Annotated in this window: 53 protein-coding genes and 1 pseudogene (2 of these 54 only partly in view); 17 read left to right on the forward strand and 37 right to left on the reverse strand. The window is 72.4% G+C overall.

Features of this window, described 5'->3' with window-relative positions; genetic code table 11:
• The 11 genes from IO39_RS25910 to IO39_RS25960 form a co-directional block, all read right to left on the reverse strand.
• On the reverse strand, positions 1 to 320 hold the 5' end (the start) of the coding sequence (locus tag IO39_RS25910; protein ID WP_043628106.1) for an acetylxylan esterase. The gene continues 643 nt to the left of window position 1, outside the view; 320 of the gene's 963 nt are visible here — the first part of the coding sequence; the start codon lies at positions 318 to 320; its stop codon lies off the left edge, out of view.
• 203 nt (positions 321 to 523) lie between these two features.
• A complete protein-coding gene (locus tag IO39_RS25915) occupies positions 524 to 2,332 on the reverse strand; it encodes a DEAD/DEAH box helicase (RefSeq protein ID WP_157548898.1) in 1,809 nt (602 codons plus the stop codon).
• 316 nt (positions 2,333 to 2,648) lie between these two features.
• Positions 2,649 to 3,008, reverse strand: a complete 360-nt coding sequence (locus tag IO39_RS25920) for a metal-sulfur cluster assembly factor (protein WP_043628108.1) — start codon at positions 3,006 to 3,008, stop codon at positions 2,649 to 2,651.
• Positions 3,005 to 3,442, reverse strand: a complete 438-nt coding sequence (sufU, locus tag IO39_RS25925) for a Fe-S cluster assembly sulfur transfer protein SufU (protein WP_043628109.1) — start codon at positions 3,440 to 3,442, stop codon at positions 3,005 to 3,007. Before sufU ends, IO39_RS25920 begins: the two co-directional genes overlap by 4 nt.
• A 2-nt stretch (positions 3,443 to 3,444) precedes the next feature.
• A complete protein-coding gene (locus IO39_RS25930) occupies positions 3,445 to 4,701 on the reverse strand; it encodes a cysteine desulfurase (RefSeq protein ID WP_052423374.1) in 1,257 nt (418 codons plus the stop codon).
• Positions 4,698 to 5,444 carry a Fe-S cluster assembly ATPase SufC gene (sufC, locus tag IO39_RS25935; RefSeq protein WP_043628113.1) on the reverse strand — a complete coding sequence of 249 codons (747 nt, stop codon included), beginning with the start codon at positions 5,442 to 5,444 and terminating at the stop codon, positions 4,698 to 4,700. The genes IO39_RS25930 and sufC overlap by 4 nt, the downstream gene beginning before the upstream one ends.
• A 5-nt stretch (positions 5,445 to 5,449) precedes the next feature.
• Positions 5,450 to 5,776: a non-heme iron oxygenase ferredoxin subunit gene (locus IO39_RS25940; protein WP_043628115.1), complete on the reverse strand. Its 327-nt coding sequence runs from the start codon at positions 5,774 to 5,776 to the stop codon at positions 5,450 to 5,452.
• A complete protein-coding gene (gene sufD, locus IO39_RS25945) occupies positions 5,773 to 6,894 on the reverse strand; it encodes a Fe-S cluster assembly protein SufD (RefSeq protein WP_043628117.1) in 1,122 nt (373 codons plus the stop codon). Before sufD ends, IO39_RS25940 begins: the two co-directional genes overlap by 4 nt.
• Complete coding sequence (gene sufB, locus IO39_RS25950) at positions 6,894 to 8,378, reverse strand: Fe-S cluster assembly protein SufB (RefSeq protein ID WP_439331484.1); 1,485 nt, start codon at positions 8,376 to 8,378, stop codon at positions 6,894 to 6,896. Before sufB ends, sufD begins: the two co-directional genes overlap by 1 nt.
• Positions 8,303 to 9,001, reverse strand: coding sequence for a helix-turn-helix transcriptional regulator (locus IO39_RS25955; RefSeq protein WP_043628121.1), 699 nt, complete (start codon positions 8,999 to 9,001; stop codon positions 8,303 to 8,305). The genes sufB and IO39_RS25955 overlap by 76 nt, the downstream gene beginning before the upstream one ends.
• A 96-nt stretch (positions 9,002 to 9,097) precedes the next feature.
• On the reverse strand, positions 9,098 to 10,336 hold the full coding sequence (locus IO39_RS25960) for a multidrug effflux MFS transporter (protein WP_043628123.1): 1,239 nt from the start codon (positions 10,334 to 10,336) through the stop codon (positions 9,098 to 9,100).
• A 198-nt stretch (positions 10,337 to 10,534) separates the two neighbouring features.
• On the opposite strand from IO39_RS25960, the gene IO39_RS25965 reads away from it, so the two are divergent.
• Positions 10,535 to 11,443: an ABC transporter ATP-binding protein gene (locus IO39_RS25965; RefSeq protein WP_043628364.1), complete on the forward strand. Its 909-nt coding sequence runs from the start codon at positions 10,535 to 10,537 to the stop codon at positions 11,441 to 11,443.
• Positions 11,444 to 11,519: 76 nt separating this feature from the next.
• The gene (locus tag IO39_RS25970) at positions 11,520 to 12,287 is read left to right on the forward strand and encodes an ABC transporter permease (protein ID WP_043628124.1); all 768 of its coding nucleotides are present in this window, start codon (positions 11,520 to 11,522) and stop codon (positions 12,285 to 12,287) included.
• A gap of 152 nt (positions 12,288 to 12,439) precedes the next feature.
• On the opposite strand, the gene IO39_RS25975 is transcribed toward IO39_RS25970, so the two are convergent.
• Positions 12,440 to 13,642: an MFS transporter gene (locus IO39_RS25975; protein ID WP_084773499.1), complete on the reverse strand. Its 1,203-nt coding sequence runs from the start codon at positions 13,640 to 13,642 to the stop codon at positions 12,440 to 12,442.
• 117 nt (positions 13,643 to 13,759) lie between these two features.
• Here IO39_RS25975 and IO39_RS25980 point away from each other — a divergent pair, with 117 nt between their 5' ends.
• On the forward strand, positions 13,760 to 14,677 hold the full coding sequence (locus IO39_RS25980; protein ID WP_043628129.1) for an EamA family transporter: 918 nt from the start codon (positions 13,760 to 13,762) through the stop codon (positions 14,675 to 14,677).
• 368 nt (positions 14,678 to 15,045) lie between these two features.
• On the opposite strand, the gene IO39_RS25985 is transcribed toward IO39_RS25980, so the two are convergent.
• From IO39_RS25985 to IO39_RS26020, 8 genes are all read right to left on the reverse strand, one after another.
• Entirely contained in the window at positions 15,046 to 15,714 is a 669-nt protein-coding gene (locus IO39_RS25985; protein ID WP_043628131.1) for a GntR family transcriptional regulator, read from the reverse strand.
• A 14-nt stretch (positions 15,715 to 15,728) separates the two neighbouring features.
• Positions 15,729 to 16,796: an ornithine cyclodeaminase family protein gene (locus IO39_RS25990; protein ID WP_043628133.1), complete on the reverse strand. Its 1,068-nt coding sequence runs from the start codon at positions 16,794 to 16,796 to the stop codon at positions 15,729 to 15,731.
• A complete protein-coding gene (locus IO39_RS25995) occupies positions 16,793 to 17,761 on the reverse strand; it encodes a proline racemase family protein (protein ID WP_157548900.1) in 969 nt (322 codons plus the stop codon). Before IO39_RS25995 ends, IO39_RS25990 begins: the two co-directional genes overlap by 4 nt.
• A 14-nt stretch (positions 17,762 to 17,775) precedes the next feature.
• A complete protein-coding gene (locus IO39_RS26000; RefSeq protein ID WP_043628139.1) occupies positions 17,776 to 18,777 on the reverse strand; it encodes a proline racemase family protein in 1,002 nt (333 codons plus the stop codon).
• A gap of 61 nt (positions 18,778 to 18,838) precedes the next feature.
• Entirely contained in the window at positions 18,839 to 19,732 is an 894-nt protein-coding gene (locus IO39_RS26005; protein ID WP_211267164.1) for a dihydrodipicolinate synthase family protein, read from the reverse strand.
• Between the two features lie 23 nt (positions 19,733 to 19,755).
• Positions 19,756 to 21,198, reverse strand: a complete 1,443-nt coding sequence (locus IO39_RS26010) for an FAD/NAD(P)-dependent oxidoreductase (RefSeq protein WP_043628143.1) — start codon at positions 21,196 to 21,198, stop codon at positions 19,756 to 19,758.
• Positions 21,195 to 21,437: a (2Fe-2S)-binding protein gene (locus IO39_RS26015; RefSeq protein ID WP_043628145.1), complete on the reverse strand. Its 243-nt coding sequence runs from the start codon at positions 21,435 to 21,437 to the stop codon at positions 21,195 to 21,197. Before IO39_RS26015 ends, IO39_RS26010 begins: the two co-directional genes overlap by 4 nt.
• A complete protein-coding gene (locus IO39_RS26020) occupies positions 21,434 to 22,576 on the reverse strand; it encodes an NAD(P)/FAD-dependent oxidoreductase (protein ID WP_043628147.1) in 1,143 nt (380 codons plus the stop codon). The genes IO39_RS26015 and IO39_RS26020 overlap by 4 nt, the downstream gene beginning before the upstream one ends.
• Before the next feature lie 97 nt (positions 22,577 to 22,673).
• Between IO39_RS26020 and IO39_RS26025 the strand changes: the two genes are divergently transcribed.
• The gene (locus IO39_RS26025) at positions 22,674 to 23,660 is read left to right on the forward strand and encodes a COX15/CtaA family protein (protein ID WP_043628149.1); all 987 of its coding nucleotides are present in this window, start codon (positions 22,674 to 22,676) and stop codon (positions 23,658 to 23,660) included.
• Positions 23,661 to 23,734: 74 nt separating this feature from the next.
• Positions 23,735 to 24,502 carry a SanA/YdcF family protein gene (locus IO39_RS26030; RefSeq protein WP_084773501.1) on the forward strand — a complete coding sequence of 256 codons (768 nt, stop codon included), beginning with the start codon at positions 23,735 to 23,737 and terminating at the stop codon, positions 24,500 to 24,502.
• Here IO39_RS26030 and IO39_RS26035 read toward each other — a convergent pair.
• Positions 24,478 to 25,668 (reverse strand): PrsW family intramembrane metalloprotease, encoded by a 1,191-nt coding sequence (locus tag IO39_RS26035; protein WP_043628151.1) that lies wholly within the window; start codon positions 25,666 to 25,668, stop codon positions 24,478 to 24,480. The genes IO39_RS26030 and IO39_RS26035 overlap by 25 nt on opposite strands.
• A 277-nt stretch (positions 25,669 to 25,945) precedes the next feature.
• Entirely contained in the window at positions 25,946 to 26,890 is a 945-nt protein-coding gene (locus tag IO39_RS26040; protein ID WP_043628152.1) for a heme o synthase, read from the reverse strand.
• A 316-nt stretch (positions 26,891 to 27,206) separates the two neighbouring features.
• Here IO39_RS26040 and tkt point away from each other — a divergent pair, with 316 nt between their 5' ends.
• The 6 genes from tkt to pgl all read left to right on the forward strand — a co-directional run bounded on the left by tkt (position 27,207) and on the right by pgl (position 35,415).
• Complete coding sequence (gene tkt, locus IO39_RS26045) at positions 27,207 to 29,300, forward strand: transketolase (RefSeq protein WP_281200134.1); 2,094 nt, start codon at positions 27,207 to 27,209, stop codon at positions 29,298 to 29,300.
• Between the two features lie 7 nt (positions 29,301 to 29,307).
• Complete coding sequence (tal, locus tag IO39_RS26050) at positions 29,308 to 30,399, forward strand: transaldolase (RefSeq protein WP_043628156.1); 1,092 nt, start codon at positions 29,308 to 29,310, stop codon at positions 30,397 to 30,399.
• Positions 30,399 to 32,024 carry a glucose-6-phosphate isomerase gene (locus tag IO39_RS26055; protein WP_052423375.1) on the forward strand — a complete coding sequence of 542 codons (1,626 nt, stop codon included), beginning with the start codon at positions 30,399 to 30,401 and terminating at the stop codon, positions 32,022 to 32,024. The genes tal and IO39_RS26055 overlap by 1 nt, the downstream gene beginning before the upstream one ends.
• Before the next feature lie 73 nt (positions 32,025 to 32,097).
• Positions 32,098 to 33,627, forward strand: coding sequence for a glucose-6-phosphate dehydrogenase (gene zwf / locus IO39_RS26060; RefSeq protein ID WP_043628370.1), 1,530 nt, complete (start codon positions 32,098 to 32,100; stop codon positions 33,625 to 33,627).
• A 76-nt stretch (positions 33,628 to 33,703) separates the two neighbouring features.
• Entirely contained in the window at positions 33,704 to 34,618 is a 915-nt protein-coding gene (gene opcA / locus IO39_RS26065) for a glucose-6-phosphate dehydrogenase assembly protein OpcA (protein ID WP_043628158.1), read from the forward strand.
• 23 nt (positions 34,619 to 34,641) lie between these two features.
• Entirely contained in the window at positions 34,642 to 35,415 is a 774-nt protein-coding gene (gene pgl, locus IO39_RS26070) for a 6-phosphogluconolactonase (RefSeq protein WP_043628160.1), read from the forward strand.
• Between the two features lie 128 nt (positions 35,416 to 35,543).
• On the opposite strand, the gene add is transcribed toward pgl, so the two are convergent.
• Positions 35,544 to 36,566 (reverse strand): adenosine deaminase, encoded by a 1,023-nt coding sequence (gene add, locus IO39_RS26075; protein WP_157548902.1) that lies wholly within the window; start codon positions 36,564 to 36,566, stop codon positions 35,544 to 35,546.
• A gap of 99 nt (positions 36,567 to 36,665) precedes the next feature.
• Between add and IO39_RS56865 the strand changes: the two genes are divergently transcribed.
• On the forward strand, positions 36,666 to 37,427 hold the full coding sequence (locus IO39_RS56865) for a class I SAM-dependent methyltransferase (RefSeq protein ID WP_052423376.1): 762 nt from the start codon (positions 36,666 to 36,668) through the stop codon (positions 37,425 to 37,427).
• A gap of 26 nt (positions 37,428 to 37,453) precedes the next feature.
• On the opposite strand, the gene IO39_RS26085 is transcribed toward IO39_RS56865, so the two are convergent.
• Positions 37,454 to 38,032, reverse strand: a complete 579-nt coding sequence (locus IO39_RS26085) for a hypothetical protein (RefSeq protein ID WP_043628162.1) — start codon at positions 38,030 to 38,032, stop codon at positions 37,454 to 37,456.
• Positions 38,033 to 38,034: 2 nt separating this feature from the next.
• Between IO39_RS26085 and IO39_RS26090 the strand changes: the two genes are divergently transcribed.
• Positions 38,035 to 38,253 carry a hypothetical protein gene (locus IO39_RS26090; RefSeq protein WP_043628164.1) on the forward strand — a complete coding sequence of 73 codons (219 nt, stop codon included), beginning with the start codon at positions 38,035 to 38,037 and terminating at the stop codon, positions 38,251 to 38,253.
• Between the two features lie 381 nt (positions 38,254 to 38,634).
• On the opposite strand, the gene IO39_RS26100 is transcribed toward IO39_RS26090, so the two are convergent.
• Entirely contained in the window at positions 38,635 to 39,408 is a 774-nt protein-coding gene (locus tag IO39_RS26100) for a hypothetical protein (RefSeq protein ID WP_052423377.1), read from the reverse strand.
• 88 nt (positions 39,409 to 39,496) lie between these two features.
• Between IO39_RS26100 and IO39_RS26105 the strand changes: the two are divergent.
• A pseudogene (locus IO39_RS26105) lies at positions 39,497 to 39,970 on the forward strand (Clp protease N-terminal domain-containing protein); the annotation flags it as partial.
• Positions 39,971 to 40,242: 272 nt separating this feature from the next.
• Here IO39_RS26105 and IO39_RS26110 read toward each other — a convergent pair.
• Positions 40,243 to 41,280 carry a GNAT family N-acetyltransferase gene (locus tag IO39_RS26110; protein WP_043628172.1) on the reverse strand — a complete coding sequence of 346 codons (1,038 nt, stop codon included), beginning with the start codon at positions 41,278 to 41,280 and terminating at the stop codon, positions 40,243 to 40,245.
• A 108-nt stretch (positions 41,281 to 41,388) separates the two neighbouring features.
• Here IO39_RS26110 and IO39_RS26115 point away from each other — a divergent pair, with 108 nt between their 5' ends.
• Both IO39_RS26115 and IO39_RS26120 read left to right on the forward strand, forming a co-directional pair.
• Positions 41,389 to 42,765, forward strand: coding sequence for an NAD(P)/FAD-dependent oxidoreductase (locus IO39_RS26115; protein WP_043628174.1), 1,377 nt, complete (start codon positions 41,389 to 41,391; stop codon positions 42,763 to 42,765).
• Positions 42,766 to 42,852: 87 nt separating this feature from the next.
• Positions 42,853 to 44,454 carry an amidohydrolase gene (locus IO39_RS26120; protein WP_043628176.1) on the forward strand — a complete coding sequence of 534 codons (1,602 nt, stop codon included), beginning with the start codon at positions 42,853 to 42,855 and terminating at the stop codon, positions 44,452 to 44,454.
• A 141-nt stretch (positions 44,455 to 44,595) separates the two neighbouring features.
• Here IO39_RS26120 and IO39_RS26125 read toward each other — a convergent pair whose 3' ends face one another.
• The 5 genes from IO39_RS26125 to gap form a co-directional block, all read right to left on the reverse strand.
• Positions 44,596 to 44,940, reverse strand: a complete 345-nt coding sequence (locus tag IO39_RS26125; RefSeq protein ID WP_080037068.1) for an RNA polymerase-binding protein RbpA — start codon at positions 44,938 to 44,940, stop codon at positions 44,596 to 44,598.
• Positions 44,941 to 45,013: 73 nt separating this feature from the next.
• Complete coding sequence (gene secG, locus IO39_RS26130) at positions 45,014 to 45,244, reverse strand: preprotein translocase subunit SecG (protein ID WP_043628180.1); 231 nt, start codon at positions 45,242 to 45,244, stop codon at positions 45,014 to 45,016.
• A gap of 99 nt (positions 45,245 to 45,343) precedes the next feature.
• The gene (gene tpiA / locus IO39_RS26135) at positions 45,344 to 46,126 is read right to left on the reverse strand and encodes a triose-phosphate isomerase (protein ID WP_043628183.1); all 783 of its coding nucleotides are present in this window, start codon (positions 46,124 to 46,126) and stop codon (positions 45,344 to 45,346) included.
• The gene (locus tag IO39_RS26140) at positions 46,127 to 47,314 is read right to left on the reverse strand and encodes a phosphoglycerate kinase (protein WP_281200135.1); all 1,188 of its coding nucleotides are present in this window, start codon (positions 47,312 to 47,314) and stop codon (positions 46,127 to 46,129) included.
• Between the two features lie 73 nt (positions 47,315 to 47,387).
• A complete protein-coding gene (gene gap, locus IO39_RS26145; protein WP_043628187.1) occupies positions 47,388 to 48,392 on the reverse strand; it encodes a type I glyceraldehyde-3-phosphate dehydrogenase in 1,005 nt (334 codons plus the stop codon).
• 182 nt (positions 48,393 to 48,574) lie between these two features.
• Between gap and IO39_RS26150 the strand changes: the two genes are divergently transcribed.
• Positions 48,575 to 49,216 (forward strand): hypothetical protein, encoded by a 642-nt coding sequence (locus IO39_RS26150; protein WP_043628188.1) that lies wholly within the window; start codon positions 48,575 to 48,577, stop codon positions 49,214 to 49,216.
• A gap of 519 nt (positions 49,217 to 49,735) precedes the next feature.
• Here the strand turns inward: IO39_RS26150 and whiA are convergent.
• The 6 genes from whiA to IO39_RS26180 all read right to left on the reverse strand — a co-directional run.
• On the reverse strand, positions 49,736 to 50,716 hold the full coding sequence (gene whiA / locus IO39_RS26155; protein WP_043628190.1) for a DNA-binding protein WhiA: 981 nt from the start codon (positions 50,714 to 50,716) through the stop codon (positions 49,736 to 49,738).
• Positions 50,717 to 50,787: 71 nt separating this feature from the next.
• Positions 50,788 to 51,651, reverse strand: coding sequence for a gluconeogenesis factor YvcK family protein (locus IO39_RS26160; protein ID WP_245642246.1), 864 nt, complete (start codon positions 51,649 to 51,651; stop codon positions 50,788 to 50,790).
• 344 nt (positions 51,652 to 51,995) lie between these two features.
• The gene (gene rapZ, locus IO39_RS26165; RefSeq protein WP_043628192.1) at positions 51,996 to 52,862 is read right to left on the reverse strand and encodes an RNase adapter RapZ; all 867 of its coding nucleotides are present in this window, start codon (positions 52,860 to 52,862) and stop codon (positions 51,996 to 51,998) included.
• A gap of 70 nt (positions 52,863 to 52,932) precedes the next feature.
• Complete coding sequence (gene uvrC / locus IO39_RS26170; RefSeq protein WP_052423379.1) at positions 52,933 to 54,849, reverse strand: excinuclease ABC subunit UvrC; 1,917 nt, start codon at positions 54,847 to 54,849, stop codon at positions 52,933 to 52,935.
• Positions 54,850 to 54,954: 105 nt separating this feature from the next.
• Entirely contained in the window at positions 54,955 to 55,440 is a 486-nt protein-coding gene (locus IO39_RS26175; RefSeq protein ID WP_043628197.1) for a Rieske (2Fe-2S) protein, read from the reverse strand.
• Positions 55,441 to 55,509: 69 nt separating this feature from the next.
• Positions 55,510 to 55,891: the 3' portion of a Rieske (2Fe-2S) protein gene (locus IO39_RS26180; RefSeq protein WP_043628200.1), read on the reverse strand. The gene runs 80 nt beyond the window's last position; only the last 382 of its 462 coding nucleotides appear in the window; its start codon lies off the right edge, out of view; it ends in the stop codon at positions 55,510 to 55,512.

A 55,891-nucleotide genomic window follows, 5' to 3' on the forward strand; every position in this document is an offset into this window, starting at 1 on the left:
AAGCCGGGCCAGGTCAGCCAGTCGACGGGCAGGCCGCGCCCGCCGCCGTACCCCTGGTACTCGACCACGCACGGCACCGGCCCCGAGACGTGCCGGGGCAGCAGCAGCCAGCCCTTGATCGGATGCCCGCCGAAGCCGGCGAAGGTGACGTCGAACACGTCGGCCACGGTCAGGTCGCCCGGCACGGGGGTGAAGCGGGCGGCCAGGTCGTGGGCGCGGGCCTCGGCGAGCGTGCGCTCCCAGAACGCGTCGAACCCGGCCGGTTCGGCGCGCTCGGGCAGGTACTCGCGCAGTTGCGGAAGGGGCAGGTCGACGAACACGCGGCGCTCCTCAGGCCGGGGGGACACATCTGGTGGATGTTCCCACACCCCGCAGAACCCGTCACCGACCGTCTCACCCACCGCGACCGGCCGGAGCCGGTGGAAACGACGCTGCCCGCCGCACCTTGCGGCGCGGCGGGCAGCTCAGGGTCGATCAGCGGGCCGCGCGGCCGGTCGCCGGACCGGCCGTGGCCCTTCGCGGGTCAGCGCTCGAAGCGGCGGCCCGAGTTGCGGCGGAAACCGCCGTTGCCGCGCTCCTCGGTGCGCCCGCCGCCCCCGCCGGAGCGGTAGCCGTCACGCGGCGCGCGCTCGTCGGTGCGGAAGGTGCCGCGGTCGCGGTCGGCCGAGAACGGCCGGCCACGGTCGGAGGCGTAGCGCGGGGCCCGGTCGTCGGGGCGGAACCCGGCGCCGCGCTGGCCGCGGTCGTCCTGGCGCAGCGGGCGGTCGTCGGCGCGGTAGCCGCCCCGGCCCCGGTTGTCCCGCCGGCGGTCGTCGCTGAACGTGCGCGGCTCCTGCGTGCGGCCGAACGGCCGCTCGCCCTCGCCGTGCCGGCGCGGACGGCGGTCCTCGGCCGCCCCGGCGGCGAACGGCCGGTCACCGTCCTCGTGACGGCGCGGACGGCGCTCGTCGCCCGAGCCGAACGAGCGCTCGCCGTCCTCGTGGCGGCGCGGACGGCGGTCACCGTCGAAGTCGCGGCGGCCACGGCGGCCACGGCGCTCGGAGACGCCGCCCTCGCGGCGCGGGCGCAGCGGCTTGCGGACGTCGGGCTCCCACACGGGGATGGCCTCGCCGCTGGGCACGCGGGCGCCGGTCACCTCGGCCACCCGGGGGTGGCCGGGAGTGGCCTTCAGCCGGTACGGATGGATGCCGGCGCGGCGGGTGAGGGCGTCGGTCGAGCGGCGCTCGTTGGGCAGCACCAGCGTGACGACCGTGCCCTTCTCCCCCGCGCGGGCCGTGCGGCCGCCGCGGTGCAGGTAGCTCTTGTGGTCCTGGGGCGGGTCCACGTGCAGCACCAGGCTGATGTTGTCGACGTGGATGCCGCGCGCCGCGACGTCGGTGCAGACCAGCACGTTGATGGAGCCCTCACGGAACTCCGACAGGATGCGGGTGCGCTGGTTCTGGCGCTTGCCGCCGTGCAGGCCACCCGACTTGACGCCGACCCGGGCCAGCTGCTTGCACAGCCGGTCCACGCCGTGCTGGGTGCGGACGAAGATGATCGTACGGCCCTCGCGGTTGGCGATCTCGGCGATGACGTCGAACTTGTCGTCGCGCGTGACCTGCATCACGTGGTGCTCCATGGTGTCGACCGGCGAGGTCGCCGGGGCCACGGAGTGCGTGATCGGGTTCTTGAGGAAGCGCTGCACCAGCTTGTCGACGTCGCCGTCGAGCGTGGCGGAGAACAGCAGCCGCTGCCCGTCGGAGGGGGTCTGCGCGAGCAGGTCGGTGACGACCGGGAAGAAGCCGAGGTCGCACATGTGGTCGGCCTCGTCGAGCACGCTGACCTCGATGTCGCCGAGCGAGCACTCGCCCTGCCTGATCAGGTCGCCGAGGCGGCCCGGGGTGGCGATGACGACGTCGACGCCGCGGCGCAGCGCCTCGATCTGCTTGCCCATGGACATGCCGCCGACGATGACCTTCATGCGCAGGCCCAGGCCGCGCCCGAGGGGCTCGAGGGCGTCGTGCACCTGGAGCGCGAGCTCACGGGTGGGCACCAGGATCATCGCGCGGGGGCGTCCCGGCGCGGGCCGCACACCGGCGATGCGCGCCATGGTGGGCAGGCCGAAGGCCAGGGTCTTGCCGGAGCCGGTCTGGCCGCGGCCGAGGACGTCGTTGCCCGCGAGCACGTCGGGGATCGTCGCGCTCTGGATGGGGAACGGGCTGTCGAAGCCCAGCTTGGCCAGCCCGTTGACGAGCGGCTTGGGCAGGCCCAGCAGCTCGAACTCGGACGGGCCCTGCTCAGCGGGGGTCTCGGCAGAGATGTCGCCGAGCGTGGGCATGACAGCGTCAAGCATGGTCACGAAAGTCGTGCCTTTCCGTCGAAGTGGCGCGTCACTTCTGCGAAAGGACGAGCCGGGATGTACGGCGCCATGCCGTACGAGGTTCATAGGGCACCCGCCGTCATGGGGGCGGGGTGAAGAAGAGGGGGGACACACCGGGTGCACCGGCCGCAGGCGATGCGAGACGCGCGATGAGACGTCGGGTGTACCTCTTTACCAACGCCGGGGATGGTATCGGATATTCCCCGGCCCAGGATCCGGACTTTCCGGAATCCACGATCGGCACACTGAAACGGCTGACGCTTTACGCCAGCCGTAACAGCAGCAAAGATCAGACGTTGAAGCCTAGCATACGAAGCTGCTCGCGGCCCTCGTCGGTGATCTTGTCAGGGCCCCACGGCGGCAGCCAGACCCAGTTGATCTTCACGTCGGAGACCATGCCGTCGAGCGCCGAGTGCGCCTGGTCCTCGATGACGTCGGTCAGCGGGCAGGCCGCGCTGGTCAGCGTCATGTCGATGGTGGCCACGGGCCGGCCGCCGTCGGACGGGTCGAGGTTGAGCCCGTAGACCAGGCCCAGGTCCACGACGTTGATGCCGAGCTCGGGGTCGACGACGTCCTTGAGCGCCTCCATGACCTCCTCGACGGTCGTGTCACCGTCGAATCCGGTCGGGGTCTCCGTCGGCTTGCTCATTGGGCACTCCTCACCACAGCGTCCTTGTAGGCCATCCACGAGAGCAACGCGCACTTGACGCGCGCGGGGAACTTGGCCACGCCCGCGAACGCCACCGCGTCGCCGAGGACCTCCTCGTCGGCCTCGACCTGTCCCCTGCCCTGCATCAGCCGGGTGAACTCGTCGACCACCGAGAGCGTCTCCTCGACCGTCGAGCCGGTGGCCAGCTCGTGCAGCACGGAGGCGGCGGCCTGGCTGATCGAGCAGCCCTGGCCCTCGTAGGAGACGTCCAGGATCTTGCCGGCGTCGCCCACCTTGACCCTGAGCGTGATCTCGTCGCCGCACGTCGGGTTCACGTGGTGAACCTCGGCGTCGTACGGCTCGCGCAGCCCCCGCCCCTGCGGGTGCTTGTAGTGTTCCAGGATCAGCTCCTGGTACATCGACTCGCCGATCATGGCTATGCGAACACCTTCTGAACGTGATGCAGGCCGCGCACCAGGGCATCGATCTCGCCCGTGGTGGTGTACAGGTAGAACGACGCCCGCGTGGTCGCGGGTATTCCGAACCGCAGGTGCAGCGGTCGCGCGCAGTGGTGCCCGACGCGCACGGCGACCCCGAACCGGTCGTCGAGGATCTGCCCGACGTCGTGCGGGTGGATGCCCTCCAGCGTGAACGACACCGTGCCCCCGCGCTGCTCCAGCGTCTCGGGCCCGATGACGCGCAGCCCGGGCACCTCGCGCAGCGCCTCCAGCGCGTAGGCCGTCAGCGTGCGCTCGTGCGCCTCGATGGCGTCGAGGCCGATCTCGGCGAGGTAGTCGACCGCCGCGCCGAGCCCGATGGCCTCGACGATCGGCGGCGTGCCCGCCTCGAACTTGTGCGGGATCGGCGCGTAGGTCGAGCGGTCCATCCAGACCGCCTCGATCATCTCGCCGCCGCCCAGGAACGGGGGCATGGCCTCCAGCAGCCCGGCCCGCCCCCACAGCACGCCGATGCCCGAGGGGCCGACCATCTTGTGGCCGGTGAAGGCCACGAAGTCGGCGCCCAGCGCGCTCACGTCGACCGGGTGGTGCGGCACGGACTGGGAGGCGTCGAGCGCGATCAGCGCGCCGACCTCGTGCGCCCGCGCGGCCACCGCGGCCACCGGGTTGACGGTGCCCAGGACGTTGGACTGGTGGGCGATCGAGACGATCTTCGTCCGCTCGCTGATCACGTCCGGGTCGTAGTCGAGCCGGCCCTCGTCGGTGACGCCGAACCACTTCAGCGTCGCCCCGGTGCGCTGCGCGAGCAGCTGCCACGGCACGATGTTGGAGTGGTGCTCCATCTCGGAGATGACGATCTCGTCACCGGGGCCGATCGTGAAGCGCGGGTCGGTGTTGGCCGGGTTGCCGAAGGAGTAGGCCAGCAGGTTGAGCGCCTCGGAGGCGTTCTTGGTGAAGATCACCTCGTCGCGCGACGGCGCCCCGATGAAGCCCGCGACCTTGTCGCGGGCGCCTTCGAAGGCGTCGGTCGACTCCGCGCCGAGCACGTGCATGGCGCGCCCGACGTTGCTGTAGTGCAGGGCCAGGTGCTCGCGCATGGTCTCGATGACCTGGTTGGGCTTCTGTGAGGAGTTGCCCGAGTCGAGATAGACGAGCGGTCGCCCGTCGGGCAGCTCGCGGGAGAAGACCGGGAAGTCCTTCCTGATCTTCTCCACATCGAAGCTGTTCGAAGTCATGCAGATGCCTTCGTGTACTGCTCGTAGCCCTCGGCCTCGAGCTTCTCGGCCAGTTCGGGCCCGCCCTGCTCGACGATCCGGCCGGCCGCGAACACGTGCACGAAGTCCGGCTTCACGTAGCGCAGGATGCGGGTGTAGTGGGTGATCAGCAGCACGCCGGTCTCGCCGGAGGCGCGGAAGCGGTTGATGCCCTCCGACACCACGCGCAGGGCGTCGACGTCGAGGCCGGAGTCGGTCTCGTCGAGCACCGCGATCTTCGGCTTGAGCAGCTCCATCTGGAGGATCTCGTGGCGCTTCTTCTCGCCGCCGGAGAAACCCTCGTTCAGGTTGCGCTGGGCGAAGGCGGGGTCGATGGACAGCGCGTCCATGCCGCCCTTGAGGTCCTTGGCGAACTCGCGCAGCTTGGGCGCCTCGCCGCGGACCGCGGTGACGGCCGAGCGCAGGAAGTTGGAGACCGAGACGCCGGGGACCTCGACCGGGTACTGCATCGCCAGGAACAGGCCGGCGCGGGCCCGCTCGTCGACGGACAGCTCCAGCAGGTCCACACCGTCGAGCAGCACCTGGCCGCCGGTGATCGTGTATTTGGGGTGGCCGGCGATCGCGTAGGCGAGCGTCGACTTGCCCGAGCCGTTCGGGCCCATGATGGCGTGGGTCTGCCCGGCCTTCACGGTCAGGTTGACGCCGCGCAGGATTTCCTTGTCCTCGACGGCGACCTGGAGGTCACGGATCTCAAGGGTGGACATGTTGCTCAGGACTCCTTCGAGAGCGAGACGAGGACGTCATCGCCGTCGATCTTGACTGTGTAGACGTTCACGGGTTGGGTCGCGGGCGGTCCGGTGGGCTTGCCGCTGCGGATGTCGAAACACGAGCCGTGCAGCCAGCACTCCAGGGTGCCGTCGTAGACCTCTCCCTCACTGAGCTTGACCTCGGCGTGGGAGCAGACGTCGTGCAGGGCGAAGACGTCTTCGCCCTTGCGGACCAGCGCCACCGGCGTCTCGTCCGGCCCGACCTCGATGCCGATGACACCCCCGTCGGGGATGTCCTCGACCTTGCACACCTTCTCGAACGCACTCATCGTGCGAGCTCCGCCTCTACGGCGCTCATGATCCGCTCGCGGATCTCCTCGATCTGGATCTTCTCGATGAGCTGGCCGAGGAAGCCGCGCACGACCAGGCGGCGGGCCTCGTCGTAGGGGATGCCGCGGGCCTGGAGGTAGAAGATGTGCTCGTCGTCGAGGCGGCCGGAGGCGGAGGCGTGCCCCGCTCCCGCGACCTCGCCGGTGAGGATCTCCAGGTTGGGCACCGAGTCGGCGCGGGCGCCGTCGGTGAGGATGAGGTTGCGGTTGAGCTCGTAGGTGTCGGTGCCCTCGGCCTCGACCCTGATGATCACGTCGCCGATCCAGACGGCGTGCGCGTCCTCGCCCTGGAGGGCGCCGCGGTAGTCGACGTTGCTCTTGCAGTTGGGCTGCGAGTGGTCGACCAGCAGGCGGTGCTCCAGGTGCTGCCCGGCGTCCACGAAGTAGACGCCCGACATGTCGGCGTCGCCGCCCGGCGCGGTGTAGGCGACGCTGGGCGACAGGCGTACGAGGTCGCCGCCGAGCGTCACCACGAAGCTGCGGAACGTCGCGTCCTTGGCGAGCTGCGCGTGGTGGTGGGAGACGTGGACCGCGTCGTCCGCCCAGTCCTGCACGCTGACGACCTTGAGGTTGGCGCCCTCGCCGACGACGAATTCGATGTTGTCGGCGTAGACGGCGCTGCCCTTGTGGTCGAGCACGAGCACGGCCTCGGCCAGCGGCTCCACCTTGACCACGATGTGGCCGTAGGAGGCGCCGTCGCCCGAGCCGGTCAGCGTCAGCACGGTGGGCTTGGACGTGACGGCCTCGCGCGGCACCGTGATGACGGTGGCCTTCTCGAAGGTGTTCCACGCCTGGGCGCTCACCCGGTCGGTCGGCACGAACGACTTGCCCACCCGGGCGTCGTCGCGGCCGACCGTCTCGACGGTGACCTCCGGGGCGGCGTCCACGTCCACGCGGACGTGGCCGACCGCCTCGGCCTTGCCGTTGTGCAGGCCCTTCAGCCGCGACAGCGGCGTGAAGCGCCACGCCTCCTCGCGCCCGGTCGGGACCTCGAAGTCGGCCAGGTCGAAGGACGACTTCTCGTGCAGGGTCGACAGGGGCTTCTCGTTCAGGCCCATCAGCCGACGGCTCCTTCCATCTGCAACTCGATCAGCCGGTTGAGCTCGAGCGCGTATTCCATGGGCAGCTCACGCGCGATCGGCTCCACGAAGCCGCGCACGATCATCGCCATCGCCTCGTCCTCGTCCAGCCCACGGCTCATCAGGTAGAAGAGCTGGTCCTCGCTGACCTTGGAGACCGTGGCCTCGTGGCCCATCGAGACGTCGTCCTCGCGGACGTCGACGTAGGGGTAGGTGTCGGAGCGGCTGATCTGGTCGACCAGCAGGGCGTCGCACTTGACGGTGCTGGCGCTGCCGTGGGCGCCCTCCTCGATCTGCACCAGACCGCGGTAGGAGGTGCGGCCGCCGCCGCGCGCCACCGACTTGGAGATGACGCTGGAGCTGGTGTTGGGCGCCAGGTGCACCATCTTGGAGCCGGCGTCCTGGTGCTGGCCCTCGCCGGCGAACGCGACGCTCAGCGTCTCGCCCTTGGCGTGCTCGCCCATCAGGTAGACGGCCGGGTATTTCATCGTGACCTTGGAGCCGATGTTGCCGTCGATCCACTCCATGGTCGCGCCCTCGTAGGCGACGGCGCGCTTGGTGACCAGGTTGTAGACGTTGTTCGACCAGTTCTGGATGGTCGTGTAACGGCAGCGGGCGTTCTTCTTCACGATGATCTCGACGACCGCGCTGTGCAGCGAGTCGGAGGAGTAGATCGGCGCGGTGCAGCCCTCGACGTAGTGGACGTAGCTGTTCTCGTCCACGATGATCAGGGTCCGCTCGAACTGGCCCATGTTCTCGGTGTTGATCCGGAAGTAGGCCTGCAGCGGGATCTCGACCTCGACGTTCGGCGGCACGTAGATGAACGAGCCACCGGACCACACGGCGGTGTTGAGCGCGGCGAACTTGTTGTCGCCCACCGGGATCACCGAGCCGAAGTACTCCTTGAAGAGCTCCTCGTGCTCGCGCAGGCCCGTGTCGGTGTCGACGAAGATGACACCCTTCTCCTCGAGGTCCTCACGGATCTTGTGATAGACGACCTCGGATTCGTACTGGGCCGCGACGCCGGCGATGAGGCGCTGCTTCTCCGCCTCGGGGATGCCGAGCTTGTCGTAGGTGTTCTTGATGTCCTCGGGCAGCTCGTCCCAGGAAGCGGCCTGCTTCTCGGTCGAGCGCACGAAGTACTTGATGTTGTCGAAGTCGATGCCGGTGAGGTCGGAGCCCCACGTCGGCAGCGGCTTCCTGTCAAACAGGCGGAGGCCCTTCAGGCGAAGGTCGAGCATCCACTCCGGCTCGCTCTTGAGCGCGGAGATGTTGCGGACGACCTCCTCGGACAGGCCTCGCTTGGCCGCCGCACCCGCGGCATCCGGGTCGGCCCAGCCGAACTTGTAATTCCCGAGGCCTTCCAGCTCCGGGCGGTCGGTGACAGTCACCTTCCGGTCTCCTTGCTCTTGTCTCTGTGTGCGGGATCGGCCAGCGACTGCGGCGTCACGTGCGTCGTGCACACGCCGTCGCCGTGCGCGATCGTGGCCAGGCGCTGCACCGGCGTGCCGAGCAGCTGCGCGAACGCCTCCGTCTCGGCCTCACACAGCTGCGGGAACTCCGCCGCCGCGTGGGCCACCGGGCAGTGATGCTGGCAGAGCTGGTCGCCGCCCGACTTGGCCTTGGTGGCCGAGGCGGCATACCCCTCTGCCGACAGCGCCTGCGCCAGCACCTGCACGCGCTGGTCCGCGGGCACCGTCGCCATGACCGGCCCCAGCCGCGCCAGCAGGCTCGACACCTGCTCGCGGGCGAAGTCGGACACGGCCTCTTGCCCCATGCGCTCGGCCAGGTAGCGCAGCGCGCTGCCGGCCAGATCGTCATAGGCGTGCTCGAAAGCACTGCGCCCCGCGTCGGTGATCGCGAACAGCTTGGCCGGCCGCCCGCGCCCGCGCTGTCCGCGCGGGCGGACCGTGCGAGGCTCGATCATCCCGTCGGCCAGCAGCGCGTCGAGATGACGCCGGACGGCGGCGGGCGTGAGCCCGAGCCGCTCCCCGAGAGCCGCGGCCGTGACGGGACCATGCTCCAGAATCAGCCTGGCGACGCGGGCACGGGTGCCGCGCTCACCACCTGGCTCCATCAAGGGCATGTTTTTCACAACATCAGTGTGCCGTAATTCCTTCCCGGTTCACAAACGGATCTGAGCAGGGCCGGGAATGGAATTTGTCACGCAGGGTAGCCTTACCTAACCTCGGCCCCTGCCCAGGACCGTGAACGTCAGGGCGGAGCAGAGGAAGAGCCCGAGCATGACACAGGCCATGGGCACCGCGGTCCCGGTTCCGGCAAGTCCGACCAGCGGGGCCGCGGCGGCGCCGAGCGCGAACTGCAGCACGCCCGTCAGCGCCGAGGCGCTCCCGGCGACCTGCGCGGGCTGGGAGCCCAGCGCCAGCGCGCCGGTGCCGGGCAGCACCAGGCCCTGGCCCAGCATGATGACGACCAGCCCGGCCACGATGCCCCACAGGCCCATCCCGGTCAGCGCGGCGGCCATGAGCAGGGCCGCGCCGGCCATGCCGATGACGAGCCCGATGCGCACGAGCAGGACCGGCCGCACGCGTCCCGACAGCCGGCCGCCGATCTGGGCGGTGACGGTCAGGGCGAGGGCGTTGACGCCGAAGATGAGGGAGTACTGCTGGGGCGAGGCGCCGTACACCTCCTGGAGCACGAACGGCGAGCCCGAGATGTAGCCGAACATGGCCGCGAACGCCAGCCCGCCGGTCAGGGCGAAGCCCATGAACGAGCGGTCGCGCAGGAGCTGCCAGAACGTGCGCGCGGTGTGCTTGAGCCCGCCGCTCTCGCGCTTGTCGGCCGGCAGCGTCTCGCGCACGCCCGGCAGCACGGCCAGCAGCAGCACGAACCCCGCGACGCTGAGCGCCACGAAGACGCCCCGCCAGGACGTGAACGCCAGCAGCTGCGCCCCCGCGATCGGGGCCAGGATCGGCGCCAGGCCGCTGACCAGCATCAGCGTGGCGAAGATGCGGGCGATGGCGGCGCCGTCGTACAGGTCGCGCACGACGGCCCGCACGATGACCAGCGCCGCGCCGCCCAGCACGCCCTGCAGCAGGCGGAAGGCGATGAGCATCGGCACCGAGGGCGCGAACGCGCACAGCAGCGAGGCGAGCATGAACCCGGCCACGCCGACGATGAGCGGCATCCGCCTGCCCCGCACGTCGCTGAGCGGCCCGGCGATGATCTGGCCGACCGACACGCCGATGAGACAGGCCGTCAGGGTGAGCTGGACCTGCGCCTCGCCGCTGAGCATCTCGGCGGTGATGGCGGGCAGGGCGGGGAGGTACATGTCGATGGACAGCGGCCCGATCGCCGAGAGGGCGCCGAGGATGAGCAGCAGCAGCCCCCGGCTCCTCTGGCTCGGCTGGACGGCGTGCGATCGGACGGCGGCGGACGTGGCGGCTTCTGCCACGGACATGCGTTGACCCCTCTCCCTCGTCGGCGGCGGCCCACGAGGGCCGAGGAATCAAACCCGGTTCCGGTCCTCCTAATTCCCGGTTATCAGATATTTCGCAACCTTTCGTGAAACATCCTGGCGAGCCCGCGGACCGGCCCGGACGCGGACACGGTTCACCCGCGGCCCGGACCCCCTGCCGGAGTCCCTAAACTCGTGGCCATGGATTCCCCAGCCGTCGAGATCGTCGACCTGGTCAAACGCTACGGCGGCACCACCGCCGTCGACGGCCTCTCCTTCCGCGCCGGGCGCGGCGCCGTCACCGCGGTCCTCGGTCCCAACGGCGCGGGCAAGACCTCCACGGTGGAGATCTGCGAGGGGTTCCGCAAGGCCGACGGCGGCACCGTCAAGGTCCTGGGCCTGGCGCCCGCGCGGCCCGAGCTGCGCGCGCGGGTCGGCGTCATGCTCCAGGCGGGCGGCGTGCCGCCGGCGATGCGCTGCGCCGAGTGGCTGCGCCTGGTCTCGCGCTTCTACGCCCGCCCCCTCGACGCGGGCGCGCTGCTGGAGCGGCTGGGGCTGACCGGCCACGCGCGCACCCCCTACCGGCGGCTGTCGGGCGGGCAGCAGCAGCGGCTGTCGCTGGCGGCGGCCGTCATCGGCCGGCCCGAGCTGGTCTTCCTCGACGAGCCGACGGCCGGCCTCGACCCGCAGGCCCGGCACGCCTGCTGGGACCTGGTGGGCGAGCTGCGCGCGGCGGGCGTGTCGGTGGTGCTGACCACGCACCACATGGACGAGGCCGAGCGGCTGGCCGACCACGTCGTCATCATCGACAGGGGGCGGGTGGTGTCGGAGGGCAGCCCGGCCTCGCTGACCGGGGCCGAGCGGCAGCTCCGCTTCCGGGCGCGGCCGGGGCTGGCGCTGGAGGAGCTGCTCAACGCGCTGCCGGTGGGCAGCGCGGCCAAGGAGTCGCCGGCCGGCCACTACATCATCGAGGGCCAGGTGGGGCCCGAGCTGCTGGCCACGGTGACGGCCTGGTGCGCGGCCGAGGGCGTCACGGCCGACGACCTGCGCATCGAGCGCCGCACCCTCGAAGACGTCTTCCTCGAACTGACCGGCAGGGAGCTGCGATGAGCGTCCCTGCGCCGCCTCGAACCGACCGGCGGAAGGTCGCGACGACCGCGCCGGGCCCGACCTTCCTGGAGCCGCGATGACCGCGCTCGATCTCACCCCGGCTCCCGGCGCGGCGCCGTTCCCGCGGATGGTGCTGGCGCAGGCGGGCGCGGAGATCCGCGCGATGCTGCGCAACGGCGAGCAGCTCCTGCTGACCCTGATCATCCCGGTGCTGCTGCTGACCGGTTTCTCGCTCGCGCCGCTGATCGACGTCGGCGCCGGGCCGCGGGTCGACTTCCTGACGCCCGGCGTGCTGGCGCTGGCGGTGATGTCCACCGCCTTCACCGGGCAGGCCATCGCGACCGGCTTCGAGCGCCGGTACGGCGTGCTGAAGCGGCTGGGCGCGACCCCGCTGACCAGAGGCGGCCTCATGATGGCCAAGACGGCGGCGGTCGTGGGCGTGGAGGTCATCCAGGCCGCGGTCATCGTGGCCGTCGGGCTGGCGCTGGGCTGGCGGCCGCAGGGGTCGTTCCTGAGCGCGGCGGTGCTGATCGTGCTGGGCACCGCGGCCTTCAGCGGGCTGGGGCTGCTCATGGCGGGCACGTTGCGCGCCGAGGCCACGCTGGCCGGCGCCAACCTGGTCTACCTGGTGCTGCTGGGGGCGGGCGGGGTGGTGTTCCCGCTGACGAAGTTCCCGGAGAGCGTGCGTCCCGTGCTGGAGGCGCTGCCCATCTCGGCGCTGACCGGCGGGCTGCGCGCGGTGCTCGCCGAGGGCGCGGCGCTGCCCCTGGTCCCGGTGGCCGTGCTGGCCGCCTGGGCGGTGCTGTCGCTGGCGCTGGTCTCGCGCACGTTCCGCTGGGAGTGAGCGCCGCTCCCCGTCATGAGCGAGCGCCGCTCCCCGTCATGAGCGAGCGCCACTCCCGGTCATGAGCGAGCGCCGCTCCCCGTCGTGAGTGAGCGCCACGCCCGCCCCGCGCCGTCGGGCCGGTCCCTGACGACCGGATCCGTCCTGTCCGATCATTCAGGCCGGGGCGCGGGACGGGCGGGGCGGAGGGCGCCGTAGCGGCGCCGGGTGATCGCCGCCACCGCCGTCAGCGGGATCGCGGCCGCCGCCGCCAGGCCGAACAGCAGGCCGTAGCGGCCCTGCTCGGCCAGGAGCCCGGCGGCCCACGAGGCGGCGGCGCTGCCCACGAACAGGGCGCAGGCGAAGAAGGCGATCGTGGTCCCCCTGGCCTCGGGCACGACCGAGGTGGCCCAGGTCTGCAGCGAGGAGTGCAGGAACGACCACCCGCCGCCCAGCAGCAGCGCGGTGATGGCCACGGTGGGCACGCTGACGTGCACGGTGACGACGGCGAACCCGGCGCAGAGCTGCGCGCCGCCCACGACCATCAGCACGGGCGCGGGCCAGCGGCCGGACAGCAGCTTGACGAGCCGGGAGAAGGCCCACAGGCCCAGCCCGTACGCGGTGATGGCCAGCCCCGCCACGGCCGCGGCCAGCCCGGCGTGCTGCAGCGCGGTGGCCAGGAACGGCATGGTGCCGAGCATGATCGCCCCTTCGGTGAACGCCAGCCCGAACACCAGCAGCGCCCACCGGTGCCCGAGCACCGCGCCCAGGTGGCCCAGCAGGCCGCCGCCGGTCCCCTCCTCGCGGGCCGGCTCGGGCAGCGCGCGCAGCGACAGCGCGCAGGCCAGGGCGCAGGCGGCGGGCACGGTGAAGGCCACCCGCCAGTCCACCAGGCCCGCGACCACCCCGCCCAGGCCCGTGGCCAGGGCCGTGCCGAGCGCGGCGGCGGCCATGAGGTCGGTCAGCGCGCGCTGGCGTACGGAGGAGTGCACGGTGTCGCCCACGTACGTCAGGCCCGTCGGGATCACCGCGCCGAAGCAGGCGCCCGTCACCACCCTGGCCAGCACGAGCGCCGCGAGCACGGGCATCAGCGCCGACGCCGCGCCCGCCAGCGCCGCCCCGGAAAGCGCCCAGCGCATCACCCGCACCCGCCCGAACCGGTCGGACAGCAGGCCCCACAGCGGCTGTGTCAGCCCGTACGCCAGGTAGTAGCCGCTGGCGACCGCCACGGAGGCCGACAGCGGCACGCCCAGGTCCTCGGCGATGAGCACGAGCATCGGGCTCACCGCGAAGCGGTCGAAGCTGCTGACGAACGAGGACACCGACAGGGCGAGCGGCGGGCGGGTGAGGCTCACGGGCGGCGCGGGGGCGTTCATCGTTCCATGATTCATTTATCCCGGCAAAAGGGCCAGTTGGCAGCGATACCACCCTGAGGGGTGCAAATCACGCCGCCCCAGTAGGCTGCAACGGTTCTTTCGCCTGTAAGGAGCTCCGTGACCGACTTCGCCCTCGACGACCCCCTCGACCGCGGACCCGGCCTGCCCCGGCCCGGACGGCTGCTGCGCACCGCCGCCGACTCGATCCCGCCCACCGGGCTCGTGCTGCTGGCCATCTTCTCGGCCCAGCTCGGCGCCGGCTTCGCCAAGGAGCTGTTCGCCACGCTGCCGCCGAGCGCGGTGGTGTTCCTGCGCATCGCGGCCGGGGCGCTCATCCTGGGGACGCTGGCCCGTCCCCGGCTGAAGGGGCTGTCCTGGCGCGACTGGGCGGTGGGGGCCGGGTTCGGGCTGACGCTGGCCGTGATGAACCTGTCGTTCTACGAGGCCCTGGCGCGGCTGCCGATGGGGATCGCGGTGGCGATCGAGTTCCTCGGGCCGCTGGGCGTGGCGGTGGCGGCCTCGCGGCGGCGCATCGACCTGCTGTGGGTCGGGCTGGCCGGGGCCGGCGTGGTGCTGCTGGCGCCGTGGGGCGACTCGGCGTCGGTGAGCTGGGCCGGCATCGGGTTCGCGACGGTGGCGGGGGCCTGCTGGGCCGGGTACATCCTGCTGTCGGCGGCGGCCGGGAAGCGGTTCCCCGGCACGACCGGGCTGTCGTTCGCGATGCTCGTCTCGGCCGTGGTGATCGCCCCGGTGGGGGTCACGAGCGGCGGCGCGGAGCTGCTGCAGCCGGAGGTGCTGCTGATCGGGCTGGGCGTGGGGCTGCTGTCGTCGGTGATCCCGTACTCGCTGGAGCTGCAGGCGCTGCGGCGCATGCCCAAGCACGTCTTCGGCATCCTGATGAGCCTGGAGCCGGCGGCGGCGGCGCTGATCGGGGTGCTGGTGCTGAGCGAGTTCCTGCACGTGCAGCAGTGGGCGGCGATCATCTGCATCGTGGCCGCCAGCCTGGGCTCGACCCGCGCGGGCCAGAAGGAGTGACCCGGGGAAAGGCCCGCCGTGGCCCCCGGCGGAGGCCGGGCCGGCGGGCTCCGGGGAGGGCCGCCGCGCGCCCGTGGGATGGGGTCTCGGGCGCGCGGCGGGCGGGCTCGGCTCGGTGGGCGGGATGTGCCGAGCCCGGGAGGGTCAGCGGAGTGCGGGTGTCCGCGTGACCATGGCGGTGCCGGATTGTGCGGCCCGTCAAGGGCCGGATGTGAGGGCGCGCGGCGCCTCGATCGAGGCTTCTCCGCGTCGGCCCGCATCGAGATTACCGCCATCGGAGAGTGCCCGATCCCCGAATGTCGGAACTTGCCGCTCAGTGCGCGGTTCAGTGCACGGTTCAGCGTGCCGTTCAGTGGGCGGTCTCGGGGTCAGTGCTCGGCCCAGATGCCGCGCACGTGGCCGATGTGCTCGCCCATGAGGTGCCCGACGGCCTTGCTGTCGCCGCTCTTGAGCGCGTCGAGCAGCGCCAGGTGCTCCCTGGCCGAGTCGCCCAGCGTGCCGCGCTCGGACAGCTGCGACAGGCCGTAGAGCCTGGCCCTGTTGCGCAGGTCGCGCACCACCGAGACCAGGTGGGCGTTGCCGCACAGGGACAGCAGCTCGACGTGGAAGCGCAGGTCGGCGTCCACGTACGCGAGCAGGTCGCCCCGCTCGCCGGCCACCACGATCTCCTCGGCGACGGGCCGCAGCCGCTCGAACTCCTCGGCCCGCGAGCTGTCGGCCAGCCGGGCCACCGTGGGCACCTCGATGAGCTGGCGGATCTCGGTCAGCTCGTCGAGGTCGCGGTCGGACAGCTCGGTGACCCGGAAGCCCTTGTTGCGCACCGCCTCGACCAGGCCCTCCTTGGCCAGGTCGAGCATGGCCTCGCGCACGGGCGTGGCCGAGACGCCGAACTGGGCGGCCAGCACGGGCGCGGAGTAGACCACCCCCGGGCGCATCTCCCCGGTGATCAGCGCGGCGCGCAACGCGTGCGCGACCTGCTCGCGCAGGCTCTGGCGCTCTCCCACCATCGGCAGGTCGAGCCGGTCCTCGGCAGCCATCGGCCCATCCCTTTCTATGTCCAAGCCTCGTAAGCTGCAGCCGCGACCACGAGGTCCTCCCAAGCCATGCCCGTGCTCTTGAACACGCGCGGACCCGGACCCGTGACCACCCTTCCGGCGATCAGGTCGGCGAGGTTTCCGGCGAGATGACGGGAGGTGATCGTACCCCGGCGGATGGGGACGATGAGGTCTCCCGCCTCCTCCAGGGCGGCCGCCCTGGCCTCGACGACCACGGTGGCACGCGCGACGAGGTCTGCGTCGAGCTCGCGGGCGCCGGGCTCGTGCGAGCCGACCGCGACGACGGTGGCGCCGTCGCGGGCGAGCTTACCGGGGAAGAGGGGACTCCTGGCCGTCGTGCAGCAGGCCACGAGGTCGGCCGCGCCGACCGCCGCACTCACCTCAACACTCACCTCAGCGCCCACCTCAGCGCGCACCTCGGCGCTCACCTCAGCGTCCGCCTCCGCGCTCAACTCCGCGCTCAACTCCGCGCCCGAAGAGACGGCGCCCGAAGAGACAGCATCGGGAGAAGCGGCGGGCGCGGTCAGGGCGGTGGCGGTCAGGCCGAGGGCGCGGCAGCGGGCCGCCAGGGCCCCGGCGCGGTGCGGGTCTCGTCCGACCACGGTGACCTCCTCGACCGGCCGCACCTCCCGCAGCGCCAGCACGTGCCCCCACGCCTGCGGCCCGCTCCCGAACACCACCAGCCGCCGCGCCCCCGGCTCGGCCAGGTGCCGGACGGCCAGGGCGGAGACGGCGGGCGTGCGCAGCGAGGTGAGCGCCATCCCGTCCATGGCCGCCAGCGGGGCCAGGGTGTCGCCGTCGAACAGCAGGTACGTCCCCTGGATCCGGGGCAGCCCGCGCGCCGGGTTGCCGGGCGCGACGCCGACCGCCTTGACGCCGGTGTACCGGCGGGTGGCCGCGGGCATGAGCAGGAGCTGCCCGGCCGGCACGTCCACGATCGGCCGCCGCGGCGTGACCTCCGGGTCGAGCCCGTCCCGCAGCGCCTCCTCCAGGACCGTCACCGCGCGCCCCATGGGGACCAGCCGCTCCAGCGTGGCGGCGTCCAGGTACGGCAGCCCGCTCATCGCAGCGTGAACCCGGCCGGGAACGGGTCGGCGGGGTCGAGCTCGAAGACGTGCCTGCCGGTCCGATAGGCCATGCCGTCCACCTCCACGATCACTCCCCCGGCCGTCCGCTCCGCCACGCGGGCCGTGAACAGCCCGCCCACGACGCTCTCGTGGCGCAGCTCGCCGCCCTTGCCCTCGTCGTCCAGCAGCGCCATCCTGGCCGCGGTGCCGGAGCCGCACGGCGAACGGTCCACCTCGCCGTCGGCGAACACGGTGACGTTGCGCTGCCGCCTGGCCCCGTCGGCGGCGGGCGGCAGCTCGTCGTGGAAGATCACCCCGTAGACGCCGGACAGCCGATCGTCGGAGGGGTGCCGGGTGGCGGGGTGGCCGGCCAGGGCGGCCTTGACGCGGCGGCTGTGGCCGATCAGGGCGTTCAGGTGGCGGGGCTCGACCGACAGCCCGAGCGCCGCGGCCGGCAGGGAGGCGTAGATGGCGCCGCCGTAGGCCAGGTCCACGCGCACGTCGCCGGCGCGGACGTCGCGGGCGATGACGTAGGAGGGCACGTTGACGAAGGTGACGCCCTCGATCCGGCCCGCCGAGCTGCGCACGCGGGCCGTGACGCGCCCCGAGGGCACGTCGATCACCACGTCCGTCACCCCGTCGGCGACGGCCTCGACGAGCCCTTCGCGCACCGCGTGGACGCCCAGCGCGATCGTGCCGTGCCCGCAGGCGGTGGAGAAGCCGTCCTTGTGCCAGAACAGCGCGCCGAAGCGGGCTCCGGGGTCGTTCGGGGGCACGAGGAAGCAGCCGTACATGTCGGCGTGGCCGCGCGGCTCGTTGCACAGCAGCCGGCGCACGCCGTCGTGGCCGGCCATGGCGGCGGCGCGGCGGGAGAGCACGTCGGCGCCGGGGATCTCGGGCACCCCGCCGGTGACGATCCGGAACGGCTCCCCCGCCGTGTGGTAGTCGACTGTCGAGATCATCGCCGTGGAGGTCATCACAGCTCGAATCCGGCGGGGAACGGGTCGCGCGGGTCGAGGAAGTACTGGGCGGTGCCGGTGATCCAGGCCCGGCCGGTGATGGACGGCAGCACGGCCGGCCGCCCGCCCACCGTCGTCTCCTCCAGCAGCCGCCCGACGAAGTGGGTGCCGATGAACGACTCGTTGACGAAGTCCCTGCCCAGCGGCAGCTCGCCGCGGGCGTGGAGCTGGGCCATGCGGGCGCTGGTGCCGGTGCCGCAGGGCGAGCGGTCGAACCAGCCCGGGTGGATGGCCATGGCGTGGCGGGAGTGGTGGGCGTCGGAGCCGGGGGCGGCGAAGTAGACGTGGTGGCAGCCGCGGATGCGGTCGTCCTCGCGGTGCACGGGCTCGTCGGCGGCGTTGATGGCCTCCATGGTGGCCAGGCCGGCCGCGATGATCTCGTTCTTGGCCCTGCGGTCGAACGGCAGGCCGTAGCGGGCGAGGTCGACGACGGCGTAGAAGTTGCCGCCGTACGCCAGGTCGTACGGGATCTCCCCGAACCCCGGCACGGTCACCTTGGCGTCGAGCCGGTCGCAGTAGGAGGGCACGTTGCGCAGCGTCACGGACATGGCCATGCCGTCCTCCACGGCCACGTCCACCTCGACGAGCCCGGCCGGCACCTCCAGGCGCACGGTCGTGACCGGCTCGGTCACCTCCACCATGCCGGTCTCGACCAGCACGGTCGCCACGCCGATGGTGCCGTGCCCGCACATCGGCAGCAGCCCGGACACCTCGATGAACAGCACGCCGTAGTCGGCGTCGGGCCGGGTGGGCGGCTGCAGGATGGCGCCGCTCATGGCCGAGTGGCCGCGCGGCTCGGTCATGAGCAGCGTGCGGATGTGGTCGAGGTGGTCGCGGAAGTAGACGCGCCGCTCGGCCATGCTCGCGCCGGGGATCACGCCGATGCCGCCGGTGATCACGCGGGTGGGCATGCCCTCGGTGTGGGAGTCGACGGCGTGGAAGACGCGCTTGGTCCTCATCGCGGCCCTCCCTCCGGTGCCGTCCGCGGTCCTCCTGCCGGTGCCCTGCCGGTCGCCGTGCTCATCGCAGCCCCTCTGCCAGTGCCTTCTCGGTCGCCGCCCGAACGATAGCGGCCTGCTCCTCCGTCAGCGGCTGCCTGGGCTGCCTGCACGGGCCGCCGTGTCGTCCGGCCACGTCCATGGAGAGCTTGATGGCCTGCACGAACTCGGTCTTGGAGTCCCAGCGCAGCAGCGCGTGCAGGGTGCGGTAGAGCGGCAGCGCGGTCTCCATGTCCCCGGCGACGGCGGCGCGGTAGAGGGTCGCGGTGGCGGCGGGCAGCGCGTTGGGGTAGCCGGCGATCCAGCCCACCGCGCCCGCCACGGCCAGCTCCAGCAGCACGTCGTCGGAGCCGATCAGCAGGTCGAGCCCGGGGGCCAGCTCGGCCAGCTCGTACGCGCGCCGCACGTCCCCCGTGAACTCCTTGACCGCCACGATCAGCCCCTCCTCGTGCAGCCTGGCCAGCAGCGCGGGGGTGAGGTCCACCTTGGTGTCGAAGGGGTTGTTGTAGGCCACGATCGGCACCCCGGCCTTGGCGACCTCGCGGTAGTGGGCCAGGACGGCCCGCTCGTCGGCCCGGTAGGCGTTGGGCGGCAGCAGCAGGACGGAGCCGCAGCCCGCCTCGCCCGCCTGCTCCGCCCAGCGGCGCGACTCGTCGGCGCCGTACGCGCCCGCCCCGGCCATGACGTTCGCGCCGCCGACGGCCGCGACGGCGGTCTCGATCACCCGGGCCCGCTCCTGCGGGGTGAGCGTCTGGTACTCGCCCAGCGAGCCGTTCGGCACGACGCCGTCACAGCCGTTCTCGACCAGCCAGCGGCAGTGCGCGGCGTAGCCGTCGTAGTCGACCGACAGGTCCTCGCGCAGGGGCAGCGCGGTGGCCACCATGATCCCGTGCCAGGGCTTGCTGCGGTGTTCCATGTGGGGGTCCTCCATCGGGGGGGTCAGTGAGCGGGGTCGTCGCCGGGGTCTTGCGGGGTCGCCGGGGTCTGCGGATGGGTCAGTGAGGCGAGCGCGCCGAGCGTGACGGGCTGCGCGACGGGACGGCGGGGCTCCTGGGGCGGCTCGCCGGCCAGGCAGGACACGGCGTAGCCGCAGATGCGGCCCTGGCACCAGCCCATGCCGGGGCGGGCCAGGAGCTTGACGGCGCGCGCGTCGGTGGCGCCCATGGCCTGCGCCTCGCGTACGCGGGCCAGCGGCACCTCCTCGCACCGGCACACGAGCGTGTCGTCGCGCAGCCACCCCTGCCAGCCGGGCTTGACCGGATAGGCGCGCTGCAGGGCCGCGCCGAACGCCCGCCACCGCTCCCGCCGCCGCGCGAACACCGGCGGGGGGTCGGCGGGGTGGCCGGTGTGGTGGTCGGCGCGTTGGTCGGCGCGGTGGTCGGCGCGGTGGTCGGCGGCGATGGCGCGGCCGGCGATGCGGCCCTCCAGCTCGGCCAGCCGCCAGCCGCCCACGCCCGCGGGCTCTCCGGCCGCCCACACCCCGGGCACGCTGGTGCGCTGGGCGGCGTCCACGTCGATCACGGGGCTGCCGTCCACGTCCGCGCGGGTGCGGCAGCCGAGCTGCGTGCCGAGCTCGATCTGCGGCACGAACCCGTAGCCGACGGCCACGGTGTCGCACGCGACGACGCGGCTGGACAGAACGTTCCAGTCGCGGTCGAGGCGGGCCAGCGTGACGGCCTCCACCTCGCGCTCGCCGTGCGCGGCGATCACGGCCCGCCGGGTCAGGTACGGCACCCGGTGCCGCGCCAGGGTGGCCGTGTACCCGGCCGCCTCGCCGGCCTTGCCCAGGGCCAGCAGCGGATGCCGGGCCAGGCCGAGCCCGCCGTTGGCCTCGTACACGCCGAGCACGCGCGCCCCCGCCGCGGCCAGGCCGGCGGCGGCGGGCAGCAGGAAGGGGCCGGTGCCGGAGACCACGACGCGCCGGCCCGCCAGGACGCCGCCGCCCTTGAGCAGCGCCTGCGCGCCGCCGGCGGTCAGCACGCCGGGCAGGTCCCAGCCGGGGAAGGGCAGCGGCCGGTCGTGCGCCCCGGTCGCGATCAGCAGCCGCCGCGCCCGCAGCTCCACCGCCCGCTCGCCGGCCGGCCGGCGGGTCAGGCAGTGCACGGTCAGGCCGCCGTCCGGCTCGCGGGAGACGTTCCACACCTGGTGCCCGAGCAGCACGTCGGCGCGCGCGGCGAGCGCCCGCCCCTGCCGCAGGAACCGGGCCAGGCCCGGCGCGGGCTTCGGCTCGGCGGCGTGGCGGAAGTACTGGCCGCCGAGGCGCGTGCCGGTGTCCACGAGCGCCACCCGCAGCCCGGCCAGCGCCGCCGTGAGCGCGCCCGCGACTCCGGCGGGCCCGCCGCCGACCACCACGAGGTCGTACGTCACACGGTCGTGCGTCACGCGGTCGTCACCTCGTCCCCCGGCTCGGCCTCCAGCAGGCAGGCCCGCTCGGGCGCGCGCCCGTTGACCGAGATCAGGCAGTCGAAGCAGACCCCGATGCCGCAGAACAGCCCGCGCGGCCGGCCGCCGAAGCGGGTGGTGCGCCAGGAGCGCACGCCGGCGGCGTGCAGGGCCGCGCCGATGGTCTGCCCCGGCACGACCGGGACCGGCCGGCCGTCGACCGTGATGTGAAAGGTCACGAAGCCTCCTTGGCGAAGCGGTCCGGGCGGAAGGGGTGCAGGTCGAGGTCGGGCCGCTGCCCGGTCAGCACCTGCGCGAGCAGGTGGCCGGTGACCGGGGCGAGCCCGATGCCGGCCCCTTCGTGCCCGCACGCATGGTAGAGCCCGGGCAGGCGCGGGTCGGCCCCGATGACGGGCAGGTGGTCGGGGCAGTACGGCCGGAACCCGCAGTAGGACCTGATGGCCCGCACCTCGCGCAGCGCGGGGAAGAGCGCGACGGCCTGCTCCGCGAGCCGGGCCAGCACGGGCACCGACGTCGTCCGGTCGAAGCCGACCCGCTCCCTGCTGGCCCCGATGAGCACGGTGCCGGCGGGCGTGCCCTCCACCACGGCCGAGGTCTCCAGCCCGGCGGAGTCGCTGGCCACGTTCGTCACGTAGGCGGCGGTGTAGACCTTGTGCCGGATGAGCGGCTCGCGCAGGGGCTCGGTGACGAGGATGAACCCGCGCCTGGGCAGGATGGGCAGCTCCACGCCGGCCAGCGCGGCCACCTCGCCGCCCCAGGTGCCGGCCGCGTTGACGACCGCGTCGCCGAGCACGTCGCCGTGGGAGGTGCGCACGCCCGTCACGCGCTCCCCGGACCGGATGAAGCCGGTCACCCGGACGCCGAGGCGCAGCCGCAGCGTGCCGTGGCCGAAGCTGTCGGCGCCCCGCCTGAGCAGGGTGGCGGCCGCGAGCATGGGCTGGACCTGGGCGTCCTGCGGGTAGAACACGCCGCCGGCGAACCCGCCGGCCAGGTGCGGCTCGTAGTCGCGCAGCGCGGGCCCGTCCACCGGCGTGTGCTCGACGTCCTGCTTGACGGCCAGCTCGGTGAGCTGCCGCCGGACCTCCTCGGTCTCGGCGACGACCAGCCCGCCCTTGGGCTCGAACTCGAACCCGCCGAGCCCGGCCAGCTCGCGCCACAACCGGTTGGACAGCACGGCCAGCTCCAGCTCGGGCCCCGGCTCCTTGTCCGACACCAGCACGTTGCCCTCGCCCGAGCCCGTGGTACCGCCGGCCACGGGGCCACGGTCGATCACGGTCACGTCGAGCCCCGCGCGCGCGGCATAGTAGGCGCAGGCCGCTCCCACCACTCCCGCGCCGACGACGATCACGTCGGACATCACCACCTCCTCTCAGTAATATGTCACATACCTTGACCTGTTGAGAAGACCGTTCCCGATGGCGGGACCGGCCGGGGCGCCCCCTACCATCGATGACGTGAAGCTACCCACGGACAACCCCAACCCCTTCGTGCGCTTCTGGCAGTCTGTCTGGGCCCCGACCACGCGGTCCCTGCGCGGATGGGCGATGGCGTCCGTGGTGGTCAACGCGGGCATCACGGTGACCGGGGCGGGCGTGCGCGTCACCGCCTCGGGGCTGGGCTGCCCGACCTGGCCGAAGTGCACCCCCGACAGTTTCATCCCCGTGGCGCACCCCGAGGTCTCGCCGCTCAACATGGCCGTCGAGTTCGGCAACCGGCTGCTGACGTTCCTGGTGCTGGCCGTCGGCCTGGCCTGCGTGGTGGCCGCCCTGCGGATGGCCCCGCGCCGCGTCACGGTGGTGCGCCTGGCCTGGCTGCAGCCGGTCGGCATCGTGGCCCAGGCGCTGTGGGGCGGGCTGGTGGTCAACACGATGCTCAACCCGTTCACCGTGGGCGTGCACTACCTGCTGTCCAGCGGCCTGATCGCCGCCTGCTGGATGCTGTACGCGCGCGCGGGCGAGGGCGACGGCCCGGTCAGGGCGGTGGCCCACCGCGACATCCGCCGGCTCGGCCACGTGCTGCTGGCGGCCGTGTTCGCCCTGCTGGTGGCCGGGGTCGTGGTCACCAACACGGGCCCCCACTCGGGCGACGAGGTGGCCTCGCGCTTCGACCTCGACATCGAGTCCGTGGCCCGGGTGCACGCCGACGTGGCCTACGTGGTGGTCGGGCTGACGTTCGCGCTGATGTTCGCCCTGCACGTGACCAACGCGCCGCGCGCGGCCAGGCGGGCGGCGCTGGCGCTGCTCGGCGTGGAGCTGCTCCAGGGCGTGATCGGCTACACGCAGTGGTTCCTGGCCGTGCCGGCCGCGCTGGTGCTGCTGCACGTCCTGGGCTCGACCCTGGTCTGGATCGCGGCGCTGCGGGTGGTCACCTCGCTGCGCGAGCGCGACACCCAGCCGGCCTCCGTCAGCCCCTCCCCCACCGAAGCAGCCGCCGTCGCCTGAGCGCATATGCCAGGGTATGTGGTGTTAGATCCGCCACTCCCCCGGCTGCGAAGGGGTGCGTTCTGGTGCGAAAGATGCCCCTTTCACGGAAGGCGCTGTTCTCCCGGAAGGCGCTGTTCTCCCGGAAGGCGCTGTTCTCCCGGAAGGCGCTGTTTTCCCGGAAGGCGCTGCGGCGCGCGTACCAGGGCCTGGTGCTGCTGAGCGTGCTCGCCCTGGCGCCCATGACGTGGGCCTGGCTGAGCAGCTGGGGGCACCGGGCGACGGCCGAGGACGCGGGCTGGCCGGACAGGGTGCCGCCGGCCCAGGCGGCGCTGGTGCTCGGCGCGGGCCTCTATCACACGCAGCCCACCCCGATGCTGGCCCGCCGGCTCGACATCGCCGCCGAGCTCTACCGGGCGGGCAAGGTGCGGGCGCTGCTGCTGTCGGGCGACAACAGCCGCAAGGAGTACGACGAGCCCACGGCCATGCGCGACTACCTGCGCGCCAGGGGCGTGCCCGAGGCGGTGATGGTGCTGGACTACGCCGGGTTCGACACCTGGGACTCGTGCGTGCGGGCGCGCCAGGTGTTCGGGGCGGAGCGGGTGACGGTGGTCACCCAGGAGTTTCACCTCCCCCGGGCCGTGACGCTCTGCCGGACCGCGGGGCTGGAGGCGTTCGGGGTGGGCGACGACTCGGTCAGGCGCTGGGCCGCGACGACGTACGCGTACGCCGCCCGCGAGCTGCCCGCCACCGTCAAGGCGTTCGCCGACGCCGTGATCCTGCGCTCCGAGCCCGTCTTCCCGGGCCCGCGCGAGGTCTCGCTCACCCGCGTCCTGGGTCAGCCCGGCGCGCCGGGCGCGTAACCGGGCGGGGGCGACCCCCTGGCCACCGACCTGGCGTGCATCTCCGGCACCGGGAAGTCGGCGCGCGCCGTGCTCATGCACTCCAGCAGCGCCCGCTGCTCCTCGTGGAAGGTGTGCTCGTCGACCACGTGGCGGGCCGCCCGCTCGTGCAGCAGGCCCAGCTCGGTGGCGGCGAGCTGGTAGTCGCGCATCGCGCGCACCCCCGCCTTGCCGCCGTGGGCGCGGGCCCACTGCCTGGCCTGGCGGCGGCGGGGGAAGGTGGAGAGCATGTAGATGTCGGCCTGGGTGACCAGCTTGGTCGGCTCGTACGCCGGCAGGTAGCGCTGGATGAGCGCCACGATGCGCCGCCGGTCCCGGAAGACCACCCCGATGAGCACGACCAGCACGACCAGCAGCGCCAGATAGGCCACCACCAGCCCGGGGAACCCGCCGTAGGAGGCCAGGCCGTTCCACAGCCCGTGCAGGATCATCGCCCCCGACCAGCCCGCCAGCACGTAGGTGACCCGGTCGGGCCCGCTGCGCTGCGCGGCGTAGGCGACGGCGACCCCGATCATGGAACTGAACAGCGGATGCGCCAGCGGCGACAGGATGCCGCGCAGCACCACCGTGACGGCCAGCCCCTTGACGCCCGAGGTGGACAGGGCGTGCAGGTAGTAGCTGACGTTCTCGCTCATGGCGAAGCCGAGCCCGACCATGCCGGCGTAGATGACGCCGTCGGTCGGCCCGTCGAGCTCGGCCCTGCGGAACCTGAGCAGGCCCAGCAGCACCAGCCCCTTCATCGTCTCCTCCACCACCGGGGCGCCGAACGTGGCCGCGATGTTGCGGGCGCTGGCCTCCGACAGCTTGGCGGCGTCGATGATGTAGTGCATGTTGAGCGAGTTGATCACGCCGGCGACGAGCACCGCGATGCCCGCGCCCCACGCGAAGGCGAAGATCAGGTTGCTGCGCGGCTCCGGCTCCATCCGGTCGAGCGCCAGCACCGCCGCCAGCAGCAGCGGCACGGGCGCCAGCGCCAGCATGAGGGCGATGAAGAACTGCACCGGAGCGCCGTTGAAGACGTCGAAGGAGAACGAGACCAGGGCGCAGATGCCGGTGAGGACCAGCCCGATGATCAACGTGAATGACGGGCGGTCCTTCAACACCCAGCGTGGATCACGGGTCGCCATAGGGTGACTTTAACGGATCAGCGGGCCGGGGTCCGTGCGGGCCGCGGCGGCGCAGGTCGGGGCCGGGCACGCCGTGGCCGGCCCCCGTCGTGCCGGGGCTCCGGCGGCGCAGCAGGTCGGCGCGCCGCGCGCAGCCGCGGCGACGGCCCCGGCCGCCACCGTGATCTCGGGTGCGCCTGTGACGTCGGGATAGCCACTCCTCACCGTCCAGCCATGCGTGTCGTGCCCGGTGTCGTGCCCCGTGCCGAGGTCCGGCCCGCGGGCGGAAGGCCGCGGCTCAGGCCAGCAGCGGGTCGATCGCCACGGCCAGGAACAGCAGCGCCAGGTAGGCGTTGGACCAGTGGAAGAAGCGCATCGGCCGCAGGTCGACGCCGGTCTTGCCGGCGTTGAGCCGGCTCAGCAGGCGGTGCACCTCCCACAGGCACATCGCGCCCAGCGCGGCCGCCACGATCGGGTAGAACAGCGTGGTGCCCGCCACCGGCCACAGCGCCAGCGAGCACGCCACGGTGGCATAGGTGTAGGCGATGGACTCCAGGATGACCCGCCGCTCGGTGGCCACCACGGGCAGCATCGGCACCTTGGCCGCCGCGTAGTCCTCCTTGTAGCGCATGGCCAGGGTCCAGGTGTGCGGCGGGGTCCAGAAGAACACCACCCCGAACAGCACCAGCGGCGCCCAGTCGAGCCGCTCGGTGATGCCGGCCCAGCCGATCATCACCGGCATGCAGCCCGCGATGCCGCCCCACACGATGTTCTGGGCCGTGCGCCGCTTGAGCAGCATGGAGTAGACCAGCACGTAGAACAGGATCGCGCCGAGCGACAGCAGCGCGGCCAGCCCGTTGGTGGTCACCCATAGGCCCACCGTGGACAGCACGCCCAGCACGATGCCGAAGACGAGCGCGGCGCGCGGCGAGACCTGGTGCCTGGCCAGCGGCCGGCGGCGGGTGCGGCGCATCTTCTGGTCGATGTCGCGATCCACGTAGCAGTTGAGCGCGTTGGCGCTGCCCGCCGATAGGGTGCCGAACACCATGACCCAGATCGACGTCCACAGCGGCGGCAGGCCGCCCGCTGCGAGGAACATCACCGGCAGCGTCGTGATGAGCAGCAGCTCGATGATCCGCGGCTTGGTGAGCGCGATGTAGGCCCTGATGGTCATGCCTATCGAGCGCGGCGCCTCCACCTGCGGTGATGGGGCCGTCGCCTGCCTGTTGGTCAGCACCGTCAAGGCGCTTCCAGCCTGTCGGAAGTCAACGCGTAACCTCTGATTAGAGCGGATCCATGGGCGGGCGCCGTGACGCCCCTGCGAACAAACAAACTGTAGTCGCAGGGTCGGCCGGTCCGGCCAATGGGGGGCTTCGCGCCGTGCACGGACACGCGCGGGTGGGATGGGAATCGATCGCCGACCCCACTCGGTTAGGGTCCGGTGTAGGCGCGGGCAGCGCAACTGCGGCAGGCCGCCCGACGCGGCCCGCCTCGGGCGGGACAGCTACAACCCAACTGACAACTAGATTCCGGAGATCGAGCACTTGAGCACCGAACTCGTGCCAGCCCTTGAATGGACCGACCTGGACAAGCAGGCGGTCGATGTCGTTCGAGCCCTGGCGATGGACGCAGTGGAGAAGGCGGGCTCGGGTCACCCCGGCACCGCCATGAGCCTCGCCCCCGCCGCATACCTGCTGTTCCAGCGTGTGATGCGTCACGACCCGACCGATCCCGGCTGGCTCGGCCGCGACCGGTTCGTGCTGTCGTGCGGCCACAGCAGCCTGACGCTCTACATCCAGCTCTACCTGTCCGGTTACGGCCTGACCCTCGACGACCTGCGGCGCCTGCGCCAGTGGGACAGCCTCACGCCGGGTCACCCCGAGCACGGGCACACCGCCGGAGTGGAGACCACGACGGGCCCGCTGGGCCAGGGCATCGCCAACGCCGTCGGCATGGCCATGGCGGCCCGCCGCGAGCGCGGCCTGTTCGACCCCGAGGCCGCGCCGGGCGCCTCGCCGTTCGACCACCACATCTGGTGCTTCGTCAGCGACGGCGACATCGAGGAGGGCATCAGCCACGAGGCCAGCTCCCTGGCCGGCCACCAGAAGCTGGGCAACCTCGTCGTCGTCTACGACGACAACCACATCTCCATCGAGGACGACACGCAGATCGCCCTGTCCGAGGACGTGGTCAAGCGTTACGAGGCCTACGGCTGGCACACCCAGAGCGTCGACTGGACCGCCTCCGGCGAATACGTCGAGGACGTCCAGGCCCTCTACGACGCCCTGATGGCGGCCAAGGCAGAGACCGACCGGCCGTCGTTCATCCGGCTGCGCACGATCATCGGCTACCCCGCCCCGAACAAGCAGAACACCGGCAAGATCCACGGCTCCGCCCTGGGCGAGGCCGAGGTGGCCGCCACCAAGGAAGTGCTGGGCATGGACCCGGCCAAGACCTTCGACGTGCCGGCCGCGGTGCTGGAGCACGCCCGCGGCGTCGCCCAGCGCGGCCGCGCCGACCACGCCGAGTGGGAGAAGTCCTACTCCGAGTGGCGCCTGGCCAACGGCGAGCGCGCCGCCGAGCTCGACCGCATCTCCCGGCGCGAGCTGCCGGCCGGCTGGGCCACCGCGCTGCCGTCGTTCGAGAAGGGCGCCTCGATCGCCACGCGCAAGGCCTCCGGCGAGGTGCTGAACGCGCTGGCCCCGGTGCTGCCCGAGCTGTGGGGCGGCTCGGCCGACCTGGCAGAGTCCAACCTCACCACGATGAAGGGCGAGCCGTCCTTCATCCCCGAGGAGTTCCAGACCAAGGACTTCAAGGGCAACCGCTACGGCCGCACGCTGCACTTCGGCATCCGCGAGCACGCCATGGGCGCCATCCTCAACGGCATCGCGCTGCACGGCGGCACCCGCCCGTACGGCGGCACGTTCCTGGTCTTCTCCGACTACATGCGGCCGGCCGTGCGCCTGGCGGCGTTGATGAAGCTGCCGGTCACCTACGTGTGGACGCACGACTCCATCGGCCTCGGCGAGGACGGCCCGACCCACCAGCCGATCGAGCACCTGTGGGCGCTGCGCGCGATCCCCGGCCTCGACGTGGTGCGCCCGGCCGACGCCAACGAGACGGCATACGCGTGGAAGGCCGTGCTGGAGCACACCGACCGCCCCGCCGCCCTGGCGCTGACCAGGCAGAACCTGCCGGTCGTCGAGGGCACCAGCGCCGAGGGCGTGGCCCGCGGCGGCTACGTGCTGCGCGAGGCGTCCAACGGCCAGCCGAGGGTCATCGTGATCGCCACGGGCAGCGAGGTCGAGATCGCGCTGAACGGCCGGGAGCTGCTGGAGTCGCAGGGCATTCCGACGCGGGTGGTCTCCATGCCGTGTGTCGAGTGGTTCAACGGGCAGGACTCCGCATACAGGCAGACGGTTCTGCCCTCGTCGATCCGGGCTCGGGTGGCGGTCGAGGCGGGCATCGCGCTCGGCTGGCACGAGTACGTCGGCGAGTGCGGCGAAGTGGTGAGCCTCGAACACTTCGGTGCTTCGGCCCCGTACAAGACTCTGTACGAGCAGTTCGGGCTGACGGCGGAGCGCGTCGCGGCGGCGGCCAGGGCGAGCCTGGCCAAGCTGGGTCAGGACAAGGGCGAGACGACGGGAAACTGAAGAAAAGATGAGCGAGATCCTCAACAAGCTGTCCGGCCAGGGCGTAGCCATCTGGCTCGACGACATCAGCCGCGAGCGCCTGCGCACCGGCAACCTGGAGCAGCTGATCCGCGAGAAGAACGTCGTCGGGGTGACCTCCAACCCGACGATCTTCGCCAACGCGCTCAGCAAGGGCGACGCCTACGACTCGCAGCTGCACGACCTGGCCGTGCGCGGCGTCGACGTGGGCGAGGCCGTGCGCGCCATCACCACCTACGACATCCGCTGGGCCGCCGACGTGCTGCGCCCGGTCTACGACGCCAGCGGCGGCGTGGACGGCCGCGTGTCGCTGGAGGTCGACCCGCGCCTGGCCCGCGACGGCGAGAAGACCGTGGCCGAGGCCCGCGCGCTGTGGTGGATGGTCGACCGGCCCAACCTGTTCATCAAGATCCCGGCCACGCTGGAGGGCCTGCCCGCGATCACGCAGGCGCTGTCGGAGGGCATCAGCGTCAACGTCACGCTGATCTTCTCCCTCGAGCGCTACCGCGCGGTCATGGACGCCTGGCTGGCCGGCCTGGAGGCCGCGCAGGCCAAGGGCCTCAACCTGGCCACGATCGAGTCGGTGGCCTCGTTCTTCGTCAGCCGCGTCGACACCGAGATCGACAAGCGCCTCGACAAGCTGGGCAAGCCGGAGCTGAAGGGCAAGGCGGGCGTGGCCAACGCGCGCCTGGCGTACGCGGCCTTCGAGGACGTGATGAACTCCGAGCGCTGGCAGCGCCTGCGCGAGGCGGGCGCCCGCCCGCAGCGCCCGCTGTGGGCCTCCACCGGGGTGAAGAACCCCGAATACTCCGACACCCTCTACGTCGACCAGCTCGTCGCCCCCGGCACCGTCAACACGATGCCGGAGAAGACGCTCGACGCCACCGCCGACCACGCCAACGTCACCGGCGACACCGTGCGCCCCTTCTACGAGCAGGCCTGGAACACCATGGCCGCGCTCAAGGACGCCGGCGTCGACTACGACGACGTGGTGAAGGTCCTGGAGGACGAGGGCGTGGAGAAGTTCGAGGCGTCCTGGAACGAGCTGCTCGAGAGCGTCACCAAGAACCTGGTTCCGTGATGAACGTGACCTACCGCGAGGAGGGGGTGGCCTCGGCCGCCTCCTCCGTCGCGGGGCGCCTCGTCGCCGACGGCGTGCCCGCGCGGCTCGCCGGCGGCGACCCCACGCTGTGGGGTGAGGACGCCGAGGCGGAGGCAGCGGACGGCCGGCCCGGCAGGCTCGGCTGGCTGACCCTGCCCCGCTCCTCCCGCGAGCTGCTGCCCGTGCTGGGCGAGCTCGCGGGCCGGGCCCGCGCCGCGGGCCTGACCAACGTGGTCCTGGCCGGGATGGGCGGCTCGTCGCTGGCGGCGGAGGTCATCTGCGCCACCTACGACGTGCCGCTGACCGTGCTCGACACGACCGACCCCGGGCAGGTCCGCCGCGCGCTGACCGAGCGTCTGGAGGAGACCGCCCTGGTCGTGGCGTCCAAGAGCGGCTCGACCGTGGAGACCGACTGCCAGCTGCGGATCTACGAGCGGCTGTTCGCGGAGGCGGGGCCCGACCCGGCGGGCCGCGTCGTGGTGATCACCGACCCGGGCTCGCGGCTGGAGCGGCGGGCCGCCGAGGCCGGTTACGAGCTGGTGCTTGCGCCGCCCGGCGTGGGCGGGCGCTACTCGGCGCTGTCGGCGTTCGGGCTGGTGCCCGCCGCGCTGGCGGGGGCCGACGTGGCGCGGCTGCTCGACGACGCCGACGAGGTGCTGCCGCTGCTGTCGCTCGACACCGGCAACCCCGGGCTCGACCTGGGGGCCGCGCTCGGCGGCGCGGCGCTGGCCGGGCGCGACAAGCTGCTGCTGGAAGACCAGCTCTCGGCCACCACCGGGCTGCCCGACTGGGTCGAGCAGCTCGTCGCCGAGTCCACCGGCAAGCAGGGCAGGGGCATCCTGCCGGTCGTGTCCGCCGACCCCAACGGCAGCGGCGACGAGCTGGTCGTCGCGATCGAGTCCGACGTCGGCGACGTGCGGGTGGACGGCCCGCTGGGGGCGCAGTTCCTGGTCTGGGAGTACGCCACCGCGATCGCCGGGCTGCTGCTGGGGGTCGATCCCTTCGACCAGCCCAGCGTGGCCGAGTCGAAGGAGAACACCGCCGCCCTGCTGGCCCTGCCCGACCTGCCGACCGGCACCCCCGCGTTCGTGGACGGCCCCGTCGTGGCCTACGGGCCCTCGACGGCCAAGGACCTGCCCGGCCTGTTCGCCGAGCTGCTGCGGACGATCCCCGGCGACGGCTATCTGGCGATCATGGCCTATCTCGACCGGCTGGCCGCCTTCGACGCGCCGGTGCCCGACGGGGCCGACTTCGAGCAGATGACCGACGCCTGGATGATGGCCGACCCGGCCACGCTGCGGGCGCTGCTCGCCTTGCGCACCGACCGGCCGGTGACGTTCGGATGGGGGCCGCGGTTCCTGCACTCGACCGGCCAGTACCACAAGGGCGGGCCGCAGAACGGCGTGTTCCTGCAGATCACGGGGGCGGTGGCCGACGACGTCGCCGTGCCGGGCAGGCCCTACGGCCTGGGCCGGCTCCAGCTCGCCCAGGCGCTGGGCGACCTGGGGGCGCTGGAGACCCGCGGGCGTCCGGCCGTACGCCTGCATTTGACCGACCGCGCGGCGGGTGTCGCGCGTTTGCTCGAGGCCGCACAGGAGGCTTGAGATGACAGACCCGGCAGCACCCGCGGAGGAGGCCGCCACCGTGGCGGCGGCCGTCGCGGGCACCGCCACCACCATGGAGGTGGCAGCCGCCAACCCGCTGCGCGACCCGCGCGACAAGCGGCTGCCCCGGGTGGCGGGACCGTGCGTGATGGTGTTGTTCGGCGTGACGGGTGACCTGGCCAAGCGCAAGCTGTTGCCGGCGATCTACGACCTGGGCAACCGGGGGCTGCTGCCGCCCGGTTTCTCGCTGGTCGGCTTCGCCCGGCGCGATTGGAAGGACCAGGATTTCGCCCAGTTGACGCACGACGCCGTCAAGGCGCATGCCAGGACGCCCTTCCGTGAGGAGGTCTGGAAGCAGATCCGCGAGGGCATCCACTTCGTGCCGGGCGAGTTCTCGGACGACGGGGCGTTCGACGCGCTGGCGATGGCGCTGGCCGAGATCGACGAGACGCGGGGCACGGGCGGCAACTACGCTTTCTACCTGTCGGTGCCGCCGAAGTTCTTCCCCGTGGTGGTGGAGCAGCTCAAGCGCACCGGGCTGGCCGACGCGCCCGACGGCTCGTGGCGGCGCGTGGTGATCGAGAAGCCGTTCGGGCACGACCTGAAGTCCGCCCACGAGCTGAACGAGATCACCACCTCGGCCTTCCCGGAGAGCTCGATCTTCCGGATCGACCACTACCTGGGCAAGGAGACCGTCCAGAACATCATGGCGCTGAGGTTCGCCAACAACCTCTACGAGCCGATCTGGAACCGCGGCTTCGTCGACCACGTGCAGATCACCATGGCCGAGGACATCGGCATCGGGGGGCGCGCGGGCTACTACGACGGCATCGGCGCGGCCCGCGACGTGATCCAGAACCACCTGCTCCAGCTCCTCGCGCTGGTCGCGATGGAGGACCCGACCTCCTTCGACGCCTCCGCGCTGCGGCGGGAGAAGGAGAAGGTGCTCAAGGCCGTGCAGCTCCCCGCCGACCTGCGCCTGGGCACGGCGCGCGGCCAGTACGCCGCCGGCTGGCAGGGCGGCGAGAAGGTCGTCGGCTACCTCCAGGAGGAGGGCATCTCGCCCGAGTCCATCACCGAGACCTACGCCGCGATCAAGCTGGAGATCGCCAACCGGCGCTGGGCCGGGGTGCCGTTCTACCTGCGCACCGGCAAGCGCCTGGGCCGCCGCGTCACCGAGGTGGCCGTGGTCTTCCAGCGGGCGCCGCACCTGCCCTTCAGCAAGGACGACACCGAGATCCTGGGCCACAACGCCCTGGTGGTGCGGGTGCAACCCGACGAGGGCATCACGGTGCGGTTCGGCTCGAAGGTGCCGGGCACGGCGATGGAGGTGCGCGACGTCTCCATGGACTTCGCCTATGGCGAGTCGTTCCTGGAGTCGTCGCCGGAGGCGTACGAGCGGCTGCTGCTCGACGTGATGATCGGCGACCCGCCGCTCTTCCCGCACCAGCGGGAGGTGGAGCTGTCGTGGAAGATCCTCGACCCGATCGAGGAGTTCTGGGCCACCCAGGGCCAGCCCGAGCCGTACGAGTCCGGCTCGTGGGGGCCCGAGTCGGCCGACGCGATGATGGCCCGCGACGGCCGGGTGTGGAGGAGGCTCTAGTGAGAGGGCTTTCGGGAAGAGTGCTTGTGAGGAGAGGGCCCGGCGTGACGATGCCGAGAGCGGCGAAGGAGGCCTCGTGACCACCTTCATGCTGACGGACACGACGGCCGGGAAGATCGCCGCGCAGTTCACCCACCTGCGTCACCAGATGGGCGCGCCCGCCATCGGCATGGTGCTCACGCTCGTCGTGGTCAGCGAGGAGCGCCACCAGTACGACGCGCTGCGCGCGGCCAGCGAGGCGGCCCGCGAGCACCCGTCGCGCATCATCGTGGTGATCAAGCGGGAGCCCGACGAGCCCATCAGGCTCGACGCGGAGCTGCGCATCGGCGAGTCCACGCCGGGCGAGGTGGTGGTGCTGCGCCTCTACGGCGAGCTCACCGAGCACGCCGACTCCGTGGTCAGCCCGCTGCTGCTGCCCGACACGCCGGTGGTGGCGTGGTGGCCGGGCGTCGCCCCCGACGTGCCGTCCAAGGACGCCATCGGGGCGCTGGCGCAGCGGCGCATCACCGACGCCAAGGGCTTCAACGACGGCGGCGTCGCCTCGCTGGTGACCCGGGCCAAGGGCTACGCCCGCGGCGACACCGACCTGGCCTGGGCCCGGCTGACGCCGTGGCGCAGCCTGCTGGCCGCCGCGTTCGACCAGCCGGTGGGCAAGGTGCGCAAGGGGGTTGTCGAGGCCGAGGCCGGGCATCCGAGCGCGCCGCTGCTGGCCGCCTGGCTGTCGGAGCGGCTCGGCGCCCCGATCCGGGTCGTCGACTCCCCGGGCCCGGGGCTGACCTCCGTGCGGCTGCAGGTGCCCGACGGCGAGCTGGCGGTGGTCCGGTCCGACGCCCGGCTGGCCACGCTCTCCCGGCCGGGCCAGCCCGACCGGAACGTGGCCCTGGCCAGGCGGCACACCTCGGAGCTGATGGCCGAGGAGATGCGCAGGCTCGACAGCGACGAGATCTATGAGGCCGCGGTCAAGCGGTTCGCGAGGACGTACAAGGGATGACGGCAGTTCAAGGGATGGCGACAGTGAGCGTTCCCGGCATCGTCGTGCACCGCGACGCCGACGTCCTGGCCAAGGCCGTGGCGGCGCGGATCATCACCCGGCTGGTCGACGCGCAGTCGGCCAAGGGATCGGCGTCGATCGTGCTGACGGGCGGCACCGTCGGCATCGCCACGCTGGCGGCCATCGCCGCCACGCCCGCCAGGGACGCGATCGACTGGCGGCGCCTGGACGTCTGGTGGGGCGACGAGCGCTTCCTGCCCGCCGGCGACAAGGAGCGCAACGAGACCGGCGCCCGCCAGGCGCTGCTCGACCACGTGGACGTGGACCCCGCGCGGGTGCACGTCATGCGCGGCCCCGACGCGGGCATGTCGGCCGAGGAGTCGGCCGACGCGTACGCCGCCGAGCTGCGCCGGGCCGCCCGGCCGGAGGACCACGGGCCGGTGCCGAGCTTCGACGTGATGCTGCTCGGCATGGGCCCCGACTCCCACGTGGCCTCCCTGTTCCCGGGGATGCCCGCCCTCTACGACACCCGCCCGGTGGTGGCGGTGCACGGCTCGCCGAAGCCGCCGCCGACGCGCATCTCGCTGACGCTGCCGGCCATCCAGGCCGCGCGCGAGGTGTGGGTGGTGGCGGCCGGCGAGGAGAAGTCGGGCGCGGTCCGGCTGGCGCTGTCGGACTCGGGCCCGGTGCAGGTCCCCGCCGCGGGGGCCCGCGGCCGCGGCCGCACGCTCTTCCTGCTGGACCGGGCGGCGGCGAGCAAGATCCCGCCGGGGCTGGGCCGCATCGCCTCACCGTGACCGAGGGGGCCCGGCGCCGGCGCCGGGCCCCGCCTCGCCCGCCCCAGCTCCCGGTGGCCGGGTGGTCTGCGACCCGCCGCCGGCCCTGCTCAACCGGCCCTGCTCAACCGGCCCTGCTCCGGCCCTGCTCAACCGGCGCCGACGAGCGCGTCGATCTCCGCCAGCAGCGCCTGCTTGCGCTCCGGCGCCAGGTACGACGCCCGCACCCCGTTGCGCGCGAAGTCGGCCAGCTCCCGCTCGCCGAACCCGAACACCCGGGCCGCCACGCGGTACTCCTCGGCCAGCGTCGTGGCGAACATGGGTGGATCGTCGCTGTTGAGCGTGACGTACAGGCCCTCCTCCAGCAGCCGGGGCAGCGGGTGGTCCTCGATGCGGCCGACCTGGCCGGTGCACACGTTGGAGGTCGGGCACACGTCCAGCGGCAGCCGGGTCTCGCGCAGGTGGGCGACCAGGCGCGGGTCGGACAGGCAATTGATGCCGTGGCCGATGCGCTCGGCGCCGTAGCCCTCGATGACCTCCCAGATCGTCTCGGGGCCGGTCATCTCGCCGCCGTGCGGGACGCTGTGCAGGCCCGCCGCCCTGGCGGCGGAGAACACCGCGCGGTAGGCGTCGCGGTATTTCACCCGCTCCTGCTCGATCCCGCCGATGCCGAAACCTACCAGCGCGGCGGGAGGTTCCCGCAGGGCGTGCTCCAGCGTCACCTTGGCGGCCTCCTCGCCCAGCTCGCCGGGGATGTCGAAGATGTAGGCCAGCTCGACGCCGTGCTCGGCCAGTGACCGGCCGGCGGCGAGGTCGAGGGCCTCGGTGACCTCGCGCATGGGCATGCCGACCAGGTGGTGGGCGTACGGGGTGACCTGCAGCTCGACGTAGCGGGCGCCCTGGGGGGCGAGGTCGCGGGCCAGGCCGAGCACGAGGGTGGCCACGTCCTCCGGCTCGCGCACCAGGGAGTTGACGGCCCGGTACACCCGCGCGAAGTGCGGGAAGTCGGTGAAGGTGTAGAAGCGGCGCAGCTCCTCCTCGGTGGTGGGCACGCCGCTGCCGGGGTGGCGGCGTGCGAGCTCCAGCACGGTGGGGACCGAGGCCGAGCCCACGAGGTGGACGTGCAGCTCGACCTTCGGGAGCGCGTCGATGAAGGCGTCGATCGTCGTCATGGCGACGACCATATGAGCGCTATTTCCCGAAAAAACAGACCTTGGCGCGAAATCTCACAGGAGATTGTCAGGTTCGAGGGCTGGGCTAGGCTGGGCCGCGTGACCAACGCCGAAGCGTACGATCGCGGCTTCGCCCACCTCAGCTCCCACACCGTCGGCCCCCTCCTGGCCCGCGTCCGCGACGGGAGCGCCCCGCGCCTGCTCGACGTGGGCTGCGGCACCGGCGTGGTGACGGCCGCGGCGCTGGCGCTGGGGGCCGAGGTCACCGCCGTCGACGCCGATCCGGCGATGGTGGAGCTGGTGGCACGCCGCCATCCGTACGCGACGATCCGGCGCGCCGCGCTTCCCGAGCTGCCGTTCGAGGACGAGCGGTTCGACGCGATAGCGGGAAATTTCGTCATCAACCACGTCCCCGACGCCCCGGCGGCGCTCCGCGAGCTGCACCGCGTGCTGCGCCCGGCCGGGACCCTCGCCCTGACCTGGTGGAAGGGCGACGAGATGACCGCCACGGGCGTCTTCACCGAGGCCATCGCCGCCGCCGGCGTCTCCTACGACTTCCCGCCCCGCCCCTTCACCGCCCACGACACCCCCGAGCGCTTCACCGCGCTGCTGGAGCGGGCCGGCTTCGCGGAGGCGGCGGTCGAGGCGATCCGGTGGCGTCACCGGGCCGACCTGGCGTCGTGGTGGACCGACGTCGTGGAGGCGGGCGGGCCCCGGTTCGGGGCGATCGCCCGTCAGCCGCCGGAGACGGTGGCGCGCATCAGGGCCGCGTATCTGCGGCTCGCGGAGCCGTACGCGCGGGAGGGGTTCCCCGTCTGCGCCTACCTGGCCCGCGCGTCCCGGCCCCCGGCCGCCGCGTAGCCGGCTGGGGCGCGGGTGAGGGGTGCTCATCCGGGGAGGCGGTCGAGGGTGCGGGTGAGGGCCGCGCGCCCCGCGCGCACGGCGGCGGCCAGGTCGGTGCCGGCCGGGCCCTGCCAGATCAGGCGGGCGACGGTGGCGCCGCGCCGGACGACCAGCGCGACGTGCGCGACCGAGTCCCGATACGTCGCATCGGCGGGCGCCTTCGCCCGCCGCACGGCCAGGCTCTCCGTCTCCCCCGTCCAGCCGCCCCGCGAGAAGGGCTCCTTCCGGTACGGGAGCCGCACCACGTCCGAGTCCCCGCCCTCCTCCCGGTCACCGCACGGACGGACGAGCTCGCGGCCCGTGATCTCGTCCCTGAGCCCGGCCGGCGGGGTGGTCAGCAGCCGGCGCGCCCGCTCCGCCCGCTCCTCGTCGGGCATGACCACCACCTGCTCGTGCACGGTCACCGGGCCGACGAGGCTCCGGCTGACCACGGGCACCGCGGCGGGCAGGGGCGCGAGGAACAAGGAGGGGCTGCACGTGAGGTCGAGCCGGTCGCCGCGGCCCGTCCACGGTTCGACGCCGGCCCCGTACGCCGACGGCGGCGGCAGCGCCGCGGCGAGCACCGTTGTCCGAGCTCTGCGGCGCGGTCTCCAGGAAGCGCGTCCCGTGCCAGCCCGCCCGGTGGAAGGCGGAGGCGACGCCGCTGCCGGCGTACTTCGCGGCGCACCGCCGCGCCGCCCGCCCCGCGGCCTGCGCCCGCGCCCGCGCCTCCTCCGGCGCGAGGACCCAGAGCCGCAGCTCCAGCGCGGCCGGCAGCTCGGCCGCCCGCAGCTGCGCGCTGTAGGAGGGCACGCCCAGCGGCGGGCGCAGGCCGTCGTTCTCGTCGCAGGAGGACATGAGGTTCGCGTCCGGCGGCGACGCGACGAGCCGCCCGCCGACCAGGCGCGTGCCGTCCACGTGCCGGCTCAGGCGTGCGGCGACGTCCTCGACGGTCGCCGCCGCCGCCCACGGCGCCTCGTACGGCGGCGCGGGCCGCACCTGGCAGCCGAAGGCGACCAGCAGCAGCACCGTGCCCAGCAGCAGACCGGCCCCGCGGCCTCTCCCATGATCCACATCAGGTTCGACGCGGCCGGCCCGGTCCCGGTTCGGCCCGTCTCGCGCCTCAAGACGCCGTCAGGCACTCCAGGCGCAGCCGGGCGCGGCACGTGGGACTCCTCGCGCCGTCTCAAGACGCCGTCAGGCGCTCCAGGCGCAGCCGGGCGTGGCGTTCCTCCCGGCTGGTCACCTCCAGCCGCTGCCGGGCGTCGTCGAGCTTCCCGCGCGCCTTGGCCAGCTTCTTCTCCAGCCGCGCGACCTTCTCCGCCCGCTCGTCGTGCTCCTTCCGCGCCGCCTCCAGAGCCTCGGCCCACTCCTGGTGCGCCGTCCGCGCCTCCTCCCGCTCCCTGGCCCGCCTGGCCTCGGCCTCCTCGCGGGCCCGGGCGAGCTGCTCCGCCTGCGCGGCCTCGTCCTCGGGGCTCTGCCTCCTGCGCGGCGCGGGCCGCTCGCGCGGGATGGGGGCGGGGGCGAAGCCGCTGTAGTGCAGCGGCTTGACCAGGCGCCCGCCGCGCACCTCGGCGGCGGCCTCGGCGTCCACGACGGCGGCGTCCAGGGTCTGGTCCACCTCGGTCCCGGCGGCGGGCGACAGCTCGGCCGCCTGCCTGGCCAGCCTGCCGACCTTCCCGCTCACCTCGCCCCTGAGCCGGGTCAGCTCGGCCAGCTCGCCGGCGTCCTGCTCCTGCCAGGCCGCGCGCAGCCGCTCCCCCACGTCGAGCAGCTCCGCCAGCTCGCCGGGATGCTCCCGGGACAGCCGGTTCACCGCCCAGGCCGAGAGCGTGGGCCTGCGCAGCTTCGCGATCTCGCGCGAGAGCCGTACGTCGCCCGCGTCCTTGGCCGCGCGGGCCTCCTCGGTGCGCGCGGCCGTGAACTCGGACGGCGGCAGCCCGTAAAGCCGATCCGCCACCTCGTCAAGATCCACACAGGACAAATACCCCACATCCGCGATTCTGTAGCGCATAGTGGAGGCAGCCCCAGCCGAACGGAGGCCCCCGGTGTTCGAACGCTTCACCGACCGTGCGCGCAGGGTCGTCGTCCTCGCCCAGGAGGAGGCGCGGACGATGAGCCACAACTACATCGGCACGGAGCACATCCTGCTCGGCCTCATCCACGAGGGTGAGGGACTGGCGTCCCTGGTGCTCGACAGCTGCGGCGTCCGGCTCGACCACGTACGCGGGTTCGTCGAGCGCGAGGTGGGCCACGGCGCGAAGTCGCCCGGCGGGCACATCCCGTTCACGCCCCGGGCCAAGAAGGTCCTGGAGCTGTCGCTGCGCGAGGCGCTGCAGCTCCGGCACAACTACATCGGCACCGAGCACATCCTGCTCGGGCTGATCAGGGAGGGCGAGGGCCTGGCCGCGCAGGCGCTCGCGGACGCGGGGGCCGACCTGGCGGACGTGCGCCAGCGCGTGCTGGACCGCGTGGGCCGCGGCTCCAAGGACCGCCCCTCCGAGATGTTCTTCGCCGGCGGCTCGGTGCTGGGCGAGCGGCTCTCGCAGATCGAGCAGAGCCTCGAACGCATCGAGCGGCACCTGGGCATCAAGCGGGCGGACCCGCCCGCCGATCACCAGGGCGACGACGAGGAGGCCACGGGCTGACCCATCGCCCCGGGCCGGCCCCTCGTCCTGAGCCGGCCCCGTCCTGAGCCGGCCGCTCCCGGGCCCGGCCCCCCATTCTGAGCCGGCCGCTCCCCGGGCCCGGCCCCCCGTCCTGAGCCGGTCCACCGCCCCCGCGGCCTGCCGGCTCAGCGGGCCCGGGCCGGCACCATCGAGGTGACCGGCAGCCTGGCCTCGATCACCCCGGGGTCCTCGGTGTAGGCGAGCGTGGCGCCCAGGCCGATCAGCAGGCTGCGCATCCGGGCGTTGTCGGCCAGCATGGTGGCCCTGACCTCGGCGTAGCCCAGGTCGCGGGCCGTGCGTACGAGCATCCTGGCCAGCTCCGTGCCCAGCCCGCGCCCCTGCCAGCGATCCTCGACCAGGAAGGCCATCTCGGCGATGCCGGGGTCGGGCGTGAACATGAGGCTGGCCATGCCCACGACCTGCCCGTCGTGCCCGGCGACCAGCGAGTGGCCGCGGCTCCTGTCGCAGAGCCGGTCGAACATGCGCGGCGGCAGCGCGGGCATCGAGGTGAAGTAGCGGAACCTGCGCGACTCCGGCGAGCACCGGTCGTGCAGGTCGCGCACCGCCTCGCGGTAGATCGAGGTGAGCGGGCGCACGGTGACCTCGGCCCCGTCGGCGAGCTTGATCGCGCGCTCGCCCGAGCCGCCCTGCTCGGCGGCGGCGGGCTGGGCGAGCCGGGCGAAGGAGGCAGCCCTGGCCGCCTCGGTCAGCGTGAACGGCAGCTCGGCGCGGCGCAGCCGGACCGCCCGCCTGGGCGCGACCGGCACGACCAGCAGGGTCGGGTCGGGAAGATCGCTCACCGCCTCACCATAGACCCACCGGGCGTCGTCCGCGCGCAGCAACTCCGCCAGCAGTTCGGGCAGCCGCCACGGCATCGAGCGCAGCCGGGAGGCCAGCAGCAGCGCCCTGGTGGGCTCGTCGGTCAGCTCGTGGGCGGTCGCGGGCACCACCTGGACGCGGCGGCCGCCCGCCGCTTCCAGCGCCTCGCGCACCGTCTCCGGGGCTGCGGGGATGTCGGCGACGAACTCGTCGACGGTGCCGTCGGCGTCGGTCTGGACGCTCAGGCCGAGGATGTTGCCGCCCCTGGCCGCCAGGGCCGAGGCCAGTGAGGCCAGGCGGCCGGGCCGTTCGTCCACCGTGGTGCGGATGCGCAAGAATCCCATGCACCCGAGCATGCCGGGTGGCTGTTACGGGGCCGCTAACGACGTGTTTCATTGCGTATTTCGTCGCAAGATGCGCCAGCTTCTCCCGATATAGCAGGATATGTCGCCATGAGCGTGCGTGTTCCCTTGTCGTCCGGGTTCGTCAATGGCGACGTCTCCTTCTGGTACCGGTCCTCCGGACTGCCCGCCCCGGGCGCCCGGCTCGACGGCGACCTCCAGGCCGATGTGGCGATCATCGGCGCCGGCTACACGGGCCTGTGGACCGCGTACTACCTCAAGCGCGCCCGTCCCTCGCTGAACGTGGTGGTGCTGGAGCAGGAGTTCGCCGGGTTCGGCGCGTCGGGCCGCAACGGCGGCTGGCTGACCGGCGACCTGGCCGGCTCGCACGAGCGCTACGGGCAGGGCGCGCGGCGGCTGCAGCGGGTGATGTACGACACCATCGACGAGGTCATCGCCGTCTGCGAGGCGGAGTCCATCGACTGCGACCTGGTCAAGGGCGGCGTGCTGAACGTGGCCCGCACCCCCGCCCAGGCCGTCCGGCTGCGCGAGAGCGTGGTCTCGGCCCGCTCCTGGGGCATCGAGGAGCCCGATCTCCGCCTGGTGGACCCCGCGGACCACGTACGCGTCTCCGGGGCCCTGGCGGCCTCCTGGAGCCCTCACTGCGCGCGCATCCAGCCCGCCAAGCTGGCCCGGGGCCTGGCCAGGACCGTACGCGAGCTGGGCGTGCCCATCTACGAGCGCACCCCGGTCACCGGCATCGCCCCGCACCGGGCGCACACCCCGTACGGCACGGTCACGGCCGGGCACGTGATCCGCGCGACGGAGGGCTTCACGGCCCGCCTGCCCCGCCTGCGCCGCCAGTGGCTGCCCATGAACAGCTCGATGATCGTCACCGAGCCCCTCCCGCCGTCCTTCTGGGACGAGGTCGGCTGGCAGGGCGCCGAACTGCTCGGCGACCTGGCCCACTACTACATGTACGCCCAGCGCACCGCCGACGACCGCATCGCCTTCGGCGGGCGCGGCCGGCCGTACCTGTACGGCTCGCGCGTGGACGCCCGCGGCCACACGCACGAGTGGACGGTCGAGGCCCTGTGGCGGCTGCTGACCGACTTCTTCCCCGCCGCCCGCTCCTCCTCGATCGCCCACGCCTGGTCCGGCGTGCTCGGGGTGCCGCGCGACTGGTGCTCGACCGTGCACGTGGACCCCGCCACGGGCCTGGGCTGGGCGGGCGGCTACACCGGCCACGGCGTCACGACCACGAACCTGGCCGGCCGCACGCTGCGCGACCTGATCCTGGGCGAGGAGACGGAGCTGACCTCGCTGCCCTGGGTGGGCCGCCAGGTGCGCCCGTGGGAGCCGGAGCCGCTGCGGTGGCTGGGCGTGCACGCGATGTACCGCCTGTACCGGGTGGCCGACCACCGCGAGCGCACGATGCCGCGCACCTCGGCCCTGGCCCGCTTCGCCGATCTGATCACCGGGCACTGAGGCGGCGGGCCGGCGGTCCCGATCGGGGGGCCGGCCTGATCGCCGGGCACTGACAAGATGGGGCGAGCGTAGAAAGGAACATCCCCCATGAACATCCTCTTCCGAGGCGGCCGCGTCTTCACCCCCGAGGGCGTCCTGGCCGAGGCCGTGCTGGTGCGCGACGGCGTGATCGCCGCCGTGGGCGCGGAGGGGGACCTGGCGGGGCCGGCCCACGAGACGGTGGATCTCGACGGGGGTCTGCTGACGCCGGGTTTCACGGACGCGCACCTGCACCCGGTCCAGGCGGGCCTGGAGCGCGCGAAGTGCGACCTGTCCGAGGTCTTCGGCGTGGCGGCGTACCTGGAGAAGATCGCCGATTACGCCGCCCGCAATCCCGGCAAGGAGTGGATCGACGGCGGCGGCTGGGACATGTCGGCCTTCCCCGGCGGCCTCCCCCACCGCGACCTGCTCGACTTCCTCGACCGTCCCGCCTACCTGATCCAGCGCGACCACCACGCCGCCTGGGTCAACACCAGGGCGCTCGAACGCGCCGGCATCACCGCCGCCACGCCCGACCCGGCCGACGGGCGCATCGAGCGCGACGCCGACGGCACTCCCACGGGCGTGCTGCACGAGGGCGCGATGGACCTCGTCGGCCTGCTCACCCCCCGCCCGACCGCCCAGGACCTCCAGGACGCGCTGGCGGACGCGCAGCGGCACCTGTTCTCGCTGGGGATCACGGGGTGGCAGGACGCGATCGTGGGCTCCTACGCGGGCTCCGACGACCAGTTGCCCACCTACGTGGCGGCGGCCCGCTCGGGGTGGCTGCGGGCGCGCGTGGTGGGCGCCCTGTGGTGGGACCGCACGCGCGGCCTGGACCAGCTCGGCGACCTGCTGGAGCGCCGGGCCTCGGCGGAGGGGCTCGACCGGTTCCGCGCCACCTCGGTCAAGATCATGCAGGACGGCATCACGGAGAACTTCACGGCCGCGACGCTGGAGCCGTACTGCCTGTGCGGGGGCACGGGGCTGTCGTACGTCGACCCCGCCAAGCTCAAGGAATACGTCGCCGAGCTGGACCGGCACGGCTTCCAGGTGCACTTCCACGCCATCGGCGAGCGGGCCGTGCGCGAGGTGCTGGACAGCCTGGAGGGCACCGACCCGGCCAACCGGCACCACATCGCGCACCTGCAGATCATCGAGCCGTCCGACGTGCCGCGCTTCGCCGCCCTGGGCGTCACGGCCAACCTGCAGCCGCTGTGGGCCACGCACCACGCCCAGATGGACGAGCTGACGCTGCCCTACCTGGGGGAGCCGCGCTCGTCGTGGCAGTATCCGTTCGCCGACCTGCTGGCCCACGGCACCCGCTGCTGCGCGGGCAGCGACTGGCCGGTCTCCAGCGCCGACCCGCTGCAGGGCATGCACGTGGCGGTCAACCGCACCGAGCCGGGCAGCTCGGTGCACGCGGGCTATCCGACCGCGCAGACGCCGTTCCTGCCCGGCCAGCGCATCGACCTGGCCGCCGTCATGACCGCGTACACGGCCGGCTCGGCCTGGATCAACCGCTCCCCCGCCGGCGTCATCGAGCGGGGCCGCCCGGCCGACCTGGTGGTGCTGGACCGCGACCCGTTCGAGCTGCCGCCGGGCGAGATCTGGACGACGCGGGTGCGGATGACGTTCGTGGACGGCGAGCCGGTCTACGAGCGGCCCTGACGGCCGCGGGCGAAGCGCCCCGGAGCCGCTGACGGGCCACCCCGCGCGGGAAGCGCGGGGTGGCCCGTGGCGGGCGGACGCGAAAGGGGCCCCGGGAAGAACCCGGGGCCCCTTTCGCGTCGCCTGAACCACCAGCCCGAACTACCAGGGGGACTTGTTGTTGCGCAGGCGCTCCAGTGCCTCCTCCAGGATCGCCTTGCCGTCCTTGTCGCTCCTGCGCTCCTTCACGTAAGCCAGGTGCGTCTTGTACGGCTCGTTCTTCGGCGGGGCAGGCGGCGCCGACTCGTCCTGTCCGGCAGGAAGGCCGCAACGCGGGCAGTCCCACAGCTCGGGGACCGCTGCGTCGCTGGCGAAGCTGGGGCGCGTCTCGTGCATGTTGGCGCACCAGAACGAGACCCGCACTCTCGGAGCCGCCTCGCCACGCTCGGCCTCCCCCATAGGGCCGGCGCCGACTCGGCTGCCACGGATCGCGTTGCCACTACCCACGGATGAACTCCTCGCTCGATCGCCCCGCGTACAGACACGGGGGGAGAATCACTGTCACGCGTTGACTTGTTGCTCAGGGCCTCATGAGGAGGCCGAGAGCGATGATGCAGACGAACCAGACCACGCCCGTGATGACGGTCAGGCGGTCGAGGTTGCGCTCCACCACCGAGGAACCACCGAAGTTCGACGAGAAGCCGCCGCCGAACATGTCAGACAGGCCACCACCCTTGCCCTTGTGGAGCAGGACGAGCAGGATCATGAGAAGGCTCGCCAGGATGAGGGCGATGGAGATTCCGATTTCCACGGTATGCCTGTTCCTTCAATGCTCTGTTACGCGTGACGATTCAAACTTGCCTCTTGAGGGTACGGCCTGATGTCAAGTCGCACCCCCAGAACGGCTCAGTTAGGCGGGCATATCGGAGAATCGACAGATCTTCGCGAACTCACCCGCGTCGATGCTGGCGCCTCCGACGAGGGCGCCGTCGACATCCGGCTGCGCCATGATCCCCTTGATGTTGCCTGACTTGACCGAGCCACCGTAAAGGATACGGATCCCCGAGGCCACTTCGGTGTCGTAGAGCTCCGCGAGTCTGTCTCGCAACGCTCCACAGGCCTCCTGGGCGTCCTCGGGGGTGGCCACCTCGCCGGTGCCGATCGCCCACACCGGTTCGTAGGCCACCACCATCGATTTTGCCTGCTCGGCGGTGATTTTGCGCAGCGCGCCGTCGAGTTGGGCACAACAATGCGCGATGTGTGCCCCCTCTTGGCGCACCGACAGCGCCTCGCCGACGCACAGGATGGGCGCCAGGGAGTGCCGGAAGGCGGCCTGCGTCTTGGCGTTGACCACCTCGTCGTCCTCGCCGTGGTACTGGCGGCGCTCGGAGTGCCCGATCGTCACGTAGGTGCACCCCAGCTTGGCCAGCATGGCGCCCGACACCTCGCCGGTGTAGGCCCCGCCGTCGTGGGCGGACAGGTCCTGGGCGCCGTAGACGATCCTGAGCTTGTCGCCGTCGACCAGGGTCTGGACGCTGCGCAGGTCGGTGAACGGCGGCAGGACCGCGACCTCGACCTTGTCGAAGTCTTTGTCGTTGAGCGCGAAGGCCAGCTTCTGGACCAGCGCGATGGCCTCGAAGTGGTTGAGGTTCATCTTCCAGTTGCCGGCGATGAGCGGCTTGCGCTGACTCAACTAGTCCTCCAGAGCCGCGAGTCCGGGGAGGGTCTTGCCCTCAAGGTATTCGAGGCTGGCCCCGCCACCGGTGGAGATGTGCGAGAAACCGTCCTCGGGCAGCCCGAGCCTGCGCACGGCCGCGGCGGAGTCGCCGCCGCCGACCACGGTGAAGGCGTCGGAGCCGATCAGAGCCTCGGCCACCGCCCTGGTGCCGCCGGAGAACGCGTCGAACTCGAACACGCCCATCGGGCCGTTCCAGAAGACGGTCTTGGCGTCGGCCAGCTTGGCGGCGAACAGCTCGCGGGTCTTCGGGCCGATGTCGAGCCCCTCCCGGTCGGCCGGGATGGCGGTGGCCTCGACCACGTCGTGCTCGGCGTCGGCGGCGAAGCCCGTCGCGGCCAGCACGTCGACGGGCAGCACGAGCTCCACCCCGCGCCGCCCGGCCTCCTCCAGGAAGCCGCGCACCTGGTCGAGCTGGTCCTCCTGGAGCAGCGACCTGCCGACCTCGTGGCCCTGGGCCTTGAGGAAGGTGTAGGCCATGCCGCCGCCGATCAGCAGCCGGTCGACCTTGGTCAGCAGGTTGGCGATGACGCCGAGCTTGTCGGAGACCTTGGCGCCGCCCAGCACGACCACGTAGGGCCGCTCGGTGTCCTCGGTGAGCTTGCGCAGCACCCCGACCTCGGCCTCGACCAGCCCGCCCGCGGCGTGCGGCAGCAGCCTGGGCACGTCGTAGACGCTGGCGTGCTTGCGGTGCACGGCGCCGAAGCCGTCGCCGACGTACAGCTCGGCCAGCCCGGCCAGCTTCGCCGCGAACTCGCCGCGCACGGCGTCGTCCTTGGACTCCTCGCCCGGCTCGTAGCGCAGGTTCTCCAGCAGGGCCACCTGGCCGTCCTGGAGAGCCTCGACCGTGCTCCTGGCGCTGTCGCCGACCACGTCGGTGGCGAAGGCCACGTCGCGGCCGAGCAGCTCGCCCAGGCGCGCCGCGACGGGCCCGAGCGAGTATTTCGGGTCGACCTGGCCCTTGGGCCTGCCCAGATGGGCGCAGACGACGACCTTGGCGCCCCGGTCCACCAGGGTCCTGATCGTCGGCACCGACGCCCGGATGCGGCCGTCGTCGGTGATCGTCTCCCCGTCGAGGGGGACGTTGAGGTCGGCGCGCACGAGCACGCGCCGCCCCTTCACGTCGAGATCGTCGAGCGTGCGCATGCTCATGCTCCTGTTCCGGCGGGGCGCGCCGGCCGCGCGCCCCGATGTGTCACCCGGTGTACGAGACGCGGCATCAGAGGCCGCGGCCCACCAGCTCGATCAGGTCGGCCAGGCGGTTGGAGTAGCCCCACTCGTTGTCGTACCAGCCGACGACCTTGACCTGGTTGCCGATGACCTTGGTGAGGCCGGCGTCGAAGATGCAGGAGGCCGGGTCGGTGACGATGTCGGAGGAGACGATCGGGTCCTCGGTGTAGCTGATGATGCCCTTGAGCGGGCCCTCGGCGGCGGCCTTGACCGCGGCGTTGACCTCCTCGACCGAGACGTCGCGGCTGACGTCGACCGTGAGGTCGGTGGCCGAGCCGGTGGGGATCGGCACGCGCATGGCGAAGCCGTCGAGCTTGCCCTTGAGCTCGGGCAGGACCAGGCCGATGGCCTTGGCGGCGCCGGTCGAGGTGGGCACCACGTTGAGCGCGGCGGCGCGGGCGCGGCGCAGGTCCTTGTGCGGGCCGTCCTGGAGGTTCTGGTCCTGGGTGTAGGCGTGGATGGTGGTCATCAGACCCTTCTCGATGGTGAAGGTGTCGTGGATGACCTTGGCCATCGGGGCCAGGCAGTTGGTGGTGCAGGAGGCGTTGGAGATGATCGTGTGCTTGGCCGGGTCGTAGTCGCCCTCGTTGACGCCCAGCACGATGGTGACGTCCTCGTTCTTCGCCGGGGCGGAGATGATGACCTTCTTGGCGCCGTTGTCGGCGTGCACCTTGGCCTTGGCGGCGTCGGTGAACAGGCCGGTGGACTCCAGCACGACGTCCACGCCGAGGTCGCCCCAGGGCAGCTTGCCCGGGTCGCGCTCCGCGAAGACCTTGATCGCCTTGCCGTCGACGGTGATCTCGTCGCTCGACGACTTCACCTCGTAGGGCAGGCGGCCCAGGATGCTGTCGTACTTCAGCAGGTGCGCGAGCGTCGCGTTGTCGGTCAGGTCGTTGACCGCGACGATCTCGATGTCCTTGCCGCTGGCGGCGACAGCGCGCCAGAAGTTGCGACCGATGCGGCCGAAGCCGTTGACGCCTACGCGGATGCTCACGGGAACGATCTCCTCGAAAGATGGCGGGCTGAAACCTCAACCACGAACCTTATCGGACCCAAATTGGTTTAGACCACTGCAGGTCCCGCCCTGTGAATCACGGTTCTGGCGGCACGTTTTGCGAGGTTCGAGTAAAGTGCCCGACTCGTTGGAGTAAATTCGTGCATTCTCTGGGGGCTGAGATGTCACATAAGCGGTCCGGCCTACTGGCCGGGCTTCTCACAGGGCTGCTCGCCGCGCTCGTCTGCGCGGCCGGCCTGGGGGCGGCCGTCCTGTTCCAGCAGAGCCTGCCGAGCGCCGTCATGTCGTTCGGCGGCGGGCTTCCGCTCTCGCTGGCCCTGTCGCTCCTCATCGCGGTGATGGTCGCCCTGGCGATCGGCGTCGTGCGCCCGCGCAGCCTCGTCCTGCCGCCCCTCGCCGCCCTGTACGCCGGCGGCGCCGTGGCGGCCGGGCAGGTCACCGGCAAGGCGATCATGTCCGGCGCCGGTCTCGACTCGCCCTCCGCCGGGCGTGTCGCGGAGCTGGGGGATGTGAACCTGGCCACGTTCAACGCCGGGCTGCCGGAGGCGCTGTCGTTGTACCGGGCGCCACTGGCCGAGACGTGGGCCGCGTGGCTGTACATCGCCGTGGCGGCCGTGACCGCCCTCGCCCTGGTCACCCTCCGGGTCCTCCGCGTACGCCGGGCACAGCGCGCCGAGGCGGCCGCGGAGCGGGCAGAGGAGGCGCCGGAGCCGGAGTACCGGGCCCCGTTCGAGCCGGCCCAGCAGCCCGCGCCGAAGCCCGCCGCCGACCTCTTCACTCCCCGCACCCCCTCCAAGAACTGACCCCGGCCCGGCGGCCTTCCGAACCGCCCACCCCTCAAGGTCCACGACCTCACCCGGCCACGCAAGGGCCACAACGTCACCCCCGCCTGCCCGCCACGCCCCATTGCGCATGCCCACCGGGCCCCACCTGACCGCGCCCGCTGCGGCCGGCATTTCGCGGCCGCCTCAACGCGGGCACACGGCCGCGCAGGGCACGCCTGTCCAGCACACGCCTGGTCACCCCGCCTGCCCGGCGCACGGCTGCCCGGCCCCACCTGTCCGGCGCACGGCCGCGCGGACGGCTGCCGGTGAGCGGGCAGGGCACAGACGTGGGCCGGACGGGCACCGGCGTCCATCGTCGCCTCACGGGTGCCGGGCCACCACGACCACGGCCCACGGGGCGCGCGTCACGGCGGCCCGCCACCTCCACCGGAGAAGCGTCCCCCTGGACAGGGCCCGGCCACGTGCGGCGGGCGGGCCTTGCCGGGCGAAGCCGTAAAGGATGAACCTCCCGAACAGCAGACAGAATCGAAAAGGCCTCTACGGGGCGAGCATGTCTACGGTGAGGTTGGCCTCGGTGTTGGGGATGCCCAGGTCGGAGGCGCGTTTGTCGGCCATGGCGAGCAGCCGCCGGATGCGCCCCGCGATCGCGTCCTTGGTCAGCGGCGGGTCGGCGATCTGCCCCAGCTCCTCCAGCGACGCCTGCTTGTGCTCCACCCGCAGCCGCCCGGCCACCACCAGGTGCTCGGGCGCCTCGTCCCCGAGGATCTCCAGCGCCCGCTGCACCCGCGCCCCCGCCGCCACCGCGGCCCGGGCCGAGCGCCGCAGGTTGGCGTCGTCGAAGTTGGCCAGCCGGTTGGCGGTGGCCCGCACCTCGCGGCGCATCCGCCGCTCCTCCCAGGCCAGCACGCTGTCGTGCGCCCCGAGCCGGGTGAGCAGCGCGCTGATCGCGTCGCCGTCGCGCACCACGACCCGGTCCACCCCGCGCACCTCGCGCGCCTTGGCGTGGATCTTCAGCCGCCGCGCCGACCCCACCAGCGCCAGCGCCGCCTCCGGCCCCGGGCAGGTGACCTCCAGCGACATGGAGCGCCCCGGCTCGGTCAGCGAGCCGTGCGCCAGGAACGCGCCCCGCCAGGCGGCCTCCGCGTCGCAGGAGGCGCCCGCCACGACCTGGCGCGGCAGCCCGCGCACGGGCCGGCCGTGGTTGTCGATGAGCCCCGTCTGCCGGGCCAGCGCCTCACCGTCGCGGTAGACGCGCACCACGTAGCGCGAGCCCTTGCGCAGCCCGGCGGGCGCGAGCACGAGCACCTCCGCCTTGTGCCCGAACACCTCCCCGATGTCCTTGATCAGCCGCCGCGCCGTGGCGTTGGTGTCGAGCTCGGCCTCGATCACGATCCGCCCGCCCACCAGGTGCAGGCCGCTGGCGAACCGCAGCAGCGTCGAAACCTCCGCCTTCCGGCAGCACGGCTTGAGCACCGGCAGGCGGCTCAGCTCGTCTTTCACCACACCTGTCATCGCCATGCGTAAGTCCTCTCCCCCATTCAGACCGGCTCCCTTGAGTCTCTCGCACCTTCGCGCCACGCCGACCAGGATCAACGCTTCTGGAGGAAAATCTCGTCCAGGACGGAGGCAAGACGTCGTGGGTCATGCCTGGGCGAGCCGTCGGCGGCGGCCACGTCGGCCATGACGACCCGCGCGCCGAGCGCGGCGGCGGCCTTCTCCAGGGCGTCGGGGTCGTCCACGACCCCGGTGTCGGCGAGCACGACGTCGACCGACAGGTCGGGGGCGTGCTGCCTCAGCACCTCCAGGTGCTGCTGGGGGGAGAAATCATCGGTTTCGCCCGGCTGGGGGGCGAGGTTGAGCGCGACCAGCCTCCTGGCCTTGGTGGCGTGCAGCGCCCTGGCCAGCTCGGGCACCTTGAGGTGCGGCAGCACGCTGGTGAACCACGATCCGGGGCCGAACACCACCCAGTCGGCCTCCAGCACCGCCGCGACGGCCTCGGGCCTGGCGGGCGGGTCCTCGGGGACGAGGGAGATCGCCTGCACCCGGCCCGGGGTCAGGGCGCACGCCACCTGCCCGCGTATGGTCGAGATGACGCCGTCGAGCTCCACCTCGGCCACGATGTCGAGCGGCACCGAGGCCATCGGCAGCACGCGGCCCTGCGCGCCCAGCAGCCGCCCGACCCAGTCGAGCCCGGCCACGGGGTCGCCGAGCAGCTCCCACAGCGCGACGATGAGCAGGTTGCCGACGGCGTGCCCGTGCAGCTCGCCCTCGCTGCGGAAGCGGTGCTGGACGACCTCGCTCCAGGTGCTGCCCCACTCGTCGTCGCCGCAGAGCGCGGCCAGCGCCATACGCAGGTCGCCGGGCGGCAGCACGCCCAGCTCGCGCCGCAGGCGCCCGCTGGACCCGCCGTCGTCGGCGACGGTGACCACCGCCGTCAACCGGTCGGTGACCATCCGTAATGCCGACAGGGACGCGTACAGGCCGTGCCCGCCGCCCAAGGCCACGACGGGCGGCCCCCACCCCGTGGTCAGGCGCACGACCGGCTGCCCCGGCACCGGCGCACACCGCCCCGCCGCGCCCTGACCGGATCCGACCTCACCCGACCCGGGCTCACCCGGACCAGACCCGGACCCGGTCTGAACGGGCACAGCCTCGGCCTGATCGGGCACCGGACGACCCGGCTCAGCCCGGCCACGCGACCCGGCGACCTGCCCGGCCCCCGGTTCTACCTGGTCCGGTGCTTTCTCCGAACGGCCCGCTGCCGATGGCGGCGGGGCGGATTCGAAGCGTTCATCGGTCACTCCCGCCCCACATCCCGGTGGCTCACCTGGACCTCCATGCCGCGGTCGCGCAGGCGGGCGGCCACCTGCTCGGCCATGGCGACACTGCGGTGCTTGCCACCCGTGCAGCCCACGGCGAGCGTGGCGTAGCTCTTGCCCTCACGCGCGTATCCGGCCGCGACCACCTCCAGGACCTCCTCGTAGGCGTCGAGGAACTCCTTGGCCCCCGGCTGCCCCAGCACGTAGTCGCTCACGGCGGGGTCGAGCCCGTTCATCGGCCGCAGCTCGGGCACCCAGTGCGGGTTGGGCAGGAACCGGCAGTCGACCACGAGGTCGGCGTCGACGGGCAGGCCGTACTTGAACCCGAACGACACGACGTTGAGCCGCAGCCCCGGCCGGTCCTCGCCGCCGAAGTACGCGACGATCTTGTTGCGGAGATCGTGCACGTTGTGCGTCGAGGTGTCGATCACCAGGTCGGCGTTGGCGCGCACCTCCCGCAGGATGCCGCGCTCGCGGGTGATGCCGTCGACCAGCCGGCCCTCGCCCTGGAGGGGATGGGGCCTGCGGACGTTCTCGAACCTGCGCACCAGCTCGTCGTCGCTGGCCTCCAGGAACACCACCCGCACGCGCACGCCGCGCCCTTCGAGCTCCTCGATGGCCGCGTTGAGGTCGGTGGTGAACGCCAGGCTGCGCACGTCGACCACGGCCGCCACCTTGTCGGCGGCCAGCTTGACCTTGCCCGCCTCCTCGGCCATGGCGAACAGCAGGCCCGGCGGCAGGTTGTCGATGACGAACCAGCCCAGGTCCTCCAGCGCCTTGGCGGCGGTGCTGCGCCCGGCTCCCGACATGCCGGTGACGATGACGAACGCCGGTTCGGTGCTCATCGCCTCACCTCGCGGGCCGGAGCGGGCGGGCATGATCGTTCGGCGTTGACACCCTGGCTTCCTGGCGAGATCAAGGTGACTCTCCCTTCAGCGTCGACACGATGACCTCGGCAATGGACGGGCCGATGCCGGGAACCTCGCAGATTTCGGCGGCAGTGGCCTCGCGCAGCTTCTTCACGGAGCCGAAGTGTTTGAGCAGCGCCTGCCTGCGCGCCGGCCCGAGGCCGGGCACGCCGTCGAGCGCGCTCTCCTTCACCGTCTTGGACCTCTTGGAACGATGGTAGGTGATGGCGAACCTGTGTGCTTCGTCCCGCACTCGTTGCAGCAGGTAGAGACCCTCACTTGAACGAGGCATGATCACCGGCTGGTCGTCGCCGGGCAGCCACACCTCCTCCAGCCGCTTGGCCAGGCCGCACACGGAGACGTCGTCGATGCCGAGCTCGTCGAGCGCCCGCCGCGCGGCGGCCGCCTGGGGCCCGGCCCCGTCGACCACGACGAGGTTGGGCGGATAGGCGAACTTGCGCGGCTTGCCCGTCTCGGGGTCGATGGGCCCGTGGCCGCCCTCACCGTCGCCGCCGTCGTCGGCCGCCAGCTCGCCGGTGGCGGAGCGCTCCTCCAGGTAGCGGCGGAACCGGCGGTTGATCACCTCGTAGATCGAGGCGACGTCGCCCTCCTTGGTCTTGACGGCGAAGCGGCGGTATTCGCTCTTGCGCGCCAGTCCGTCCTCGAAGACCACCATCGACGCCACGACGTTCTCCCCTTGCAGGTGGGAGACGTCGTAGCACTCGATGCGCAGCGGCGCCTGGTCGAGGTCGAGCGCGTCGGCGATCTCCTGCAGCGCCTTGCTGCGGGTGGTCAGGTCGCCGGCGCGGCGGACCTTGTGCTGGGCCAGCGACTCCTTGGCGTTGCGCGCGACGGTCTCCATCAGCGACTTCTTGTCGCCGCGCTGCGGCACGCGCACCTCGACGCGGGCGCGGCGCTGCTCGGTCAGCAGCTCGGCGACCGCCTCGTGGTCGGGCGGCAGCGCGGGCACCAGCACCTCGCGGGGCATGGACTCGGGGCCGGCCTCGCCGTACATCTGCAGCAGGAACTGCTCGACCAGCTCGCCGGGAGAGGTCTCCTCGACCTTGTCGACGACCCAGCCGCGCTGGCCCCGGATGCGGCCGCCGCGCACGTAGAAGACCTGCACGGCCGCTTCGAGCGGGTCTTCGGCCAGCGCGATCACGTCGGCGTCGGTGCCCTCGCCGAGCACGACCGCCTGCTTCTCCAGCGCCCGCTGCAGCGCCTGGATGTCGTCGCGCAGCCGGGCCGCCCGCTCGTATTCCTGCTCGGCGGCGGCCTCGCGCATCTCCTTCTCCAGGCGCTTGATGAAGCGGCTGGTGTTGCCCGCCATGAAGTCGCAGAAGTCTTCGGCCAGGTCGCGGTGCTCCTGCTGGGTGACCCGGCCGACGCAGGGCGCCGAGCACTTGTCGATGTAGCCGAGCAGGCAGGGCCGGCCGATCTGCCCGGCCCGCTTGAACACCCCGCTGCTGCACGTGCGCACGGGGAAGACCCGCAGCAGCAGGTCGACGGTCTCGCGGATGGCCCAGGCGTGGGAGTAGGGCCCGAAGTAGCGGTTGCCCTTGCGCCTGGCGCCGCGCATGACCTGCACGCGCGGGAAGTCCTCGCTCATGGTGACCGCGAGGTAGGGATAGGACTTGTCGTCGCGGTATTTGACGTTGAAGCGCGGGTCGAACTCCTTGATCCAGGAGTATTCGAGCTGCAGCGCCTCCACCTCGGTGCCGACGACCGTCCAGTCGACGTCGGCGGCCGTGGTCAGCATCGACTGCGTGCGGGGGTGCAGCGCGGAGAAGTCGGCGAAGTACGAGTTGAGCCGCTGACGCAGGCTCTTGGCCTTGCCGACGTAGATCACCCGGCCGTGCGCGTCCCTGAAGCGGTAGACCCCAGGGGACTCGGGGATCGAACCCGGCTTGGGCCGGAAACTCAAGGTGCTGCCCGCTGATCTCGCCACGTTGCCAGCCTAGTAGCCCGCACCGACAGGCTTGCCCGCCGTACTGTTCGCGCAGGTACGGCGGGCTGTGTCCGGAACGGCTCAGGCCAGCATGATCTGGTCGCCCTCGACCTTGATCTCCTGCGCGGGCAGCGGCTTCTCGGCCGGGCCCGCCGTGACGGAGCCGTCGGCGATGGCGAACCTGCTGTTGTGGCACGGGCACACGATCGCGTCGCCCTCGATGTGGGTGACGGGGCAGCCCTTGTGCGTGCACAGGGCGCTGAACGCCTTGAACTCGCCCGCCGCCGGCTGGGTCACCACGACCTTCTGATCCTTGAAGACCGTTCCGCCGCCGACGGGGATGTCGGCCGTCTTGGCCAGCGCGCCACCCGCCTGCGGAGCGCCGGACTGCGACGCGCCGGGCTGTGACGTGCCGGGCTGGGGCGCGCCCGAGGCGGCGCCGGAGTCGGTGGCGGTGCCCGCCGTGGTCGTGTCGCTGCCGCCACTGCACGCGGTGATCGCCAGCGCCAGGCCACCCGCTCCGACGCTTGCGAACACCGCCCTGCGGCTCTGAAGGTCATCTGCCATGCGCTCACCCAAACGCACGCAAGTGAGAAAATCATGAGACGCAGGTCAAGCCGCTCTCATAAGACGCGGTCAGGCCAGGCGGATCTTGTCGCCGTCCACCGTGATCTGCTTCTCCTCAAGGGGCTCGCTCGCGGGGCCGTCGGCGACGGAGCCGTCCGCGATGTTGAACTTGCTGCCGTGGCAGGGGCAGTTGATCGTCTTGTTCGAGACGCTCGCGACCGTGCAGCCCTGATGGGTGCAGATCGCGCTGAACGCCTTGAACTCACCCGCCGCCGGCTGGGTCACCACGATCTTCTGCTTCTCGAAGACCTTCCCGCCGCCCTGCGGGATGTCGGCGGTGTCGGCCAGCGCCTTGGGCTTGCCGCCCTTCTTCTTGGGCGCCTCGGACGACGGCTCCGCGGCCGGTTCCTCCGCCGGCGCCATGTCCGCTTCCGTGGCCGGCGAGCCGTAG

Source organism: Nonomuraea candida (genome assembly GCF_000725485.1).
Taxonomy (GTDB): Bacteria; Actinomycetota; Actinomycetes; order Streptosporangiales; family Streptosporangiaceae; genus Nonomuraea; species Nonomuraea candida.

Excerpts from the sequence above, each read along its gene's own strand:
- IO39_RS25915 (WP_157548898.1), bottom strand. The coding sequence starts at position 2,332 with ATGCTTGACGCTGTCATGCCCACGCTCGGCGACATCTCTGCCGAGACC.
- IO39_RS26020 (WP_043628147.1), bottom strand. The coding sequence starts at position 22,576 with ATGTCCGACGTGATCGTCGTCGGCGCGGGAGTGGTGGGAGCGGCCTGC.
- zwf (WP_043628370.1), top strand. The coding sequence starts at position 32,098 with ATGGAGGTGGCAGCCGCCAACCCGCTGCGCGACCCGCGCGACAAGCGG.
- IO39_RS25940 (WP_043628115.1), bottom strand. The coding sequence starts at position 5,776 with ATGAGTGCGTTCGAGAAGGTGTGCAAGGTCGAGGACATCCCCGACGGG.
- add (WP_157548902.1), bottom strand. The coding sequence starts at position 36,566 with ATGACGACGATCGACGCCTTCATCGACGCGCTCCCGAAGGTCGAGCTG.
- IO39_RS25930 (WP_052423374.1), bottom strand. The coding sequence starts at position 4,701 with ATGACTTCGAACAGCTTCGATGTGGAGAAGATCAGGAAGGACTTCCCG.
- IO39_RS25970 (WP_043628124.1), top strand. The coding sequence starts at position 11,520 with ATGACCGCGCTCGATCTCACCCCGGCTCCCGGCGCGGCGCCGTTCCCG.
- IO39_RS26160 (WP_245642246.1), bottom strand. The coding sequence starts at position 51,651 with ATGGTCACCGACCGGTTGACGGCGGTGGTCACCGTCGCCGACGACGGC.
- IO39_RS26120 (WP_043628176.1), top strand. The coding sequence starts at position 42,853 with ATGAACATCCTCTTCCGAGGCGGCCGCGTCTTCACCCCCGAGGGCGTC.
- IO39_RS25990 (WP_043628133.1), bottom strand. The coding sequence starts at position 16,796 with ATGAGCGGGCTGCCGTACCTGGACGCCGCCACGCTGGAGCGGCTGGTC.
- IO39_RS25975 (WP_084773499.1), bottom strand. The coding sequence starts at position 13,642 with ATGAACGCCCCCGCGCCGCCCGTGAGCCTCACCCGCCCGCCGCTCGCC.
- sufU (WP_043628109.1), bottom strand. The coding sequence starts at position 3,442 with ATGATCGGCGAGTCGATGTACCAGGAGCTGATCCTGGAACACTACAAG.
- IO39_RS25995 (WP_157548900.1), bottom strand. The coding sequence starts at position 17,761 with ATGATCTCGACAGTCGACTACCACACGGCGGGGGAGCCGTTCCGGATC.
- IO39_RS26035 (WP_043628151.1), bottom strand. The coding sequence starts at position 25,668 with ATGGCGACCCGTGATCCACGCTGGGTGTTGAAGGACCGCCCGTCATTC.
- IO39_RS26005 (WP_211267164.1), bottom strand. The coding sequence starts at position 19,732 with ATGGAACACCGCAGCAAGCCCTGGCACGGGATCATGGTGGCCACCGCG.
- IO39_RS26030 (WP_084773501.1), top strand. The coding sequence starts at position 23,735 with ATGCCCCTTTCACGGAAGGCGCTGTTCTCCCGGAAGGCGCTGTTCTCC.
- rapZ (WP_043628192.1), bottom strand. The coding sequence starts at position 52,862 with ATGAGCACCGAACCGGCGTTCGTCATCGTCACCGGCATGTCGGGAGCC.
- tal (WP_043628156.1), top strand. The coding sequence starts at position 29,308 with ATGAGCGAGATCCTCAACAAGCTGTCCGGCCAGGGCGTAGCCATCTGG.
- IO39_RS25960 (WP_043628123.1), bottom strand. The coding sequence starts at position 10,336 with ATGTCCGTGGCAGAAGCCGCCACGTCCGCCGCCGTCCGATCGCACGCC.
- IO39_RS26000 (WP_043628139.1), bottom strand. The coding sequence starts at position 18,777 with ATGAGGACCAAGCGCGTCTTCCACGCCGTCGACTCCCACACCGAGGGC.
- sufC (WP_043628113.1), bottom strand. The coding sequence starts at position 5,444 with ATGTCCACCCTTGAGATCCGTGACCTCCAGGTCGCCGTCGAGGACAAG.
- IO39_RS26110 (WP_043628172.1), bottom strand. The coding sequence starts at position 41,280 with ATGGGATTCTTGCGCATCCGCACCACGGTGGACGAACGGCCCGGCCGC.
- IO39_RS26140 (WP_281200135.1), bottom strand. The coding sequence starts at position 47,314 with ATGCGCACGCTCGACGATCTCGACGTGAAGGGGCGGCGCGTGCTCGTG.
- IO39_RS26175 (WP_043628197.1), bottom strand. The coding sequence starts at position 55,440 with ATGGCAGATGACCTTCAGAGCCGCAGGGCGGTGTTCGCAAGCGTCGGA.
- IO39_RS25985 (WP_043628131.1), bottom strand. The coding sequence starts at position 15,714 with ATGGCTGCCGAGGACCGGCTCGACCTGCCGATGGTGGGAGAGCGCCAG.
- whiA (WP_043628190.1), bottom strand. The coding sequence starts at position 50,716 with ATGGCGATGACAGGTGTGGTGAAAGACGAGCTGAGCCGCCTGCCGGTG.
- sufD (WP_043628117.1), bottom strand. The coding sequence starts at position 6,894 with ATGGGCCTGAACGAGAAGCCCCTGTCGACCCTGCACGAGAAGTCGTCC.
- IO39_RS26115 (WP_043628174.1), top strand. The coding sequence starts at position 41,389 with ATGAGCGTGCGTGTTCCCTTGTCGTCCGGGTTCGTCAATGGCGACGTC.
- IO39_RS26150 (WP_043628188.1), top strand. The coding sequence starts at position 48,575 with ATGTCACATAAGCGGTCCGGCCTACTGGCCGGGCTTCTCACAGGGCTG.
- IO39_RS26055 (WP_052423375.1), top strand. The coding sequence starts at position 30,399 with ATGAACGTGACCTACCGCGAGGAGGGGGTGGCCTCGGCCGCCTCCTCC.
- IO39_RS25920 (WP_043628108.1), bottom strand. The coding sequence starts at position 3,008 with ATGAGCAAGCCGACGGAGACCCCGACCGGATTCGACGGTGACACGACC.
- IO39_RS25965 (WP_043628364.1), top strand. The coding sequence starts at position 10,535 with ATGGATTCCCCAGCCGTCGAGATCGTCGACCTGGTCAAACGCTACGGC.
- IO39_RS25955 (WP_043628121.1), bottom strand. The coding sequence starts at position 9,001 with ATGCCCTTGATGGAGCCAGGTGGTGAGCGCGGCACCCGTGCCCGCGTC.